The sequence below is a fragment of the Enterobacter cloacae complex sp. I1M genome, assembly GCF_014982425.1.
GTDB lineage: Bacteria > Pseudomonadota > Gammaproteobacteria > Enterobacterales > Enterobacteriaceae > Enterobacter > Enterobacter intestinihominis.
In genome coordinates this window covers 1-57,671 of the sequence record NZ_JADCLG010000001.1, presented here as the reverse complement: position 1 = coordinate 57,671, position 57,671 = coordinate 1, and the positions used below count along the sequence as shown (strand labels likewise).

General features: G+C 56.3%; 47 protein-coding genes and 1 tRNA gene (1 of these 48 running past the window's edge). 22 read left to right on the top strand and 26 right to left on the bottom strand.

All coding sequences use genetic code 11. The features are described 5' to 3' along the window. From glyS to INF86_RS00230, 3 genes are all read right to left on the bottom strand, one after another. On the bottom strand, positions 1–1,746 hold the 5' portion of the coding sequence (gene glyS / locus INF86_RS00240) for a glycine--tRNA ligase subunit beta (protein WP_022649741.1). It extends 324 nt beyond the left edge of the window; only the first 1,746 of its 2,070 coding nucleotides appear in the window; the start codon lies at positions 1,744–1,746; its stop codon lies beyond the left edge, outside the window. Between the two features lie 9 nt (positions 1,747–1,755). Further along, complete coding sequence (gene glyQ / locus INF86_RS00235) at positions 1,756–2,667, bottom strand: glycine--tRNA ligase subunit alpha (RefSeq protein ID WP_003860141.1); 912 nt, start codon at positions 2,665–2,667, stop codon at positions 1,756–1,758. Between the two features lie 160 nt (positions 2,668–2,827). Beyond that, on the bottom strand, positions 2,828–3,133 hold the full coding sequence (locus INF86_RS00230; protein ID WP_022649742.1) for a YsaB family lipoprotein: 306 nt from the start codon (positions 3,131–3,133) through the stop codon (positions 2,828–2,830). A 184-nt stretch (positions 3,134–3,317) separates the two neighbouring features. On the opposite strand from INF86_RS00230, the gene INF86_RS00225 reads away from it, so the two are divergent. Further along, positions 3,318–4,313 carry an acyltransferase gene (locus INF86_RS00225; protein ID WP_022649743.1) on the top strand — a complete coding sequence of 332 codons (996 nt, stop codon included), beginning with the start codon at positions 3,318–3,320 and terminating at the stop codon, positions 4,311–4,313. A 52-nt stretch (positions 4,314–4,365) separates the two neighbouring features. On the opposite strand, the gene xylB is transcribed toward INF86_RS00225, so the two are convergent. Together xylB and xylA are read right to left on the bottom strand one after the other, a co-directional pair. Continuing rightward, entirely contained in the window at positions 4,366–5,820 is a 1,455-nt protein-coding gene (gene xylB / locus INF86_RS00220) for a xylulokinase (RefSeq protein WP_022649744.1), read from the bottom strand. Between the two features lie 59 nt (positions 5,821–5,879). Next, a complete protein-coding gene (gene xylA, locus INF86_RS00215; RefSeq protein ID WP_026080557.1) occupies positions 5,880–7,202 on the bottom strand; it encodes a xylose isomerase in 1,323 nt (440 codons plus the stop codon). A gap of 371 nt (positions 7,203–7,573) precedes the next feature. Here xylA and xylF point away from each other — a divergent pair, with 371 nt between their 5' ends. The 4 genes from xylF to xylR all read left to right on the top strand — a co-directional run bounded on the left by xylF (position 7,574) and on the right by xylR (position 12,552). After that, entirely contained in the window at positions 7,574–8,566 is a 993-nt protein-coding gene (xylF, locus tag INF86_RS00210) for a D-xylose ABC transporter substrate-binding protein (RefSeq protein ID WP_022649746.1), read from the top strand. A 72-nt stretch (positions 8,567–8,638) separates the two neighbouring features. Next, positions 8,639–10,180, top strand: a complete 1,542-nt coding sequence (locus INF86_RS00205) for a xylose ABC transporter ATP-binding protein (RefSeq protein ID WP_015572746.1) — start codon at positions 8,639–8,641, stop codon at positions 10,178–10,180. After that, positions 10,158–11,339, top strand: coding sequence for a xylose ABC transporter permease XylH (xylH, locus tag INF86_RS00200; RefSeq protein ID WP_003860151.1), 1,182 nt, complete (start codon positions 10,158–10,160; stop codon positions 11,337–11,339). The genes INF86_RS00205 and xylH overlap by 23 nt, the downstream gene beginning before the upstream one ends. Before the next feature lie 34 nt (positions 11,340–11,373). Beyond that, the gene (xylR, locus tag INF86_RS00195; RefSeq protein ID WP_038416899.1) at positions 11,374–12,552 is read left to right on the top strand and encodes a D-xylose utilization transcriptional activator XylR; all 1,179 of its coding nucleotides are present in this window, start codon (positions 11,374–11,376) and stop codon (positions 12,550–12,552) included. Between the two features lie 35 nt (positions 12,553–12,587). Here xylR and INF86_RS00190 read toward each other — a convergent pair whose 3' ends face one another. Continuing rightward, the gene (locus INF86_RS00190; RefSeq protein WP_022649749.1) at positions 12,588–13,412 is read right to left on the bottom strand and encodes a protein bax; all 825 of its coding nucleotides are present in this window, start codon (positions 13,410–13,412) and stop codon (positions 12,588–12,590) included. Between the two features lie 313 nt (positions 13,413–13,725). Between INF86_RS00190 and INF86_RS00185 the strand changes: the two genes are divergently transcribed. Both INF86_RS00185 and avtA read left to right on the top strand, forming a co-directional pair. Beyond that, positions 13,726–15,756: an alpha-amylase gene (locus INF86_RS00185; RefSeq protein ID WP_193543125.1), complete on the top strand. Its 2,031-nt coding sequence runs from the start codon at positions 13,726–13,728 to the stop codon at positions 15,754–15,756. A 241-nt stretch (positions 15,757–15,997) separates the two neighbouring features. Further along, positions 15,998–17,251, top strand: coding sequence for a valine--pyruvate transaminase (avtA, locus tag INF86_RS00180; protein WP_022649751.1), 1,254 nt, complete (start codon positions 15,998–16,000; stop codon positions 17,249–17,251). A gap of 7 nt (positions 17,252–17,258) precedes the next feature. On the opposite strand, the gene INF86_RS00175 is transcribed toward avtA, so the two are convergent. Then, positions 17,259–17,714 (bottom strand): 4Fe-4S dicluster domain-containing protein, encoded by a 456-nt coding sequence (locus INF86_RS00175; RefSeq protein ID WP_193543124.1) that lies wholly within the window; start codon positions 17,712–17,714, stop codon positions 17,259–17,261. A 93-nt stretch (positions 17,715–17,807) separates the two neighbouring features. Then, positions 17,808–18,626: a helix-turn-helix domain-containing protein gene (locus tag INF86_RS00170; protein ID WP_063850278.1), complete on the bottom strand. Its 819-nt coding sequence runs from the start codon at positions 18,624–18,626 to the stop codon at positions 17,808–17,810. 225 nt (positions 18,627–18,851) lie between these two features. On the opposite strand from INF86_RS00170, the gene INF86_RS00165 reads away from it, so the two are divergent. Both INF86_RS00165 and INF86_RS00160 read left to right on the top strand, forming a co-directional pair. Further along, on the top strand, positions 18,852–20,252 hold the full coding sequence (locus INF86_RS00165) for an MFS transporter (protein ID WP_193543123.1): 1,401 nt from the start codon (positions 18,852–18,854) through the stop codon (positions 20,250–20,252). Positions 20,253–20,262: 10 nt separating this feature from the next. Next, positions 20,263–22,212, top strand: a complete 1,950-nt coding sequence (locus INF86_RS00160) for a glycoside hydrolase family 127 protein (RefSeq protein ID WP_023298866.1) — start codon at positions 20,263–20,265, stop codon at positions 22,210–22,212. Between the two features lie 117 nt (positions 22,213–22,329). Here INF86_RS00160 and aldB read toward each other — a convergent pair whose 3' ends face one another. After that, a complete protein-coding gene (gene aldB / locus INF86_RS00155) occupies positions 22,330–23,868 on the bottom strand; it encodes an aldehyde dehydrogenase AldB (RefSeq protein ID WP_193543122.1) in 1,539 nt (512 codons plus the stop codon). Positions 23,869–24,034: 166 nt separating this feature from the next. Between aldB and INF86_RS00150 the strand changes: the two genes are divergently transcribed. Beyond that, complete coding sequence (locus INF86_RS00150; protein ID WP_023298868.1) at positions 24,035–24,919, top strand: ROK family protein; 885 nt, start codon at positions 24,035–24,037, stop codon at positions 24,917–24,919. 3 nt (positions 24,920–24,922) lie between these two features. On the opposite strand, the gene selB is transcribed toward INF86_RS00150, so the two are convergent. The 3 genes from selB to INF86_RS00135 form a co-directional block, all read right to left on the bottom strand. Then, positions 24,923–26,761 (bottom strand): selenocysteine-specific translation elongation factor, encoded by a 1,839-nt coding sequence (gene selB / locus INF86_RS00145; RefSeq protein WP_193543121.1) that lies wholly within the window; start codon positions 26,759–26,761, stop codon positions 24,923–24,925. Continuing rightward, complete coding sequence (gene selA / locus INF86_RS00140) at positions 26,758–28,143, bottom strand: L-seryl-tRNA(Sec) selenium transferase (protein WP_045308992.1); 1,386 nt, start codon at positions 28,141–28,143, stop codon at positions 26,758–26,760. The genes selB and selA overlap by 4 nt, the downstream gene beginning before the upstream one ends. A 103-nt stretch (positions 28,144–28,246) precedes the next feature. Further along, positions 28,247–28,855 (bottom strand): glutathione S-transferase, encoded by a 609-nt coding sequence (locus INF86_RS00135; protein ID WP_048966144.1) that lies wholly within the window; start codon positions 28,853–28,855, stop codon positions 28,247–28,249. 436 nt (positions 28,856–29,291) lie between these two features. On the opposite strand from INF86_RS00135, the gene INF86_RS00130 reads away from it, so the two are divergent. The 4 genes from INF86_RS00130 to INF86_RS00115 all read left to right on the top strand — a co-directional run bounded on the left by INF86_RS00130 (position 29,292) and on the right by INF86_RS00115 (position 33,457). Beyond that, positions 29,292–31,199 (top strand): PTS mannitol transporter subunit IICBA, encoded by a 1,908-nt coding sequence (locus tag INF86_RS00130; protein WP_022649761.1) that lies wholly within the window; start codon positions 29,292–29,294, stop codon positions 31,197–31,199. An 86-nt stretch (positions 31,200–31,285) separates the two neighbouring features. Beyond that, on the top strand, positions 31,286–32,449 hold the full coding sequence (gene mtlD, locus INF86_RS00125) for a mannitol-1-phosphate 5-dehydrogenase (RefSeq protein ID WP_041907503.1): 1,164 nt from the start codon (positions 31,286–31,288) through the stop codon (positions 32,447–32,449). After that, the gene (gene mtlR, locus INF86_RS00120) at positions 32,446–33,036 is read left to right on the top strand and encodes a mannitol operon repressor MtlR (RefSeq protein ID WP_023298873.1); all 591 of its coding nucleotides are present in this window, start codon (positions 32,446–32,448) and stop codon (positions 33,034–33,036) included. The genes mtlD and mtlR overlap by 4 nt, the downstream gene beginning before the upstream one ends. A 58-nt stretch (positions 33,037–33,094) precedes the next feature. Continuing rightward, on the top strand, positions 33,095–33,457 hold the full coding sequence (locus INF86_RS00115) for a YibL family ribosome-associated protein (RefSeq protein ID WP_022649764.1): 363 nt from the start codon (positions 33,095–33,097) through the stop codon (positions 33,455–33,457). A 31-nt stretch (positions 33,458–33,488) separates the two neighbouring features. Here the strand turns inward: INF86_RS00115 and INF86_RS00110 are convergent, their stop codons facing one another. The 4 genes from INF86_RS00110 to INF86_RS00095 form a co-directional block, all read right to left on the bottom strand. Then, positions 33,489–34,583: a fimbrial protein gene (locus INF86_RS00110; protein WP_022649765.1), complete on the bottom strand. Its 1,095-nt coding sequence runs from the start codon at positions 34,581–34,583 to the stop codon at positions 33,489–33,491. Positions 34,584–34,592: 9 nt separating this feature from the next. Then, positions 34,593–37,007 carry a fimbria/pilus outer membrane usher protein gene (locus tag INF86_RS00105; protein ID WP_227414705.1) on the bottom strand — a complete coding sequence of 805 codons (2,415 nt, stop codon included), beginning with the start codon at positions 37,005–37,007 and terminating at the stop codon, positions 34,593–34,595. 70 nt (positions 37,008–37,077) lie between these two features. Beyond that, the gene (locus tag INF86_RS00100) at positions 37,078–37,752 is read right to left on the bottom strand and encodes a molecular chaperone (RefSeq protein ID WP_193543119.1); all 675 of its coding nucleotides are present in this window, start codon (positions 37,750–37,752) and stop codon (positions 37,078–37,080) included. 30 nt (positions 37,753–37,782) lie between these two features. Further along, positions 37,783–38,364, bottom strand: a complete 582-nt coding sequence (locus tag INF86_RS00095; protein WP_032621994.1) for a fimbrial protein — start codon at positions 38,362–38,364, stop codon at positions 37,783–37,785. Between the two features lie 1,098 nt (positions 38,365–39,462). Here INF86_RS00095 and lldP point away from each other — a divergent pair. The 5 genes from lldP to trmL all read left to right on the top strand — a co-directional run bounded on the left by lldP (position 39,463) and on the right by trmL (position 45,112). Continuing rightward, positions 39,463–41,118, top strand: a complete 1,656-nt coding sequence (lldP, locus tag INF86_RS00090) for an L-lactate permease (protein WP_022649769.1) — start codon at positions 39,463–39,465, stop codon at positions 41,116–41,118. After that, entirely contained in the window at positions 41,115–41,888 is a 774-nt protein-coding gene (gene lldR, locus INF86_RS00085; protein WP_023298877.1) for a transcriptional regulator LldR, read from the top strand. The genes lldP and lldR overlap by 4 nt, the downstream gene beginning before the upstream one ends. After that, positions 41,885–43,072, top strand: a complete 1,188-nt coding sequence (gene lldD, locus INF86_RS00080) for an FMN-dependent L-lactate dehydrogenase LldD (RefSeq protein WP_022649770.1) — start codon at positions 41,885–41,887, stop codon at positions 43,070–43,072. Before lldR ends, lldD begins: the two co-directional genes overlap by 4 nt. Positions 43,073–43,251: 179 nt before the next feature. Further along, complete coding sequence (locus tag INF86_RS00075) at positions 43,252–44,592, top strand: aromatic acid/H+ symport family MFS transporter (RefSeq protein ID WP_022649771.1); 1,341 nt, start codon at positions 43,252–43,254, stop codon at positions 44,590–44,592. Positions 44,593–44,638: 46 nt separating this feature from the next. After that, complete coding sequence (gene trmL, locus INF86_RS00070) at positions 44,639–45,112, top strand: tRNA (uridine(34)/cytosine(34)/5-carboxymethylaminomethyluridine(34)-2'-O)-methyltransferase TrmL (protein ID WP_022649772.1); 474 nt, start codon at positions 44,639–44,641, stop codon at positions 45,110–45,112. A 36-nt stretch (positions 45,113–45,148) separates the two neighbouring features. Here the strand turns inward: trmL and ilvC are convergent, their stop codons facing one another. Further along, a complete protein-coding gene (gene ilvC / locus INF86_RS00065) occupies positions 45,149–46,624 on the bottom strand; it encodes a ketol-acid reductoisomerase (RefSeq protein ID WP_022649773.1) in 1,476 nt (491 codons plus the stop codon). A 152-nt stretch (positions 46,625–46,776) separates the two neighbouring features. Here ilvC and ilvY point away from each other — a divergent pair, with 152 nt between their 5' ends. Then, positions 46,777–47,667: an HTH-type transcriptional activator IlvY gene (gene ilvY / locus INF86_RS00060; RefSeq protein ID WP_017382574.1), complete on the top strand. Its 891-nt coding sequence runs from the start codon at positions 46,777–46,779 to the stop codon at positions 47,665–47,667. A 45-nt stretch (positions 47,668–47,712) separates the two neighbouring features. On the opposite strand, the gene ilvA is transcribed toward ilvY, so the two are convergent. From ilvA to ilvL, 7 genes are all read right to left on the bottom strand, one after another. Next, positions 47,713–49,257, bottom strand: a complete 1,545-nt coding sequence (gene ilvA / locus INF86_RS00055; protein WP_108368049.1) for a threonine ammonia-lyase, biosynthetic — start codon at positions 49,255–49,257, stop codon at positions 47,713–47,715. Between the two features lie 2 nt (positions 49,258–49,259). Continuing rightward, entirely contained in the window at positions 49,260–51,110 is a 1,851-nt protein-coding gene (gene ilvD, locus INF86_RS00050) for a dihydroxy-acid dehydratase (RefSeq protein WP_022649775.1), read from the bottom strand. A 60-nt stretch (positions 51,111–51,170) separates the two neighbouring features. Beyond that, the gene (ilvE, locus tag INF86_RS00045; protein ID WP_193543118.1) at positions 51,171–52,100 is read right to left on the bottom strand and encodes a branched-chain-amino-acid transaminase; all 930 of its coding nucleotides are present in this window, start codon (positions 52,098–52,100) and stop codon (positions 51,171–51,173) included. 18 nt (positions 52,101–52,118) lie between these two features. Continuing rightward, positions 52,119–52,382 (bottom strand): acetolactate synthase 2 small subunit, encoded by a 264-nt coding sequence (gene ilvM / locus INF86_RS00040; RefSeq protein ID WP_063147041.1) that lies wholly within the window; start codon positions 52,380–52,382, stop codon positions 52,119–52,121. After that, on the bottom strand, positions 52,379–54,025 hold the full coding sequence (gene ilvG, locus INF86_RS00035; protein ID WP_193543117.1) for an acetolactate synthase 2 catalytic subunit: 1,647 nt from the start codon (positions 54,023–54,025) through the stop codon (positions 52,379–52,381). The genes ilvM and ilvG overlap by 4 nt, the downstream gene beginning before the upstream one ends. 2 nt (positions 54,026–54,027) lie before the next feature. Continuing rightward, entirely contained in the window at positions 54,028–54,078 is a 51-nt protein-coding gene (gene ilvX / locus INF86_RS00030) for a peptide IlvX (protein ID WP_166792073.1), read from the bottom strand. An 86-nt stretch (positions 54,079–54,164) separates the two neighbouring features. Continuing rightward, on the bottom strand, positions 54,165–54,263 hold the full coding sequence (ilvL, locus tag INF86_RS00025) for an ilv operon leader peptide (RefSeq protein WP_001311244.1): 99 nt from the start codon (positions 54,261–54,263) through the stop codon (positions 54,165–54,167). Positions 54,264–54,603: 340 nt separating this feature from the next. On the opposite strand from ilvL, the gene INF86_RS00020 reads away from it, so the two are divergent. Beyond that, the gene (locus INF86_RS00020; protein ID WP_193543116.1) at positions 54,604–56,124 is read left to right on the top strand and encodes a YifB family Mg chelatase-like AAA ATPase; all 1,521 of its coding nucleotides are present in this window, start codon (positions 54,604–54,606) and stop codon (positions 56,122–56,124) included. 27 nt (positions 56,125–56,151) lie between these two features. Here INF86_RS00020 and INF86_RS00015 read toward each other — a convergent pair whose 3' ends face one another. After that, positions 56,152–56,490 carry a DUF413 domain-containing protein gene (locus INF86_RS00015; RefSeq protein WP_006808641.1) on the bottom strand — a complete coding sequence of 113 codons (339 nt, stop codon included), beginning with the start codon at positions 56,488–56,490 and terminating at the stop codon, positions 56,152–56,154. A 118-nt stretch (positions 56,491–56,608) separates the two neighbouring features. Here INF86_RS00015 and hdfR point away from each other — a divergent pair, with 118 nt between their 5' ends. Next, positions 56,609–57,430 carry an HTH-type transcriptional regulator HdfR gene (hdfR, locus tag INF86_RS00010; protein ID WP_022649779.1) on the top strand — a complete coding sequence of 274 codons (822 nt, stop codon included), beginning with the start codon at positions 56,609–56,611 and terminating at the stop codon, positions 57,428–57,430. Positions 57,431–57,530: 100 nt separating this feature from the next. Here hdfR and INF86_RS00005 read toward each other — a convergent pair. After that, a tRNA-Trp gene (locus INF86_RS00005) sits at positions 57,531–57,606 on the bottom strand. Between the last annotated feature and the right edge of the window lie 65 nt (positions 57,607–57,671).

The following is a 57,671-nucleotide window of genomic DNA, read 5'->3' as shown; positions in this document are numbered from 1 at the left end:
GGCCGCGGCCAGCGCAGACGCCGCTTCCAGCGTACGGAAGTGGGATACCGCCTTCATACGCGCATCGAAATCTGCCGGACGGGTCGGACGACGCGCCAGCACCGCCTGAATGGTATCAACGGAGTAACCTTCGTCCTGATACCACGCGCGGAAACGACCGAGCATAAAGTCGATAACATCATCCACAACCTTCGCGTTGGTCAGCTTATCGCCGTACAGACGGACCGCTTCTTCGGTCAGCGTTTGCAGATCGAGATTGAGGTTCTTCTCTACGATGATGCGCAGCACGCCCAGCGCAGCACGACGCAGCGCAAACGGGTCTTTGTCGCCTTTCGGATGCTGACCGATACCGAAGATACCCGCCAGGGTGTCCATCTTATCGGCAATCGCCACGGCGCAGGCAACCGGGTTAGACGGCAGATCGTCACCGGCAAAGCGCGGCTGATACTGCTCGTTCAGGGCCACAGCCACGTCTTCCGCTTCGCCGTCATGACGCGCGTAGTGCATGCCCATCACGCCCTGGGTGTCGGTAAATTCGAACACCATGTTGGTCATCAGGTCGCACTTGGAGAGCAGGCCCGCGCGGGTAGCGTGGTTAACGTCCGCGCCAATTTCACGGGCAATCCAGCCGGACAGCTCCGCGATACGGTCAGTCTTGTCGCGCAGCGTACCCAGCTGCTGCTGGAAGAGTACGGTTTGCAGACGCGGCAGGTTATCTTCCAGACGTTTTTTACGGTCGGTGTTGAAGAAGAACTCGGCGTCCGCCAGACGTGGACGCACCACTTTCTCGTTACCGGAGATAATCTGGCTCGGATCTTTCGATTCGATGTTCGCGACGAAGATGAAGTTTGGCAGCAGCTGGCCGTCGTTGGCGTAAACCGGGAAGTACTTTTGGTCACCCTTCATGGTGTACACCAGCGCTTCAGCCGGAACGGCCAGGAATTTCTCTTCGAATTTCGCGGTCAGCACAACCGGCCATTCGACCAGAGAGGTCACCTCTTCCAGCAGGCTATCGCTCAGATCGGCATTACCGCCAATTTTGCGCGCCGCTTCTTCGGCGTCAGCTTTGATTTTGGCTTTACGCTGTTCGTAGTCAGCAATGACCTTACCGCGCTCCAGCAGGATCTGCGGGTACTGATCAGCATTGTCGATGGTGAACTCCGGCTCGCCCATAAAGCGGTGGCCGCGGATCACGCGATCGGACGCCACGCCCAGAATGGTCGCCGGAATAACGGTATCGCCCAGCAGCAGGGTCACGGTGTGAACCGGACGCACAAAGTGTACGTCAGACGCGCCCCAGCGCATCAGCTTAGGAATCGGCAGCTTAGCCAGCGAGGTCGCAATCATATCTGGCAGCAGCGCTTCCGCGCTTTCGCCTTTCACATGGGCACGATACAGCAGCCATTCACCTTTGTCGGTGGTCAGACGTTCGGCCTGATCGACGGTGATACCGCAGCCGCGCGCCCAGCCTTCAGCCGCTTTGCTCGGCTTGCCTTCCGCGTCGAACGCCTGGGCAATGGCCGGGCCACGTTTTTCAACTTCGCGATCCGGCTGAGACGCCGCCAGATTTGCCACTTTCAGCGCCAGACGACGCGGTGCAGCAAACCACTCAATTTTACCGTGCGCCAGGCCAGCGTTATCCAGCTCAGCAGTGACGTTCGCAGCGAAAGATTCAGCCAGGCTGCGCAGGGCTTTTGGTGGCAGCTCTTCAGTGCCGATTTCCACCAGGAAAGTTTTCTCAGACATGGCCGCCTCTTATTTGTTTCGGTTGCACATCGGGAAGCCAAGGGCTTCACGGGACGCGTAGTAAGCTTCAGCAACGGCTTTGGTCAGGGTACGAATACGCAGAATGTAGCGCTGACGTTCAGTCACGGAGATCGCTTTGCGGGCATCCAGCAGGTTGAAGCTGTGGGCAGCCTTCAGAATACGCTCGTAGGCAGGCAGAGGCAGCGGAGTCTCCAGCGCCAGCAGCTGCTGGGCTTCTTTCTCGTACTGCTCGAAGCAGGTGAACAGGAAGTCCACGTCCGCGTATTCGAAGTTATAGGTGGATTGCTCCACTTCGTTCTGATGGAACACGTCGCCGTAGGTGGTTTTACCCAGCGGGCCGTCGCTCCAGACCAGGTCGTAAACGCTGTCTACGCCCTGAATGTACATGGCCAGACGTTCCAGACCATAGGTGATTTCGCCGGTGATCGGTTTACATTCCAGACCGCCAACCTGCTGGAAGTAGGTGAACTGGGTCACTTCCATGCCGTTCAGCCACACTTCCCAACCCAGACCCCAGGCACCCAGCGTTGGGTTTTCCCAGTTATCTTCCACGAAACGAATGTCGTGAATGGTCGGATCCATACCCAGCTCTTTCAGTGACCCGAGGTACAGTTCCTGAATGTTGTCGGGTGATGGCTTAATCACCACCTGGAACTGATAGTAGTGCTGCAAACGGTTTGGGTTTTCGCCGTAACGGCCATCGGTCGGACGACGGGATGGCTGCACATAGGCGGTCGCCATTGGCTCTGGCCCTAACGCGCGCAGGCTGGTCATCGGGTGTGAGGTGCCTGCGCCAACTTCCATGTCCAAAGGTTGAACAATGGTGCAGCCCTGACGAGCCCAGTAATCCTGTAAGGTCAGGATCAGGCCCTGGAAGGTCTTGGTATCAAACTTTTGCATAGTATTTCGTGCTGGATACGTGTGGTTTTAAATGGAAGGGATCAGTATACCCGCTGGCTGCAAGATATACAGTACGAAACGGGGTTGTTTAGGGAAAATTGGGGAATAAGCCCTACAGCCAGAACCTGCGAAGGCTCTGGTTGCTGCTTATACGAGCAATTTAGCGCATTGAGAGATGTAAAAACTGGCCGTCTGCATCAAAAGAGCAGACAAAGCCCTCTTTACGCGCCGTATAGCCTTTCAGTTCATAGCTGCCCTGAAAGCGCTCGAAGCCGTTAATATGAATTTTCTGTGCTTCGGAATTATAGCGGTGAGCCGCCTGATCCCTGCACAGCTGTTCCATATTCAGGGAACGCTCCGGGCTCATTTTCCCCTGCTGCGCTTTTTGGACTGGAGCCTCCTGAGAAGCACTGCACCCTGCTAATAAAAGCAGCAGAAAGAGTGACGCCCCACGCTTCATCATCATTTTTATTACCGCCCTGGTCAGTGGCTGTTATTTTTAGTAGCAACACGTTTATAGATTAATGTTCAACATTCTGCGAATCTCGCCAGCTCCCGACAAGACAGCCTGGCTAAACTCAGAATTTTCCAAGGGAAAAGTTTTACGCAATCGCAGTCACACTTTCTTTATCAGGAATACAGAGGAACTGATGCAGTCAAAAATTAACTGGATTGATAACCTGCGGGGAATAGCCTGTCTGATGGTGGTGATGATCCACACTACGACCTGGTATGTCACGAACGCGCACAGTATCAGCCCTGTTAACTGGGATGTCGCCAATATTCTGAACTCAGCCTCACGCGTGAGCGTCCCGCTGTTCTTTATGATTTCCGGTTTTCTCTTTTTTGGCGAGCGTAGCGCGCAGCCGAGACATTTCATCCGTATTGTCTCCTGTTTGCTGTTTTACAGCGCCATTTCGCTGCTCTATATCATCCTGTTCACTTCAATTAATGCTGAACGTTCCCTGCTCAATTTGTTGCAAAAACCAGTGTTCTATCATCTGTGGTTTTTCTTCGCGATAATGGTTATCTATCTGGTTTCGCCGTTAATTCAGGTAAAAAACGTTAGCGGTAAAATGCTGCTGGCCTTGATGGTAATAATCGGGATCGTGGCAAACCCGAATACCGTCTCACAGAAAATTGATGGCTTTGAATGGCTGCCCGTTAACCTCTATATCAACGGCGATACGTTTTATTACGTGCTGTACGGCATGCTGGGGCGCGCCATCGGCATGATGGAGACGCAAAAGAGAGGAATAAACTGGCTTTGCGCGGCAGCATTTATCGCCGGTGTGTTTATTATCTCTCGAGGGACGCTGCACGAGCTGCAATGGCGCGGAAACTTTGCCGATACCTGGTATCTCTACTGCGGGCCGATGGTCTTTATCTGCGCGGTTTCGCTGCTGACCCTGTTTAAAAACACCCTGAATGCCCGCCCGCTTCCGGTGCTGGGGTTTATCTCTCGCCACTCGCTGGGCATTTACGGTTTTCACGCGCTGGTGATCCACGCCCTGCGCACCCGCGGCGTTGAGCTTAAAAGCTGGCCGGTGCTGGATATTGTCTGGATATTTACCGTTACGCTGGTTGTCAGCCTGCTGCTCTCAATGCTGCTGCAACGCATCGATACACGCAGGTTTGTGAGCTAACCCGGTTGAAGGCTGGCAGGCCGGGTAAACGTTAGCGCCACCCGGCTCCTGTTTATGACATTAGCGGTAAAAGCTGCTGATAGATTTTGCGGAAAACGTCTCGTCTTTCAGCGTAGCGAGCATGATTTTTCGCATCAGGACGATGCTGCTGTTCAAGCGGCAGCTGGGGCAAAAGCTGGGGCAGTGGTTTATCCCGGTTCAGCGCAATTTGCGCCAGCCGTGCCGCACCGAGCGCCGGACCAACATCTCCCCCAGTACGATAGTCCAGCTGCAACCCGCTGATATCGGAAAGCATCTGCCGCCAGTAGCTGCTTCGTGCCCCGCCGCCAATTAACGTAATGCTGGATGGCGTCAGGCCACAGTCATGCACGACATCCATGCCGTCCGCCAGCGCATAGCCGACCCCTTCAAGCACCGCGCGCGCCAGCTCTGCCGGGCCGTGCTGATGGGTAAGGCCGAAGAAGACCCCTTTCGCTTCCGGGTTGTTATGCGGCGTCCGCTCGCCGGAAAGGTACGGTAAAAACCAGACCGCACCGGCAGTATCATCCGCCTGCTGTGCCGCTGCGATAAGCGCCGGGACGTCCGCCATTCCGGTCAGCTTTGCCGCCCAGTCGAGGCAGGAAGCCGCGCTCAGCATCACCGACATCAAATGCCATTTACCCGGCAACGCGTGGCAGAAGCTGTGTACGGCGCTTTCAGGGTTACTACGATAGCCGTCACTGACGGCAAAATAGACGCCGGAAGTGCCGAGCGAGAGCATGGCCTGTCCTGTCTCCACCATCCCCACGCCGACCGCACCCGCCGCATTATCGCCACCGCCGGCAACGACAGGTACGGCTGGCATATTCCAGCGTTCAGCAACAGAAGGCTGCAAAGCGCCCGTGATATCACTGCCTTCAAACAGCGCAGGCATATGATCGCGCGTCAGCTGGCAGGCATCCAGCATCGCTTCGCTCCAGTCCCGTTTCGCCACGTCGAGCCACATCGTGCCCGCGGCGTCAGACATGTCGCTGGCAAAATCCCCCGTCATGCGAAAACGAAGGTAGTCTTTCGGCAACAGAACTTTCGCCACCTGACGAAAAATCTCAGGCTCATGGCGCTGCACCCACAGGAGTTTTGGCGCGGTAAAACCGGGCATCATCAGGTTGCCCGTAATCTCGCGGGACGCAGGCACACGCTCCTCAAGGATCGCGCACTCTTCCGCACAGCGGCCATCGTTCCAGAGAATAGCCGGGCGCAGAACGCGATGCTGGCTATCCAGCAGCGTGGCGCCATGCATTTGCCCGGCAATGCCCAGCGCTTTCACGTCGCGCAGGCTGTGCTGCTCACCTAAGGCTTTCATCGCGCGGTCCGTCGCCTGCCACCACTGCTCTGGATCTTGTTCCGACCAAAGTGGCTGCGGGCGTGAAACCTGCAACTTTTCAGTCTGCGTGGCTAACACATCGCCCTGCTCGCTTAACAGGATGGCTTTCACCCCCGACGTGCCAAGATCGATCCCGATATACATGTGGTGACTCCTTTGACAGAAATGCCCGGCGGCGCTGCGCTTACCGGGCATGAATGCTGTTATTTATCGAACAGGTAGTGATTGACCAGGTTTTCCAGCAGTTCCTGATGGCCGCTCTGATGCTGCGGTGCCAACTGATGCTGTTCAGCGTACTTCGCGATCTCCGCAAGCGATAACTGACCTTTCAAAATTTGCTGGCCCAGCTCACTGTTCCAGCCGCTGTAGCGCTTCGCCACGCGCTTATCCAGCTCACCGTCTTCAATCATACGGGCCGCCACCTTCAGCGCCAGCGCCATGGTGTCCATCGCGCCAATATGCCCGTAGAACAGATCGTATTTATCGGTGCTCTGGCGACGCACTTTGGCGTCGAAGTTCAGGCCGCCGGTGGTGAAACCGCCCGCTTTGATGATTTCGTACATCACCAGCGCATTCTCTTCGACGCTGTTCGGGAACTGGTCGGTATCCCAGCCCAGCTGCGGATCGCCGCGGTTCGCATCCACCGATCCGAAGATGCCCAGCGCAATCGCAGAGGCGATTTCGTGATGGAACGAGTGGCCCGCCAGCGTGGCGTGGTTAGCCTCAATGTTCACTTTGATCTCTTTTTCCAGACCAAACTGCTTCAGGAAGCCATACACGGTGGCGACATCGTAGTCGTACTGATGCTTGGTTGGCTCCTGTGGTTTTGGCTCAATCAGCAGCGTACCGCGGAAGCCGATTTTGTGCTTGTGGTCCACAACCATCTGCATAAAGCGGCCAATCTGCTCACGCTCCTGGCGCAGGTCAGTATTCAGCAGCGTTTCATAGCCTTCACGACCGCCCCAGAGAACGTAGTTCTCGCCACCCAACTGATGCGTGGCGTTCATCGCAGTCACCACCTGGGTTGCCGCCCAGCTGAAGACTTCCGGGTCCGGGTTGGTTGCCGCGCCCGCGCCATAGCGAGGGTTGGTAAAGCAGTTAGCCGTACCCCAGAGCAGCTTCACGCCGCTTTGCTGCTGTTTTTCAGCCAGCACGTCGACCATCTGCGCAAAATTGTTCAGATACTCTTTCAGCGACGCCCCTTCCGGCGACACGTCAACATCGTGGAAACAGTAGTACGGTACGTTCAGCTTATGGAAGAACTCGAACGCGACGTCGGCTTTACGCTTCGCCAGCTCAATGGCCTCGCCCGGCTGTTGCCATGGACGGTCAAAAGAGCCCACGCCGAACATATCGGCACCGTTCCAGCAGAAGGTGTGCCAGTAGCAGGCGGCAAAGCGCAAGTGATCTTCCATGCGCTTACCCAGCACCAGCTCATCCGGGTTGTAGTGACGAAATGCTAAAGGATTGGTCGTTTTCGTGCCTTCGAAACGAACGCGATCGAGTTGGTCGAAATAAGCTTGCATATTGAGCTCCATAATCAGGGTATGCGGCGTGGTCTTGCTTCTGGAGTAATAGTGAATAGACATTGGAGGTTGCTCAATTACGTTATTTCACACTGCTATTGAGAGAATGCGCAATTGTGCGCTGGCTCGCAAAATAATATGCAGACAAACTATTTTTCGGCGCGCATTCCAGAATCAAATGTAATTAATAGGTTACGCTTTTTAAAATCCGATCGCGGTCATAAATTCAGAAATAAACCAAATATCGTAATGAGAAGATAAAAATCTGTAATTGCCAGCAGGCCTTTCCACGTTAAAAATTTGCTGCGTCTCAGCAGTGAATGTTTCTTTTATCTCAGCTACACATACCCCTACAAAAAGGCCTAATAATTATGAAGATAAAGAACCTGACCCTAACGCTCTGCACTACTCTCCTGCTTGCAAGCTTTGCCGGCCACGCCAAAGAGGTCAAAATCGGCATGGCGATTGATGACTTACGCCTGGAGCGCTGGCAAAAAGATCGCGATATCTTTGTTAAAAAAGCGGAATCTCTCGGCGCGGAGGTGTTCGTTCAGTCCGCTAACGGCAACGAAGAGACGCAAATGTCGCAAATTGAGAATATGATCAACCGTGGCGTCGATGTGCTGGTCATTATCCCGTATAACGGCCAGGTATTAAGCAACGTGGTGAAAGAAGCAAAACAGGAAGGCATAAAAGTCCTGGCTTATGACCGCATGATTAATAATGCGGATATTGATTATTATATTTCGTTCGACAATGAAAAGGTGGGTGAATTACAGGCTAAAAGCTTGATCGCAAAAGTGCCTCAAGGGAATTATTTCCTGATGGGCGGCTCACCTGTGGATAACAACGCCAAACTGTTCCGTCAGGGACAAATGAAAGTGCTGAAGCCGTATATCGACGAGGGCAAAATTAAAGTCGTCGGCGACCAGTGGGCTGACGGCTGGTTACCGGAAAACGCGCTGAAAATTATGGAAAACGCGTTGACCGCAAATAACAACAAAATCGATGCAGTGGTGGCCTCTAACGACGCCACTGCGGGGGGCGCCATTCAGGCGCTGAGCGCGCAGGGTCTGGCCGGGAAAGTCGCTATTTCCGGACAGGACGCCGACCTTGCGGGTGTAAAACGCATTATCGCGGGTACCCAGACTATGACGGTCTATAAGCCCATTACCGAGCTTGCCAATACGGCCGCCGAAATTGCCGTTGAGCTGGGAAATGGCCAGCAACCTAAAGCAGACGCGACGTTAAATAACGGCCTGAAAGACGTGCCAGCTCGCCTGCTTACCCCTATCGAAGTCAACAAAGAGAATATTGACGCCACGGTGGTGAAAGACGGTTTCCATAAGAAGAGTGAACTGTAATCCAGCGCAGCCCCTGCCCGGCGGGGGCGCATCGACCTGCCCTGTTCATCTGTCGGGCTATGCGGAGCAGTTATGTCTTATTTACTTGAAATGAAAAGCATCACCAAAGCCTTCGGGGCGGTGAAAGCGGTCGACAACGTAAGCCTGCGGCTGAACCCCGGCGAAGTGATGTCGCTGTGCGGCGAAAACGGCTCGGGGAAATCCACGCTGATGAAGGTGCTGTGCGGGATCTATCCGCACGGCAGCTACGAGGGCGAAATCGTCTTTGCCGGTGAGGTGCTTCAGGCCACGCACATTCGTGATACCGAACGTAAAGGCATCGCTATCATTCACCAGGAGCTGGCACTGGTGAAGCACCTTACCGTGCTGGAAAATATCTTTCTTGGGGCCGAACTCTCGCGCCACGGCGTACTGGATTACGACACCATGACGCTGCGCTGCGAAAAACTGCTGGCCCAGGTGAGTCTCGCTATCTCACCGGATACGCGCGTGGGCGACTTAGGTTTGGGCCAGCAGCAGCTGGTGGAGATCGCCAAGGCGCTAAATAAACAGGTACGCCTGCTGATCCTCGACGAGCCAACCGCCTCGCTCACCGAACAGGAAACCGCCGTTCTGCTCAATATCATCCGCGATCTGCAAAACCACGGTATCGCCTGCATCTATATTTCGCACAAGCTCAATGAGGTGAAAGCTATTTCCGACACCATCTGCGTCATCCGCGACGGGCAGCACATTGGCACGCGTGAAGCAGAAGGCATGAGCGAAGATGACATCATCACCATGATGGTGGGTCGCGAACTCACCGCACTGTATCCCAACGAACCACACACCATAGGCGAAGAACTCCTGCGCGTGGAAAACCTGACGGCGTGGCATCCCGTTAACCGCCACATCAAGCGCGTGGATAACCTCTCCTTCTCGCTGCACCGTGGCGAAATTCTCGGTATTGCGGGTTTAGTGGGTGCGGGAAGAACCGAGGCCGTGCAGTGTCTGTTTGGCGTCTGGCCGGGGCGCTGGGAAGGCAAAATTTATATCGACGGTCAGCCGGTAAAAATCGACAACTGCCAGCAGGCCATTGCCAAAGGCATTGCCATGGTGCCCGAAGACCGCAAAAAAGACGGCATCGTGCCGGTCATGGCGGTGGGAAAAAATATCACGCTGGCGGCGCTCAGCCAGTTTTCCGGCGCGCTGAGCAGCCTGGATGATGCCGCAGAACAGCAGTGTATTCTTCAGTCACTTGCCAGGCTCAAGGTGAAAACCTCCTCGCCGGAACTGGCGATAGGTCGCCTGAGCGGCGGCAACCAGCAGAAAGCGATTCTGGCACGCTGCCTGTTGCTTAATCCGCGCATTTTAATTCTGGACGAACCCACGCGCGGGATCGATATCGGCGCGAAGTATGAAATCTACAAGCTGATCAACCAGCTTGTGCAGCAAGGGATTGCCGTCATTGTTATCTCGTCCGAATTGCCTGAAGTGCTGGGGCTGAGCGACCGCGTGCTGGTCATGCATGAAGGGAAACTCAAAGCCAACCTGAACAACCAGAACCTGACGCAAGAGCAGGTGATGGAAGCTGCCTTAAGGAGCGAACGCCATGTCGAAAAGCAACCCGTCTGATATCAAAGTCGCTGTTCCGACGCCCGGTGCGTTCGCAGGACTTAAATCGCTGAATCTGCAAGTTTTTGTAATGATTGCCGCCATTATCGTCATCATGTTGTTCTTTACCTGGATGACCGATGGCTCCTATTTGAGCGCACGTAACGTCTCTAACCTGCTGCGTCAGACCGCCATCACCGGGATCCTGGCGGTGGGGATGGTCTTTGTGATTATCTCAGCGGAAATTGACCTGTCGGTAGGGTCGATGATGGGTCTGCTCGGCGGCGTGGCGGCAATTTTTGACGTCTGGCTCGGCTGGCCGCTGCCGCTGACGATTGCGGTCACGCTGGTACTGGGTCTGCTGCTGGGTGCGTGGAACGGCTGGTGGGTGGCCTACCGTAAAGTCCCGTCGTTTATTGTCACCTTAGCAGGGATGCTGGCCTTCCGCGGTATTCTGATTGGGATCACCAACGGCACTACCGTCTCCCCGACCAGCGCCTCGATGTCCCAGATTGGCCAAAGCTACCTCTCTGATGGCGTCGGTTTTACGATCGGCGTGGTTGGGCTGATGGCGTTTGTCGCGTGGCAATGGCGAGGACGCATGCGTCGCCAGGCGCTGGGGCTGGCCTCGCCTGCCTCAACCTCGGTTGTCGGCCGTCAGGCGCTTACTGCGGTGATTGTGCTGGGGGCCATCTGGCTGCTAAACGATTATCGCGGTGTCCCAACGCCCGTTCTGCTGCTGGCGCTGTTGCTGTTAGGTGGGATGTTTATGGCCACACGTACCGCATTCGGTCGCCGTATTTATGCTATCGGCGGCAATCTTGAAGCCGCGCGTTTATCTGGTATCAACGTCGAGCGCACCAAACTCGCCGTCTTTGCCATCAACGGCCTGATGGTAGCCATCGCGGGGCTGATCCTCAGCTCGCGACTGGGTGCGGGTTCCCCGTCTGCCGGTAATATTGCCGAGCTGGACGCCATCGCCGCCTGCGTGATTGGCGGGACCAGCCTCGCCGGAGGCATTGGCAGCGTGGCGGGTGCGGTGATGGGCGCATTTATTATGGCTTCGCTGGATAACGGGATGAGTATGATGGACGTGCCGACGTTTTGGCAGTATATCGTCAAAGGGGCCATTCTTTTGCTGGCAGTCTGGATGGACTCTGCCACCAAGCGGCGCGCCTGAGAACCGTATCGTGACTAATTTGGGAAAGTGAGCCATGTTTGAAAAGCGTCACCGCATTACGTTGTTATTCAATGCCAACAAAGCCTATGACCGTCAGGTGGTTGAGGGGGTTGGTGAATATTTGCAGGCGTCGCAATCCGAATGGGATATTTTCATCGAAGAAGATTTCCGTACCCGTCTGGAGAACATCAAAGACTGGCTGGGAGACGGGGTTATCGCTGACTTTGACGACCCCGTGATTGAACAGTTGCTGAGTGGCGTCGACGTACCTATCGTGGGCGTTGGCGGCTCTTACCATTCAGCGGAACATTACCCCCCCGTTCACTACATCGCCACGGATAACCATGCCCTGGTTGAGACCGCCTTCCTCCATTTAAAGGAGAAAGGCGTCCATCGTTTTGCGTTTTACGGATTGCCCGCCACCAGCGGAAAGCGCTGGGCGATGGAGCGTGAGTATGCCTTCTGCCAGCTGGTTGCCCAGGAGAAGTATCGCGGCGTCGTTTATCAGGGGCTGGAAACCGCGCCAGAAAACTGGCAGCACGCACAGAATCGCCTGGCTGACTGGCTGCAAACGCTGCCGCCCCAGACAGGGATTATCGCCGTGACGGACGCCCGCGCCCGCCACGTATTACAGGTGTGCGAACATTTGCATATTCCTGTGCCTGAAAAGCTGTGCGTGATTGGTATTGATAACGAAGAGCTTACGCGCTATCTGTCGCGCGTGGCGCTCTCATCCGTGGCGCAGGGTACCCGTCAGATGGGCTATCAGGCCGCGAAGCTGCTGCACCGACTGTTAGACAACGAATCCCTGCCGCTCCAGCGTCTGCTGGTTCCGCCCGTTCGCGTGGTCGAGCGTCGCTCAACTGACTACCGTTCCTTAAACGATCCGGCCGTGATTCAGGCGATGCACTACATTCGCAATCATGCCTGCAAAGGGATTAAGGTCGATCAGGTGCTGGATTCGGTCGGCATTTCACGTTCGAATCTGGAGAAGCGGTTTAAAGAGGAAGTCGGTGAGACGATCCACGCCGTGATCCATGCGGAAAAGCTGGAGAAAGCGCGCAGTCTGCTGATCTCCACCTCGCTGTCGATCAACGAGATTTCACAGATGTGCGGCTATCCGTCGCTTCAGTATTTCTATTCGGTGTTCAGGAAAGAGTATGACACCACGCCGAAGGAGTACCGGGAACGGTACAGTGAAGTCCTGCTCTAGAAAAAAGAACGCCTTCCAGTGGAAGGCGTTTTTTATTACATATGTGCGGCAATCAGACGCTGGTTATCCTGGTACATGGAAAACAGGTAGTTGTTGTAGCGCTGTCCCTGGGTGGAATAACCTTTCAGCTTGTGGATCATCGCCGTGGCCGTCACTTCCTGATCCGCCTTACGCAGCTGCGCGCGTGACTTACGGAACGAAGAGTAGGCCGGGTGGGTGTTCAGATTCACCACATAGGCATTCACGGAATCTTTCACCGATTCAAACTGTGAATAGCCCTTCACCTTGCCGGGTGCATTAGTACAACGACCTTTTGCGCATTTCATGCCAAACAGATTGTTGTTGTTGCGCGCCAGCTTCGAGGTGCCCCAACCGCTTTCGGCGGCGGCCATTGTCGCGACCATACTGCCTGGAATAATGTCCACACGCTCTAACAGAGTGTTCCACGGCACACGACGCGTGTTCCCGCTCCACTTCACTTTATAGCGTTTGGCGATGTCTTTCAGGCGAGTGCGCTCAGACGGCGACCAGCGGCTATCGTACTGTTTGGCGATCAGCCAGTTACGATCCGCAGTAATCGCGGCATTTTGACTTTTAATGTAAGGCATTACCGTCCGGAGAAACGCTTTTTTCCTTGGTGTCCCGGAAGGGTATTTTCGCAAATCAGGAAGTGAACTACTCTTTGCACTATTGCGAGAATACTCTTGTTTACTGCTAACCTTACTGCTTGTCGTCTTTATTACGTGGGCTTTCTTACTCGTTGTATCCGTGTGCGTCTTTGCAAGCACCTCACCTGAAAATGCCATGGTGAGTAACATGAGTATCGCGGCCCCATATCGTCGAATGGGAGTCGATATCATTAGGTCTCCTGGTCGGATATAAGCATTCCAACACCTTATTTTCTTCAAAATTTGAGAGCGGAATCTCAAATCGTACCAAAAATAGTCTTCAAGAGCACGTCTATAAATAGTCCAATTCCGAAACTATGTCATCCGGAACATGCTCATTAAAGCACCAACACTGGAAAAATGTGCGCGATATCGCAGATAACTGCCTAATTTTGCGCGGGATCACTCATCCCTACGCGTCCTCCTGGCAGAAAGCCTCAGAGGAGGAGTTTTTCCCCTGAGCCGAATGGCACACTGGTCAAAAATGCCGCGACAGGAAAATGGAATGAAACGCACTGCATTAGCTGTTCTGATGTTACCCGCATTCGCGCATGCCGACTGGTCATCGCCGGGATTTGACGCATTCAACGCTGAAGGTACCGGCGTCTTTACCAGCCAGGCAACGCTTGCGAAGGGTACCCGTCCACTGACGTTGAGTCTTGACAACGCGTGCTGGCAGCCGACAAAGGCCATTAAGCTCAACGAGATGCTGTCGCTCAAACCGTGCGAAGGCACGCCACCGCAGTGGCGATTATTCCGTGACGGCGTTTATCAGATGCGTATTGATACGCGCTCTGGAACGCCGACGCTGATGCTGACGGTACAAAGTGCGGCGCCACAGCCTGTCGCAAACGTTACCCGCCAGTGCCCGAAGTGGGACGGCAAACCGCTCACGATCGACGTCGTTAACACGTTCCCGGAAGGCACGGTGGTGCGTGATTTTTACAGCAAACAGACCGCGACCGTTCAAAATGGCAAAGTGACTCTTCAGCCAGCCGCCAACAGCAATGGCCTGCTGCTGCTTGAGCGCGCCGAAACGGACAAACCCGCGCCGTTCAGCTGGCAAAACGCCACCGTCTATTTCGTGCTGACCGATCGCTTCGTGAATGGCGACCCCACCAACGACAACAGCTATGGCCGCCATAAAGATGGTATGCAGGAGATAGGTACTTTCCACGGCGGCGATCTGAAAGGGCTTACCAGCAAACTGGATTACCTTCAGCAACTGGGCGTGAATGCGCTCTGGATAAGCTCCCCGCTGGAGCAGATCCACGGCTGGGTTGGCGGCGGCACCAAAGGGGATTTCCCCCACTACGCGTATCACGGTTATTACACCCAGGACTGGACGAAACTCGACGCCAACATGGGCAACGAAGATGATTTACGCCAGCTTGTCGACGACGCGCACAGGCGCGGTATCCGCGTCCTGTTTGACGTTGTCATGAACCACGCGGGCTATGCGACGCTTGCAGATATGCAGGAATATCAGTTTGGCGCACTCTATTTACAGGGAGATGAGCTGAAAAAAACGCTCGGCGAACGCTGGACTGACTGGAAGCCAGGCGCGGGTCAAAGCTGGCACAGCTTCAACGATTACATCAACTTCAGTGACAAAGCCGCATGGGAAAAATGGTGGGGTAAAAAATGGATCCGTACCGATATCGGTGATTACGACAACCCGGGCTTTGACGACTTGACCATGTCCCTGGCCTTCCTGCCGGATCTGAAAACGGAATCAAAAACCCCGTCAGGTTTGCCGAACTTTTATCAACACAAGCCCGACACCAACGCGAAAGTGATGACGAATTTCACGCCGCGAGATTACCTGACCCACTGGCTTAGCCAGTGGGTACGTGACTACGGCATCGACGGTTTCCGGGTCGATACCGCCAAACACGTTGAGCATGAAGCCTGGCAGCAACTGAAAGACCAGGCCAGCCAGGCGCTGGCCGCGTGGAAGGCAGCCAACCCGGACAAAAAACTCGACGATGCGCCGTTCTGGATGACCGGTGAATCCTGGGGCCACGGCGTGATGCACAGCGATTATTACCGCCACGGCTTCGATGCGATGATCAACTTTGACTATCAGGAGCAGGCGGCGAAAGCAGTGGACTGTCTGGCAGATATGGATTTGACCTGGCAGCAAATGGCAGAAAAGCTGCAAAGTTTTAATGTGCTGAGCTATCTCTCCTCCCACGATACGCGTCTGTTCCGTGAAGGGGGTCAGCGCGCCGCTGAGTTACTGCTGCTGGCGCCGGGAAGCGTGCAGATCTATTACGGCGATGAATCAGAGCGTCCATTTGGCCCGACAGGCTCCGATCCGCTACAGGGAACCCGTTCGGATATGAACTGGCAGGACGTCACGGGTAAACAGGCGTTAACTGTCGCCCACTGGCAGCTTCTGGGGCAGTTCCGCGCCCGTCATCCGGCTGTGGGTGAAGGCAAGCAAACAACGCTGTCAATGAAAGAAGGCTACGGCTTTGTGCGCGAGCACAAGGGCGATAAGGTGATGGTGGTGTGGGCGGGTAATCAGTAGAACAGCCCCCTCACCCTAACCCTCTCCCCTAAGGGGCTAGGGGATTGCACGGTGCGGTCTTTCACCCTCGCCCCTTTGGGGAGAGGGTCGGGGTGAGGAGACATTCATCAGAACGATTCACTGCAATAATCCCTCTCCACCATACAAAACAACAAATCCGACCACATCCGCCGATTTGCACCAACACGGTGCTGGCGTTATGGTTACTGCCTTTCATATTAAGCCCGACAGATCACCTGCTATGACGTTTTCACAATTCGGCGACAAATTTACCCGCCATTCAGGCATTACCCGCCTGATGGAGGACCTCAACGACGGGCTGCGCACCCCAGGCGCTATCATGCTTGGCGGTGGAAACCCGGCTCAAATTCCGGAGATGAACACCTACTTCCAGACGCTGCTGGCAGACATGCTGGAAAACGGTAAAGCAACCGATGCGCTATGTAATTACGACGGCCCTCAGGGTAAAACAGAACTACTGACGCTTCTGGCGACAATGCTACGGGAAGCGCTGGGTTGGGATATCGAACCACAGAACATTGCACTGACAAACGGCAGTCAGAGCGCGTTTTTCTACTTATTCAATCTGTTCGCCGGACGCCGCGCCGACGGCACCACGAAAAAAGTGCTGTTCCCGCTGGCACCGGAGTATATCGGCTATGCCGATGCCGGCCTCGAAGAAGACCTGTTTGTTTCCGCACGTCCGAATATCGAGTTGTTGCCAGAGGGCCAGTTCAAATATCACGTCGATTTTGAACATCTGCATATCGGTGAAGAGACGGGCATGATCTGCGTATCTCGTCCCACCAACCCGACGGGGAACGTGATCACCGACGACGAGCTGATGAAGCTGGATGCGCTGGCGAATCAGCACGGCATCCCGCTGGTGATCGATAACGCCTATGGCGTACCGTTCCCGGGGATCATCTTCAGCGAAGCGCGTCCGCTGTGGAACCCGAACATCATCCTCTGCATGAGCCTCTCCAAGCTGGGCCTGCCGGGCAGCCGCTGCGGCATTATCATTGCTAACGAGAAAATCATCACCGCCATTACCAACATGAACGGCATTATCAGCCTTTCCCCTGGCGGCATCGGCCCGGCGATGATGTGCGAGATGATCAGGCGTAACGACCTGCTGCGCCTGTCAAATGAGGTGATCAAGCCGTTTTACTCTCAGCGCGTTCAGGAAACTATCGCCATCCTTCGCCGCTACTTACCGGAGGAACGCTGCCTGATCCATAAACCGGAAGGGGCAATTTTCCTGTGGCTGTGGTTTAAGGATCTGCCCATTACGACAGAGCTGCTTTATCAGCGTCTGAAAAAGCGTGGCGTGCTGATGGTCCCGGGGGATTACTTCTTCCCGGGTCTGGATAAGCCGTGGCCGCATACGCACCAGTGCATGCGCATGAACTACGTCCCGGACCCGGAAAAAATCGAAGCGGGTGTGAAAATTCTCGCCGAAGAGATTGAGAACGCCTGGCGCGAGGCCGGTTAATAAAACCTCAGGCCAGATTACGCAGCCGTTCCGCGCGTAGTCTTGCGGGTTCTATGCAGCGCAGCGCGTGGGTGGGACAGGCTTCGACGCAGGCGGGACCGCCCTCGCGATGCATGCACAAATCACATTTCAGCGCCTGAACGCGATCTCCCACAACCCGAACCTGCATTGCCCCGAACGGGCACGCCACCATACAGCTTTTGCAGCCGATACAGCGAGCCTGCTCAACGAGCCAGGCTCCCGCAGCACGGTGAATGGCCCCCGTCGGGCAGACATTCGCGCAGGGCGCATCTTCACACTGGTGGCAGCCCACGGCCGTGGTGAAGGTTCCCCCCTTAACCACGCGGATACGTGACGTAAACGCTTCTGGCGTGGCGCTGCTTTGATGCGACATCATGCACGCCACCTCACAGGTGCGGCACCCGATACATTTTTCAGGATCCGTCAGAATAAATCGGTTCATCAGTTATGCCTCGCGTGCATTAAAACCCGGTTCTGAGCACATCATACATAACGTCCGAGGCAGCGAAGGTGTGATGGGTCAAAGAGGATGCGCTCATCCGGAATTAATATGCTCTTTACAGTACCGCCGTTTCCAGACGGCGGGCGTTAACCCGGTATGTTTCGAGAATATCTGCCGGAAATAACCCACGTCATTAAAACCGCACCGGGTGGCCACTTCAGTTAATGAGGCCGCATCGTTCAGCAACAATTTTTCAGCGGCCCTGACGCGCTGGCGGTGTATTGCCTCCGTCAGGGTTAAATGAAACGTCCGGCGAAATACTCGCCCCAGGTAATCTGCGTTGCAGTGCAGCTCTTTCGCCAGCTGTGAAGTGGATATGGGCAAATGAAAGTGAGTGCGGATAAGCTGTTTGGCCTTCCACGCCATTGCTGCGCCCGCATCATCCGCTTTATCTTCATATCCCGGCGAGAGCGATATCTGCTGCAAAATTAACAGCAAAATTATCTCCAGCGCCTGGCTACGCTGTAATTTTTCCTGCTCGCTTAAAAACTGACGGAATAACGCAATAACATATTGCGGATCCCGCACGCTACAGTGTTGCTCAATCGACAGTGGCGTCGCACCTGGCAACGCAGGCAAGCCTTCATCCACCTCAAAATGCAGCCAGTAAAATTTGAGATCGCCCGGAAAATCTTCCACGCCGACATGCCGCCGCTTCGGCCAAAGTAATAAACTCTCGCCGGCGTTTACCTCAAACAGCGTATTTTCCTCCTGGATCGTTAATGTCCCTTTTTCGAGAAAGATTATCTCCCACGAAGATAATTTTCGTGCGGGATGACGACCCACGCCCCGGGAGATAAATAACCCGCCATTTTGAACCTTAATCGGAAGTGCTATGGATAATTCAAGCATGGATATTCAATTTCCCGCTTTTATGGTGGCTAATATTGCGTTTATTGTTTGATTATTAATAAATATCAGCAGAACAGCTCGATCAAACTCACAGTTTTACCATCAGGTCGGAATCGTCACCTTTTTATACTTTTCCCTTCCCTTGTTGGTCTGCCCGTTGAATGCAGAATAAATGGGGTACCTTGCACAAATACGATAATAAATCGTTTATCGAGGAGTTACCCCATGACTTCCACACCGATTACAGACGCAGAAGTTGCAAAACAGGCAGCCGATGACCGACTGTCAGTCCGCGAGAAAATTGGCTACGGCCTGGGCGACGCGGGCGGCACGGTAATTACCTGCCTGATCATGAACTTCCTGACCTTTTTTTATACCGATGTATTTGGCCTGACGCCCGCGCTGGTGGGCACGCTGTTTATTGTCCTTCGGGTATTTGACGCGATTTCCGATCCTGTGATGGGCGTGATTGCCGACCGCACGCAGAGCCGCTGGGGGCGTTTTCGTCCGTGGCAGCTGTGGGTCGCGCTTCCCATCGGGATCGTCGGCGTGCTGACCTTCACCGTCCCGGACGCCAGCATGGGCGTGAAAATCGCCTGGGCGTTCGGCACCTATTTGCTGTTGTCCGTAGGCTATACCGCCATCAACGTGCCGTATTGCGCGCTGATCAACACCATGACCACCCGCCACAACGAGGTAATATCCTGCCAGTCCTGGCGCTTCGTACTGTGCGGCGTGGCGGGCTTTCTGGTCTCCGTTGGCCTGCCGTGGCTGGTGTCAGAGCTGGGACAGGGCAATACCGCCCGGGGTTATCAGCTGGGCGTCGGCGTGCTGTGCGCCATCGCTGTGGTGATGTTCTTGTGCTGCTTCTTCTGGGTGCGCGAGCGCGTCCCGCTTGCGCTGATGGGGAAATTCACCCTGCGCGAGCACCTGGCGGGCCTGCGTAAAAACGATCAGCTGCTGCTGATGCTGGTGATGTCGTTTCTGCTGATCAACGTCTTCAACATTCGCGGCGGCGGGTACATGTACTTCATCACCTACGTGCTTCAGGGCAGCACGGCGTACACCTCGCTGTTTTTCACCATGGTGACCTTTGCCGCCATTCTGGGCGCGGTGATCGTCAACCCGCTGTCGCGGCGGATTGATACCGTCAAACTCTACTACTACACCAACCTGGTGCTCGCTGCGCTTGCTATGGGAATGTGGTTCCTGCCAGGTGGCCCGGCGCACCAGACGCTCTGGCTTATCGTGATTTTAAGTAACGGCGTGATCCTGGGCTTCACCCTGCCGCTTCACTTCTCGCTAATGGCCTTTGCCGATGACTACGGCGAATGGAAAACCGGCGTGCGCTCCTCGGGGATGAATTTCGCCTTCAATCTATTTTTCATCAAGCTCGCGTGGGCATCCAGCGCCGGGATCATCAGCCTGGTGTTTATTGCCGTGGCCTATCAGCCAGGCGCGGGCAACCAGACACCCGCCTCATTGCAGGGCATCACCGCCATGGAGACGCTACTCCCTGCCCTTTTCCACCTGCTGCTGGCGGTCGCTATCCGCTGGTGCAGGCTTAACAATCCCGTGATGTCGCGCATTGCAACCGATTTGCGCCAGCGTCATGTACAGTCCTGAGGAGAACGATATGACCATAATGGAAGCCGACCTGCATCAGCTGAAAATCAACGACCCGTTTCTTGGTCAGTACCAACGGCTGGTCCGCGATGTGGTAATCCCCTACCAGTGGGATGCGCTTAACGATCGCGTGGCGGAGGCTGAACCCAGCCACGCCATCGCCAACTTCCGTATCGCGGCCGGTCTGGAACAGGGGGCGTTTTACGGGATGGTCTTTCAGGACAGCGACGTGGCGAAATGGCTCGAAGCCGTAGCGTGGTCGCTGTGCCAGAAGCCGGATGCCGAACTGGAAAAAACCGCCGACGAGGTGATCGAGCTGGTCGCAGCGGCGCAGTGTGAAGATGGCTATCTCAATACCTATTTCACGGTGAAAGCACCGGCCGAGCGCTGGACCAATCTGGCCGAATGCCACGAACTGTACTGCGCCGGACATATGATTGAAGCGGGCGTGGCGTATTTCCAGGGAACCGGAAAGCGCCGCCTGCTGGACGTGGTGTGCAGGCTGGCGGATCATATCGACAGCGTGTTTGGCCCGGGCGAAAACCAGCTGCACGGCTATCCGGGCCACCCGGAAATCGAGCTGGCGCTGATGCGGCTGTACGACGTCACGCAGGAGCCACGCTATCTCAATCTGGTGAAATACTTTATTGAGGAACGCGGCACGCAGCCTCACTTCTACGATATCGAATATGAGAAGCGCGGCAGAACGTCATACTGGAACACCTATGGCCCGGCGTGGATGGTCAAGGACAAAGCCTACAGCCAGGCGCATCAGCCCCTTGCCGAACAACAAACGGCCATCGGCCACGCCGTGCGTTTTGTCTATCTGATGGCGGGCATGGCGCATCTGGCGCGCCTGAGCAACGACGAAGGGAAACGTCAGGATTGCCTGCGGCTGTGGAACAACATGGCACAGCGCCAGCTGTACATCACCGGCGGGATTGGCTCGCAAAGCAGCGGCGAGGCATTCAGCAGCGATTACGATCTGCCCAACGATACGGTCTATGCCGAAAGCTGCGCCTCCATCGGCCTGATGATGTTTGCCCGCCGGATGCTGGAGATGGAGGCGGACGGCCACTACGCCGACGTGATGGAGCGCGCACTATACAACACGGTGCTGGGTGGCATGGCGCTGGACGGTAAGCATTTCTTTTATGTAAATCCGCTGGAAGTGCACCCGAAAACACTGGCCTTTAACCATATCTATGACCACGTGAAACCGGTGCGCCAGCGCTGGTTCGGCTGCGCCTGTTGCCCGCCGAATATTGCGCGCGTGCTGACCTCGCTGGGGCACTATATTTATACCGTTCGCCCGGACGCGCTGTTGATCAACCTGTACGTGGGGAACGACGTCGCCATTCCGGTGGGGGAAAACACCCTCCAGCTGCGGATTAGCGGAAACTATCCGTGGCATGAGCAGGTGAAAATCGAGATAACCTCACCAGTTCCGGTAACTCACACGCTGGCCCTGAGGCTGCCGGACTGGTGTGCGGAACCGGCTGTTTCGCTCAATGGTCAAGCCATTACAGGCGAGGTCTCCCGTGGATACTTATACCTAAACCGCAACTGGCAGGAAGGCGACACGCTGACGCTGACGTTACCGATGCCGGTCCGCCGCGTGTACGGCAACCCGCAGGTGCGCCAGCAGGCGGGGAAAGTCGCATTGCAGCGTGGGCCGCTGGTTTACTGCCTGGAAGAAGCCGATAACGGCGCAAATCTGCATAACCTTTCTTTGCCGCAAGACAGCGCGTTTCGGGTATTTGAAGGCAAAGGCATTTTCGCGCACAAGATGCTGATACAGGCGGAAGGGATCGGGTGTCAGGCGAAGGACACTGATGCCCTGTGGCAGTACGACCACTCGCCGGTAGAACGTCAGCCCCAGACGCTGACCTTTATTCCGTGGTTCAGCTGGGCAAACCGGGGAGAAGGGGAAATGCGGATATGGGTGGATGAAGGCTGAATAACTGCGGCCTGTTGCCCTTACCCCAGCCCTCTCCCACGGGAGAGGGAGTAAAAAGTAGGCCGGGTAAGGCGAAGCCGCCACCCGGCTTTAACCCGGCTCAGGCCGCCCGGGAGATTAAAACAGCCCCAGCGGTTTATCGGAGTAGCTGACTAACAGACATTTCGTTTGCTGGTAGTGCTCCAGCATCATTTTATGGGTTTCGCGCCCGATGCCCGACTGTTTGTAGCCGCCAAACGCCGCATGAGCCGGATAGGCGTGATAGCAGTTTGTCCATACGCGTCCGGCCTGAATGCCGCGGCCCATTTTATAGGCAAGGTTACCGTTACGGCTCCAGACCCCCGCCCCCAGGCCATACTGCGTGTCGTTGGCGAGCTCCAGCGCCTCGTCCATGGTTTTAAACGTGGTGACGGCCAGCACCGGTCCAAAAATTTCCTCCTGGAAAACGCGCATGTTGTTCTTACCGAACAGGATAGTCGGCTCAAGGTAGTAGCCCTCCTGCAAATCGCCTCCCAGCACCTTACGACGACCGCCGGTCAACACATCGGCCCCCTCTTTTTTACCGATATCAATATAGTTGAGGATGGTTTCCAGCTGGCCATGCGATACCTGCGCCCCCATCTGGGTAACGTTATCCAGCGGATTACCGCTGCGAATCGACTCCACGCGCCGGATCGCCCGCTCCATAAAGCGCTCATAAATGGATTCCTGCACCAGCGCGCGGCTCGGACAGGTGCAGACTTCGCCCTGGTTAAACGCAAACAGCGCAAACCCTTCCAGCGCTTTGTCGAAGAAGGCGTCCTCTTCATCCATCACGTCGGCAAAGAAGATGTTCGGCGATTTCCCGCCCAACTCCAGGGTGACCGGAATGATGTTCTGGGTCGCGTACTGCATAATCTGCTGACCCACTTCTGTTGAGCCGGTAAACGCCACTTTGGCGATACGCTTTGAAGTAGCCAGATATTCGCCGATCTCTCCCCCGGCCCCGTTGACCACGTTAATGACCCCCGGCGGCAACAGGTCGCCAATCACCTCCATCAGCAGCAGTACCGAAAGCGGCGTTAAGCGTGCAGGTTTCAGCACAACGCAGTTACCCGCCGCCAGCGCGGGCGCCATTTTCCAGCTCGCCATCAGCAGCGGGAAGTTCCACGGAATAATTTGCCCCACCACGCCGAGCGGCTCGTGGAAGTGATACGCCACGGTATCTTTGTCAACTTCACTTATTCCCCCCTCCTGGGCACGGATGCAGGACGCAAAATAGCGGAAATGGTCGATCGCCAGCGGCACGTCCGCCGCCATGGTTTCGCGGATCGGCTTGCCGTTGTCCCACGTTTCTGCGGTCGCCAGCAGTTCCAGCTTCTGCTCCATCCGATCGGCGATTTTGAACAAAATGGCCGCTCTGTCCTGAACGGACGTTTGCCCCCACTTATCTTTCGCCTTATGCGCCGCATCCAGCGCTAAATCGATATCCCGCTTGCCCGAACTGGCAATTTCACACAGCGGCTGACCGGTAACGGGCGTCAGGTTGGAATAGTATTCACCGTCGACGGGCGCCACCCAGTCGCCGCCGATAAAGTTGTCATAGCTGGGCTTCAGCTTAAGGGGAAAACCATACTCGCCAGGCTGGATACGCGATGAGGGAGGATTGTTTGTCATGACCGTCTCCTTGCTGTTGTTGTACAACAAGGGTAGTTCCGGCTGGTGATTTTCTCGCCAGCGGGTAGCGGGTTTACGAGCCGCATCACGGATTACCGTACTTTACGTTTCGTTTCTGCCGCCGCAGCCATACTTAATAGCTCAAGGGCTCATGAGGAATGATGCAATGCAGCTATTTATCGGCTTTGACGTGGGTGGAACCCACATCAAACACGGCGTAATTAATGAAAACGGCGAAGAACTGACATCCGATGAATATGATACGCCGGACGATGAAAGCACCTTCAAAGAGAAGTGGAAAGCGGTAGTGGATAAGTACTGCCAGGAGCACGAGATCGCCAGTATTGGCGTGAGTTTTCCAGGACATATCAATCACCATACCGGCGAAGCGGCCAAAGCCGGAGCGCTGGACTATCTTGACGGCGAAAACCTGTGCGAACTGTTCGCACAGCTGACCGATCTCCCCGTGACAATCGAAAACGATGCCAATTGCGCGGCGCTGGGCGAGCGCTGGCAGGGCGCGGGCAAGGACTATGAGCATTTCGTCTGCATCACCATCGGCACCGGCATCGGCGGCGGTATCGTCATGGAGGGCGATCTCTACCGCGGGTCGCACTACCGGGCGGGTGAGTTTGGCGTGCTGCCCGTAGGCAATGAGGGCGAGCCGATGCATGAAGTGGCGTCCGCCAGTGGCCTGATGAAAGCCTGCCGCCGCGCGCTGGCCGTGTCGGAAGATGAGATGCCTGATGGTGAGGAGCTGTTTAAACGCATGGACAGCGACGTGCATCTGCGCGAAGCCATTGAAGCGTGGGCGCATTGTCTGTCGCGCGGTATTTACAGCGTGATCTCTATGTTTGATCCGCAGGCGGTGCTGATTGGCGGCGGCATTAGTGAGCAGGAGAAAATCTATCTCCTGCTGGATAAATATTTACAGCGATTCGAGGAGTGGGAAGCGCTCCGGGTGCCCATCCTTCCCTGCGAGCTGGGTAACCAGGCGGGAAGGCTGGGCGCGGTCTGGCTGGCTAAGCAGAAGCAGGCGCGCAGCGCTTAACGCTTACGGAAATAACTGCGCGTCGCGTAGCACATGGTCATTGCCACGACGACGCGTAAACCCGATGCGGTTGAAATACTCCAGGATCTGAATCGCCAGTTTGCGTCCTACGTTCAGCCGATCGCGGAAGTCTGCGGCGCAGGTTGATCCGCGCGCCTGATCCAGCTCCCGGATCAGGTTCGCAAACGCAACGATCCGATCGTTGCGGTAATAACGATCTTTCACGATCGCCACAATCATGCCCTGCTGCGCCGCATGCCGCAGTACCTGACGCATCAGCTGCTCATCGGTATTGGTTTCACGCGCCAGATCGCGCACCCACCAGGGTTCATCGCCAAACAGCGCCGCCACTTTTTGCCAGACCGCGTCCTGCTCAGCGGTAAAACCGGCCTTATGTTCCGGCAGGTGTAGCCAGCCGTGATGACTTGCAATCACGCCGCTTTCACGCATGTTTTCAATCAGCAACAGCACCAGCGCGTCGTCTTCCATGGGCAACGCCATACGCCGCAGACGTTCACGGCCCGGACCGGGCTCATCCTGATGCTGTTCATGATAGGTCGCCAGCGTGCTCAACACTTTACGCTGCCAGCGCGCCGCCACCGGCGCGTTCAGCAGGCTGTTGCCAGCCTGAATAAAACCCGGCTCCTGCGTCAGAAGACGCAATCCTTCACCGCTGAGCTGGCGCGCCCAGGCGAACGCAGCCAGATCCACCGCACCACGCTCAAGGTGGATATCTAACGCAGACTTGTCGTCACGGGCCTGGGCCAGCGAGGCCAGCCACGCTAAATACTCGGGCTTACGCTTGCCGCGACGGGGCGGATTCAGCATCACCACGCGGGCGCCCGCCAGGGTTTCGCGCGCGGAGATGTCGCGCAGAACCAGGCGGTCGTTATCCGCCAGCCAGAGCGGGGAGTCGAACACCAGTTCGGCGAGATCGTTTTCCAGCAGCGACACGCGTCCGGTGATGTGGCTGGCCGCGTGATGGATATGCAGCGGCTGCCACTGGGTCAGCGGCGTGTGGGTCTGTAGAGAAACGATAATCCGTTCAGAAGGCTCCGGCGGCGCGTCGGCCAGCAGCCAGTCGCCGCGGTTAAGCTGGTCTTTTTCGGCATCACCAGCAATATTCAGCGCGATACGCTGCCCGGCGTGGGCCTGTTCCACCGGCTGGTTTTGCGCGTGAAGCCCGCGCACGCGCATGGGTTTGTTCACGCCCGTCAGCCACAGGGTATCGCCCACGTTAACTTCGCCGCTCAGCGCGGTACCGGTCACCACCAGCCCAGCCCCTTTCACGGTAAACGCCCTGTCGATCGCCAGACGGAAGCGGTGATGGCTGGCATGCTCACGAGACGGGATCTGCTGCAAATGGTCGCGAAGAGCGTCGATACCGCGGCCTTCTGTCGCCACGGTGACAAACAGAGCGGCATCCTTTAAACCGTATTCACTCAGCGCCGCCAGTACCTCTTCACGCACCTCGTTGATACGCGCCTCATCCACACGGTCCGCTTTGGTAAGGGCGACGGTCAACTGCGGGTTTCCCGTCAGTTGCAGGATCGCCAGATGCTCGCGCGTTTGCGCCATCACCCCGTCATCGCACGCGACAACCAGCAGAGCGTGATCGATCCCGCCCACGCCCGCGAGCATATTGGAAAGAAACTTCTCGTGGCCGGGCACGTCGATAAAGCCCAGCACGCGACCGTCGGGCTGTGGCCAGTAGGCGTAACCCAGGTCAATAGTCATGCCGCGCTTTTTCTCTTCCGGCAGGCGATCGGCATTCACGCCCGTAATGGCCTGCAATAACGTGGTTTTGCCGTGGTCAACGTGACCGGCGGTGGCAATAATCATTTCAACATCATCTCCAGAAACCGCCCTTCATCTTCCAGGCAGCGTAAATCCAGCCACATACGACCATCACCGATCCGGCCAATCACTGGCGTCGGTAATGCGCGCCAGCGCGTCGACAGCGCCTCAAGCTGGCTTCCGCGTCCGTCGCGCGGGGTGAACGTCAGCGCTTCGCTCGGTAACCTGTCCACGGGCAGCGAGCCGCTGCCAATTTGCGACAGGCAAGGCTCGATACGAACTTCAAACTCAGGGTAATGAGGAGCAACCTGCGGCAGTAGCGCTTCCGCCCGCGCGCGAACAGAGGCTTCATCACGGCTCAGCAAACGCAACGTGGGCAGGCGGTCAGCCAGTTTCTCCGGGTGGAGATAGAGCCGCAGCGTGGCTTCCAGCGCGGCCAGCGTCATTTTATCGGCACGCAGGGCACGCTTCAGTGGGTGCTGCTGTAGCTGCGCAATCAGCTCGCGCTTGCCGACGATAATCCCCGCCTGCGGCCCGCCCAGCAGTTTATCGCCGGAGAAACTGACCAGGCTTACGCCCGCAGCAACCATTTCCTGCACCATTGGCTCTTTCGGCAGACCGTACTGGCGCATATCCACCAGCGACCCGCTGCCGAGATCGGCAATCACCGGCACGTTTAGCTCGCGCCCGATGGCGGCCAGTTCGGCCTCTTCCACCGTTTTGGTGAACCCCTCAATGTGGTAATTGCTGGTATGCACTTTCATCAGCAGGGCGGTGTTTTCATTCACCGCCGCGCGATAATCTTTTGCATGGGTACGGTTGGTTGTGCCCACTTCATGCAGCGTGCAGCCCGCCTGGCGCATGACATCCGGAATACGAAACGCCCCGCCGATCTCCACCAGCTCGCCGCGAGAGACGACAACCTCTTTTCCGCTCGCGGTGGCCGCCAGCATTAACAGCACCGCCGCCGCGTTGTTATTCACAATGCAGGCATCTTCCGCGCCGGTGATCTGGCAGAGAAGATCCGCCAGCGCGCGATCGCGATGCCCGCGCCCGGCGCCGTCCAGATCGTACTCCAGCGTCACCGGCGAGCGCATGGCCCGGGTGACGGCCTCTATCGCTTCTTCTGCCTGCTGTGCCCGGCCCAGATTGGTGTGCAGAACCGTGCCCGTCAGGTTAATAACCGGGCGCAACGCGCTTTGCGCGTGCTTGCTCAGCCTGCGTTCAACTTCCTGCGCCCATGCCTCGCACCAGCCGGGTAGCGCGTTTTCAGCCTGAATATGGCGACGCGCATCGTCCTGAAGCTGGCGTAGCATGTCGACCGTTGCAGTATGGCCAAACTGCTCCAGCACCGCAGTGATGCGCGGATCACGAAGCAGACGATCGGTAGCGGGGATCTGGCTGTAGAGGGAATGATGAGTAGTCATGAATGCGCCTGGCGAGTAAATATCTTCCCCCCTCCCGACGGGAGAGGGAGTTAACATGTGGGGGGATTGTACCGCCTCCCGCCAGGAAGTGTTATAACCCGCATCAAGCCTTTGGTGGTTCAGTCCGGGCGAAACTTTCGCGCTGGAAGAGCGTCTCCGCCAGTTTGACCAGCAGCGGACGATCCACGCACCAGCCCGGCGAGACGCGGCGGAAATTAAGGTAGCCAATGGCGCAGGCGATGGCGATCGTCGCCAGATTCAGGCTATCGCTCTGAATTTTCCCCTCGCGGATCAGCTGTTCGCACATATCCAGGCTGCGGCTGATTTTTTCGCGCTGGCGCAGCAGCTCATTTTCTGACTGCTGGGCGGCGGGCCTTGCCTGCTCGCGTACGGACGTTAATGCCGCATCCATAATGCCATCCGCCAGGGCTTCAATTTGCTTCATCGCCAGCGCCGCTTTTGGATCCGCCGGCAGCATGGCTGGCGCAACGCCAAGCAGCTCGATGTACTCCGCAATGATCGGGGAATCAAACCAGTAGTCGCCCTCGTCCGTTACCAGCGCCGGGACTTTCCCCAGCGGGTTGTACTGCGCAACGCCGTTCTCTGCGTGGTACGGTTGTTCATTTACGAATTCAAATTCAATCCCTTTCTCCAGCAGGAGAATCGAAATCTTACGCACGAAAGGACTGGTATAACTGCCGATGAGTTTCATTGCTTATCCTTAATGCCCATAAAGAGGTCAGTATGGATCAAGCCGTGAAAAAAGGCAGGTGTACGTATCGCATTCCTGCCGTGAGGGGATACGGGAGAAATCTGCATAAAAATATTTTGTGAATCAAATCACAATCTGGAAACAAACAGCCAACTTAACATTGTGATATTAATCACAAAATAGCCCTCATTTTGGCGTAATTATGAGCAATGTATTTTTTTTACACACCCATTATGTGATCGCGATCACTTCATTAATATCCTCACCCCCTACATTCATGTGATTCAGATCACACAAAATTCCGCTGTCTGGACAGTTGAACGATTCAGTGCCAGATTTCACAGCATCAGAACAGGGCCCGGCTACCTCTGCCGCCGCACATTAACGATAAACCTCGGGCCACAAGCCTAAGCGTAAACATAAGAAGGGGTGTTTTATGTCATCCGATTTCAAGATCAAAGTGCAAAGCTTTGGTCGTTTCCTCAGCAACATGGTGATGCCAAATATCGGCGCGTTTATCGCGTGGGGTATTATCACCGCATTATTTATTCCGACAGGGTGGTTGCCTAACGAAACGCTGGCGAAACTTGTTGGCCCAATGATTACGTACCTGCTGCCGCTGCTCATCGGTTATACCGGTGGTCGTCTGGTGGGCGGTGACCGTGGTGGTGTCGTGGGTGCCATCACAACCATGGGGGTGATTGTCGGTGCGGATATGCCGATGTTCCTCGGTGCGATGATTGCCGGTCCTCTGGGCGGCTGGGCGATCAAGAAATTTGACGTCTGGGTTGATGGCAAGATCAAATCCGGCTTCGAAATGCTGGTGAACAACTTCTCCGCGGGCATCATCGGGATGATCCTCGCGATTCTGGCGTTCCTCGGCATTGGCCCTGCGGTTGAAGTGCTCTCCAAGCTGCTGGCGGCGGGCGTTAACTTCATGGTGGCGCACGACATGCTGCCGCTGGCGTCTATCTTCGTTGAACCGGCGAAAATCCTGTTCCTGAACAACGCCATCAACCACGGTATCTTCTCACCGCTGGGTATCCAGCAGTCACACGATCTCGGCAAGTCCATCTTCTTCCTGATTGAAGCGAACCCGGGTCCGGGTATGGGCGTTCTGCTGGCATACATGTTCTTTGGTCGCGGCAGCGCGAAACAGTCTGCTGGCGGCGCGGCGATCATTCACTTCCTGGGCGGTATTCACGAAATTTACTTCCCGTATGTGCTGATGAACCCACGTCTGATCCTGGCCGTTATCCTTGGCGGTATGACCGGCGTGTTCACCCTGAGCGTACTGGGCGGTGGTCTGGTGTCTCCTGCTTCTCCAGGCTCTATTCTGGCGGTGCTGGCGATGACCCCGAAAGGCGCCTACTTCGCGAACATCGCGGCGATCTGTGCGGCCATGGCCGTCTCCTTCGTGGTCTCCGCTATCCTGCTGAAAACCAGCAAGGTGAAAGAAGACGACGATATCGAAGCGGCAACCCGTCGTATGCATGACATGAAAGCCGAATCCAAAGGCGCAACGCCGCTGGCGGCGGGTGATGTCTCTAACGACCTGAGCCACGTACGTAAAATTATCGTGGCCTGTGATGCCGGTATGGGTTCCAGCGCAATGGGTGCGGGCGTGCTGCGTAAGAAAGTGCAGGATGCGGGTCTGACCAACATCTCCGTGACCAACAGCGCGATTAACAACCTGCCGCCGGACGTTGACCTGGTGATCACGCACCGCGATCTGACCGAGCGCGCCATGCGTCAGGTGCCGCAGGCGCAGCACATTTCCCTGACCAACTTCCTCGACAGCGGCCTGTACACCAGCCTGACCGAACGTCTGGTTGCGGCCCAGCGCCATGAAGATAACGAAGTGAAAGTGCGCACCAGCCTGCAAGACAGCTTCGACGAGAGCAACGCGCATCTGTTCAAACTGGGCGCAGAAAACATCTTCCTTGGCCGCACGGCGACCAATAAAGAAGAGGCCATTCGCTTCGCCGGTGAGCAGCTGGTGAAAGGCGGCTACGTTCAGCCGGAATATGTTGAGGCGATGCTGGAGCGTGAAAAGCTGACCCCAACCTACCTGGGTGAATCCATCGCGGTTCCGCACGGTACGGTTGAAGCGAAAGACCGCGTGCTGAAAACCGGCGTGGTGTTCTGTCAGTATCCTGATGGCGTGCGCTTCGGTGAAGAAGAGGACGACATCGCCCGTCTGGTGATTGGTATCGCCGCTCGCAACAACGAGCATATCCAGGTGATTACCAGCCTGACCAACGCGCTGGATGACGAAACGGTTATTGAGCGTCTGGCCAACACCACCAGCGTTGAAGAAGTTCTGGCTCTGCTTAACAAGTAACAGCGCCTCTTCCCTCTCCCCCCGGGGAGAGGGCTAGGGTGAGGGGAAAACGTTCCTCACCCCAGCCCTCTCGGGTAAAAACATTGATGAAGGTTAACACTATGAAAGCATTACATTTTGGCGCAGGTAATATCGGACGTGGCTTTATCGGTAAACTGCTGGCAGACGCAGGCATTACCCTGACATTCGCCGATGTGAATCAGGTGGTTCTGGATGCCCTGAATGCCCGTCATAGCTATCAGGTTCACGTGGTGGGTGAAAACGAACAGGTTGAAACGGTCTCTGGCGTCAACGCGGTAAGCAGCATTGGCGACGACGTGATTGACCTCATCGCGAGCGTTGATCTGGTCACCACAGCCGTGGGTCCGGTGGTGCTTGAGCGTATCGCCCCGGCGGTCGCGAAAGGCCTGGCGAAGCGTAAAGCACAAGGCGTTGAAACGCCGCTGAACATCATCGCCTGTGAAAACATGGTGCGCGGCACCACGCAGCTGAAAGGCCACGTTCTGGCCGCTGTGGCTGAGGAAGATAAAGCCTGGGTTGAAGCGCACGTTGGTTTTGTGGATTCCGCCGTTGACCGCATCGTTCCGCCATCAGAATCCGCCACCAACGACCCGCTGGAAGTGACGGTGGAAACCTTCAGCGAGTGGATCGTTGATAAAACTCAGTTTAAAGGCGCGCTGCCGACCATTCCGGGAATGGAATTAACCGATAATCTGATGGCATTTGTCGAACGTAAACTCTTCACGCTGAACACCGGGCATGCTATAACCGCGTACCTCGGGAAATTGGCCGGTCATCAGACGATTCGTGACGCGATCCTCGATGAGAACATCCGTGCGGTGGTCAAAGGGGCAATGGAAGAGAGCGGCGCGGTGCTGATCAAACGCTACGGTTTTGATGCTGATAAACACGCAGCATACATCCAGAAAATCCTCGGTCGTTTTGAAAACCCGTATCTGAAAGATGACGTTGAGCGCGTGGGTCGTCAGCCGCTGCGTAAACTGAGCGCGGGCGACCGCCTGATTAAACCGCTGCTGGGCACGCTGGAATACGGTCTGCCGCACGCTAACCTGGTGAAAGGGATAGCTGCCGCGATGCACTACCGCAGCGAGCAGGACCCGCAGGCGATTGAGCTGGCTCAACTGATTGATGACAAAGGCGCACAGGCTGCGCTGGCGCAGATTTCCGGTCTGGATGCCAACAGTGACGTGGTTGCGGAGGCGGTCAGCGCATACAACGCAACCAAATGATGCAGAGTCCGGCGCAGGTTAGCCTGCGCCCGAATAACAGATTGTCAGATATGCAGGCAATAATGGAACAAACCCAGGCCTTTGAAAATCGTGTGCTTGAGCGTCTGAATGCTGGCAAAACCGTACGAAGTTTCCTGATCGCCGCCGTCGAGCTGTTAACCGAGGCGGTGAACATTCTGGTGCTTCAGGTGTTTCGCAAAGACGACTACGCGGTAAAGTATGCTGTAGAACCGTTACTGGACGGAGACGGACCGCTGGGCGATTTATCGGTACGGCTGAAGCTGATCTACGGTCTTGGCGTGCTCAACCGTCAGGAGTATGAAGACGCCGAGCTGTTAATGGCGCTGCGCGAAGAGCTCAATCATGACGGCAATGAGTACACCTTCACCGATGATGAGATCCTGGGGCCCTTCGGCGAACTGCACTGCGTAGCCGCGCTCCCTCCCGCACCTCAGTTTGATGACAGCGACCCTGAGCTGTACATGATGCAAAAGCTGCGTTATCAACAAGTTGTCCGCTCCACCATGGTGCTTTCCCTGACTGAGCTGATTTCTAAAATCAGCTTAAAAAAAGCGTTTCAGAAGTAAGCCCGCACACATTGGTGTATCCTTCCCTGTAAATTCCCCGTTTTCAGAGTTATTTGTCATGAAAGAAGTCGAAAAGAACGAAATTAAACGCCTGAGCGACCGTCTGGATCTGATCCGCCATCAGATGGCTGGCCTCTCCCTTGTTGATTCCGCCGAGAAATATGCCGAGCTGGAAAAAGAGTCCGTGAAGCTTGAGGCGGAAATTGAGCGCCTGCGCGATGTGAAAGGCCAGAAGCTGAGTAAAGAGGCGCAGAAGCTGATGAACATGCCGCATCGCCGCGCGATCACCAAAAAAGAGCAGGCCGACATGGGCAAGCTGAAGAAAAGCGTCCGTGGCCTGGTGGTGGTGCACCCGATGACTGAGCTTGGCCGCGAAATGGGCCTGAAAGAGATGACGGGTTTTAGTAAGACCGCGTTCTGATCGCTCTCCCCTGCCGCTGCGCAGGGGAAACTCAGTTGTAAATCAGGTTAAACGTGGCCATCGCATCCGCTTTTCCCGCCGTTACGTTCTCTTCCGTCTGAATGTAATGCGCATCAAACCAGAAGGTCTGCGTCTGGTTATCCCCCACCTGGCCAAGCGCTGACACCTGCGGGGTGTTCCACGATACCACCTGCCCCTGAACCGAACCGGTATTGTCACCGTAAAGCAGTTCGATCCCGACACCGCTGGCGCTATCCTCCTGCTTCGTCAACGCCAGCGCCCGATCGTTGCCCGGCGTGGTATCGCCAAAGAAACCCATCTTAACCGCCGTGTTATTTTCACAGGTCACCGGAATGCTGAAGCGTCCGCCTCCGGCACGGGAGCCGATGCCGTGAAATTCACGCTGGCTCACGCTCCCCATGGGAACAAGAATGCTGCGAGAGCCCACTGAGCAGCTGGTACGCCTGACGGTGAAGCTGGCGAGATGGATCTGTACTGGTGTCGCCACGTTGGTGGCGCTGGCTTGATTTTCTCCCGCCTGCAATATCAGCGATCCGACATTTTGCTCCTGGGAGTTGGCGTTATCGTCAGGCATGGGGCTGGTCGTCGGGATTTTGTAAAACACCACCCAGAACTGCAATTTATACGTTGGGGCGCTGGCAAAGGCAGGATTCTGTGAGGCATCGCAGATACGCCGGGACTCGTTGCCGTCTACCGGGCTGGTGCCGTCAATATACTGTACGGCATCCGCACCACAGTACTGCTGCTCGCGGAACCCGAGCGCGTAGCCGATGCCGTCAATCTGGGTTTTGTAGACGTGCCGCGACGCACCGTCTTCCCCCACCACGGTGCCGACGGGGTTATCCAGCTCGACAAATCCGATACTACGCCAGGGGTCACTACCGCCATCACAGTTGTAGAAGTCTTGCCCGGTAGACTGTATCGGCGCGGAAACCGGCGTCCAATCCGCGGTGCCGGGAGCATATCCAATGGCGTAGGGTACCTGGACAACCCACTGATCGCGCGTGGTGCGGCAGGGCGAGGCCTGAGCGTGCGCATGAAAACTCAGCATGCCAAAAAGCGAAAGAAGGCTCAGATAGAAAAACCAGTGAATAAAGTGACGCATGATATTCCTCTAGTGGCACTCAAGAGACAGCGTAGCGATGCCGGGGGCCATATGAGCTTTCCCCAGTCTGAAAGGTGTCTGGCATTGCTGCTGCTCCCCGTTTTCATACCAGGTGACGCGCAGGGTGCCGCGCTCGGGTACTCCGCTCAGGTAGGCCTGACCGCCGTCAGCGACCATGCTTCGGTTTGCAGAATGGCGGTTCTGCTCCACCACTTCAGCCTGCGCGCCAAACGGCAACGGTTCGCCGTGGTAGCGCAGGGAAAACAGAACGCGATAACCAATGTGGGTTGTGTAATTGGCCAGCACCACCGCGCCGCTGGTGGGAATGAGCGTCAGACCGCTTTGCTCAATGTCGACGTTCTCACCCAGCGTCGCCGTATCAAGGCTGACGGTATTTTTGCGATACGCCGAGAGCGTTGGCATGACCGCATAGCCGCGGCTGTCGGTATGGATCCCGTTGTAGCCCTCCGGCTCAACGTTCGCCGCGCCGGGCACGCGCAGCAGGGCGACGGTATCGCCCAGCGGCTGGCTAAGCGTGACGCCATACTGCGTGGCGATAACGCCTCCGGCGAGTCCAAGACTCGCGTTGCTACCGTTTCGGCTGTGGTCATAACCGAGGCTGACGTTGCCGTAGCCACCGTTGTATTGCAGCGCCAGGCTGGTGCTGTCGGCCTCTCCCTCACTGGTCTTACTCTGCTGAACGCTGTAATTCAGGTTGCGGTTCGCCAGCGCGCTGCCGTTGAGTGACACCTGCTGCGTTGTCATCCCACGATTGTTGTGGTTGGCGTAGTAACTGACCGAACTGCCCGGCAGCCAGTTGCCAAGCGGAACATTGACGTTAAACGACACGGTGCGATCGGGATGCTGCTCAAGCGCTGAGTCGGTGTAGTCATACCCCGCGCCCCAGGAAATACCCCGCCAGCTGGTGTACCAGCCAATGTGGATGGTTTTATCCTGCCCGGACGTATGCCAGTAATCCTGCATCCATGCCGAGACGCTGAGGCTGCCGAACTGACCCAGCGTCTGTGAAAAAGTGACCTGCGAGCGGCTACGGCGATTATTGAGTTGCAGCTGTTGGCTGTCAGACTGATTCAGTTCACTAAATTCGTAGTAATTGCGCGAGGCATAGCGATAGCTCGCCAGGTTGAAGGCGGTGCCGGTAGCGCTGAAATCTTTCTGGTACTGAATGCGCCACGCCTGCCCCATCGCGCTTTTGCCGTCGGGTAAACGGCTTTTTGCCAGCGTATCGTCAATACCCAGCGAGCCAAATGCGCCAAACCCTCTGCCTACGCCAATTGCACCGGCCTGATAGTTGCTCGCCGTACGAAAGCCGCCATACACCGTCATCCTGGAGAGCAGACCGTAGAAGAAAGCGCCTTCAACAAATTCGGGCGAACGCGCATCACCGGAGCCGGAGTGAAATCGTCCTGCATTGAGACTGTATTTCAGGCTGCCCTGGCGTCGCATAAACGGCACCGCAGAGTAGGGCTGGGTAAAGACGCGCGTTGAGCCGTCACTTTCCGTGACCGTAACCTGTAGATCGCCACTTTGTGCGCCCGGGAACAGATCGTTAATGATAAATGGCCCGGCGGCCACCCAGGTTTCATAGATCACATAGCCATTTTGCGAAACGGAGACTTTAGCGAAGCTGTGTGCGACGCCGCGGATGGTTGGTGCGAAGCCGCGCTGGCTGTCGGGCAACATGCTTTCGCTTGATGAGAGCTGTACCCCGCGAAACGCCACGCTATCGAAGACGTCGCCTGCGGTCCAGGCATCACCGATCCGTAGCTGGCTGTTAAGACGGCGAATATCCCGGGTCAGCCAGCTACTTTGCGACTGAAAATGGTTGCCGCCCGCGTCGCTGTAGCTCCAGGCCGAGGTGTTACGCAGCCGCCACGCCCCCAGATTGATGCCGTTACGCAGGCTCAGATAGCTGGATGTCGTGACCCCGCTCTGATGACGGGCCTGACCGCCCGACAGACTGTAATCAGTAAATGCCGCCGGGATACCATCGTCCCACTGCGACTGCGGCACGTAGCCACGGCTGCGGTGTTTCATTGCCGCCTGCGGCAGGCTGAGAAAGAGACGCTGCTGGTTGAAATCATAAGAGGTTCGCGCTGCCGGAATAAAATCCTCGAGGTGCGTGAACGTTTCTCCCTCCTGCAACCGGGAGAATGCAGGAATGGCCCCTACATTTACGCCAAGCGCTTCCAGCAGCGATACGCTAAAAACGGGTTGCAGGCTGCCTTTCTCATTGACGAAGGTGATCTCCTGATGCCGCTCCTCGCGTCCGTTAATCTCCAGCGTCACGAGCCAGGTGCCTGGCATCTGCCCGCCCTTTTCAGAGAAATAGTGCAGATCCGCCGTTTTCTGTTCAGTAGAGGAAAGCTCCAGCGCGGCGGGATCAAAGTAATCCTCGGCCATCCCCGTGCAGCTGAAGCTAAGCAGCAACACCGAAAGCGGCGCGTAACAAAACAGGCGAAAAGGCATGGTCTTAAAGAGGCTGGGTGTGGGTGGCGGTGATGGCACCAAAATCATTAATAGCCGACCAGTTTACGCCCCCGGAGGCGGACACAGGCCATTCCCGGGTTTCCCCTGGACCGATCATGCCCGGCTGCTCAATTTTATGCCCGCCAACGGTCAGACGATAAAAAGAGACGTAGTATGGCGTCGGGTTAGCGGCCTTAAGCCCTTTTCCCGTTCGCGAAAACGTTATTTTCTGCCAGGCCGTGGCGGCGTCCCCTTTCAGGTTGTCCGGGCGGTAGAATATTTTAAATTTCGATTTGACGTTTACCTGTAATTCGTTGCTGCTCTCTTTTGGCTTTGGCGCTATCGCTTTAATATCGAGCCAGAATACAGATTCACGATCTGTGGGCAGCGGAGCACCGGTATATTGAATACGCAGCGTGTTGGTCTGCTCCGGATCAAGTCTGAACAGAGGTGGTGTGACAATAAATGGCGCAGCGTTATTTTTATCCGGCCCATCGCCTTCAACCCACGACTGAATAAGATAGGGAACCGCACTTTCCATATTAGAAACAGAAAATGCCACCTCCTTGCTGTTTTGCGGGTATACGATCCGTGTTCCCCCCATTACAACGCCAGCGGAAACTGACGCAGAACTAACCATTAATGCAGTGAGCATAATATACGATAAACGTTTCATCATTATTATCTCTGGAGGTGGCTGACAGTGAAATCAGTTATAAACCATCAGGAAGTTGGATACGGCGTTAACATCGCCGGCGTTGATTTCCGTGCCATCTTTGTCAAGTGCGGCATAGAAAGTTAATTCAGCATTGCCTTGATCATCCGGTGCGGTTGTTTCAGATACCGTACCCGGTTTAATCGCCGTGCTGCGATCGCTGTTATAAAGCTTCACGCCGACACCCGTCGCCATACCTTCACCTGGCGTAACCTGAAGCAGTGTGTCATTCACCGTATCTTTGGTTCCGTCAAACAGTACCGCAACCGATTCAACCGTCTCCGGGCAGTTTTCCACGTTGATTTTGAACTCGCGCGGCGTCGTTTCGTTGTGATCGTCAAAGTAGCTTTTTGCCCACGCCCCAAGGTCTACCGTTTTGTTTTTAGAGGCCGGAGTAATATCACAGGAAATAAGGGTAATCTTCCCGGTAAAATTGATCACCCCGCCCGTACTTTGCGAACCCGCACCGGTATCCAGAGAAGCATTAACGCCAGAATCACTGCTTGCCAGTACTGATTGAGAAGATAACAGCAGCCCCGCCGCGGCAATCGCCAGCGCCACATTTTTGATTTTCATTTGGAACACTTACCCCTCCGTAAATTAAACAGATATAGACTTGTTGTACCAGGTACAATAACCGCTATAAGGATTTAAAAACGCCACCGAAAGGTTTTTAGCAGAATGGGTGACGCGACCTTATAGAATAAAGCAGGGTCCATCCCATGGTGATAATCCGTATATTTTCAGAAGGCCATACACAGATATCCTTCAACTGAGGAATGACTTCTGGCCGAAAATAACACTGAATACGTTGTGGTTAGTAATAAATTTAAAATCTTCTGTTACGTTGCTTCTGAATAAATAGTAAATCAAATGCCTTTTAACGTCTACGCATTGAAAAGCACTATGCCGCGTCTGTAAACACTCAGAAATTAACACTCAACTAACAAATTTAACCCCTTTCGATTGCCATAATAATTATTAATCTGCTTTTAATACCGCAACTAAATTACAAGAGAGTCAACTGATCATTGTTTGATCAATTTATTTCAGAATATTATTAGCCAAAAAATGTCTGTTCAGCGCAAAATTCTTACCCTTTATCCTGAAAAACCGCAATTGAACAGGATATTTCCTTATCGATCATCAATTGATCGTTTGTAATACACTGTTAAAATCTATATGTGAAATTTACCTTAATTAAAATTTTTTGCTACAGCTTAGATTTCGCATTTTTAACCAAAAAAAATTTTTATTTATAGGAAATATATCACTATGCTCACACATATACAGCTTCTCAAAAACACAAATAAAACAAACAAACCTCATTCAATTCACGCAATATTATCACCTCTCCTTTTTATATAACCTCTTTTACGCGCCGTATCTGCTTAAAAGGCGAATGTAAGGCTCTCCACCTGACCACCGCTCCCAATGCACACGGTGATTTGATTTTGCGGGTTTGGTCCTACCAATCACGTACAAAGCTATCCATCGTTCACAATTTCGATGCTCCACTTCACAAAACAATTGCTGAATAGCAACACTTGGTTAACCATTTGTTGTCATTAACCCTACATCACAATATTGGAAGGACCACTTTTACACTAAGTGTGACGCAGAGATGAGCAGAGACTCACCCGACGAACACTGTGTGGTCCTCAGGAGACCTGCATGAGCCTCTGGCAACAAAACTACGATCCGGCCGGAAATATCTGGCTGTCGAGCCTGATCGCATCGCTACCGATCCTGTTTTTCTTCTTTGCGCTGATTAAGCTCAAGCTGAAGGGCTACCTCGCCGCGACGTATACCGTTGCCATCGCCCTGATGGTGGCGTTGTTCTTCTACAAAATGCCGGTCGATCGCGCGCTGGCCTCCGTCGTCTATGGCTTCTTCTACGGACTGTGGCCGATTGCGTGGATCATCATCGCCGCCGTCTTTGTCTACAAAATCTCGGTCAAAACCGGGCAGTTCGACATTATTCGCTCGTCGATTCTCTCCATCACGCCGGACCAGCGTTTGCAGATGCTGATCGTCGGCTTCTCCTTCGGAGCATTTCTGGAAGGGGCGGCAGGATTCGGCGCACCGGTGGCCATCACCGCCGCCCTGCTGGTCGGTCTGGGCTTTAACCCGCTGTATGCCGCTGGCCTGTGCCTGATTGTGAATACCGCCCCGGTGGCGTTTGGCGCGATGGGCATTCCTATTCTGGTGGCGGGCCAGGTGACCGGGCTGGACAGCTTCGAGATCGGCCAGATGGTGGGCCGCCAGCTGCCGTTCCTGACCATTATCGTGCTGTTCTGGATCATGGCGATTATGGACGGCTGGCGCGGCGTGAAGGAGACCTGGCCTGCGGTGATGGTAGCGGGCGGTTCGTTCGCCATTGCCCAGTATCTCAGCTCCAACTTCCTCGGCCCGGAACTGCCGGACATCATCTCTTCCCTGGTGTCGCTGGTCTGTCTGACGCTGTTCCTGAAACGCTGGCAGCCGGTACGTATCTTCCGCTTTGCTGACATGGGCGCATCACACGTGGATCAGACGCTGGCGCGCACCGGCTATACCGCCGGACAGATTGTACGCGCATGGTCACCGTTCCTGTTCCTGACCGCCACCGTGACGCTGTGGAGCATTCCGCCGTTTAAGGCCCTGTTCGCCCCGGGCGGCGCGCTGTACGACATGGTGATTAATATCTCCGTGCCGTTCCTCGACAAGATGGTCGCTCGTATGCCGCCGGTGGTACACGACGCCACGCCGTATGCGGCAGTGTTTAAGTTCGACTGGTTCTCAGCCACCGGCACGGCGATCCTGTTTGCCGCTATCCTTTCCGTAGTGTGGCTGCGCATGAAGCCTGCCGCCGCGGTGCAGACCTTTGCGGCGACGATTAAAGAGCTGATGCTGCCGATTTACTCCATCGGCATGGTGCTGGCGTTCGCGTTTATTTCGAACTACTCCGGCCTGTCGTCGACGCTGGCGTTAGCGCTGGCGCATACCGGCCACGCGTTTACCTTCTTCTCGCCGTTCCTCGGCTGGCTGGGGGTGTTCCTGACCGGTTCAGATACGTCATCTAACGCCCTGTTTGCCGCCCTACAGGCCACAGCCGCGCAGCAGATTGGCGTCTCGGACGTGCTGCTGGTCGCCGCGAACACCACCGGCGGCGTGACCGGGAAGATGATCTCACCGCAGTCCATCGCCATTGCCTGTGCCGCGGTGGGGCTGGTAGGCAAAGAGTCGGATCTGTTCCGCTTTACCGTTAAACACAGCCTGATATTTACCTGCATGGTGGGCGTGATCACCACATTGCAGGCCTATGTCTTAACCTGGATGATTCCATGATAGTGATGCCCAGACGCCTGTCCGACGAGATTGCCACTCGCGTACGGGCGCTGATAGAAGAACAACAGCTGGAAGCGGGCATGAGATTGCCCGCCGAGCGTCAGCTTGCCGCCCAGCTTGGCGTGTCGCGCAATTCACTGCGCGAGGCGCTGGCGACGCTGGTCAGCGAAGGGGTGCTGCTGAGCCGTCGAGGCGGCGGCACCTTCGTGCGCTGGCAGCATGACGACTGGTCCGAACAAAACATCGTGCAGCCGCTTAAGACGCTGATGGAAAACGACCCGGACTACAGCTTTGACATCCTCGAAGCGCGTCACGCCATCGAAACCAGCACCGCGTGGCACGCGGCGATGCGGGCAACCGAGGCCGACAAAGAGAAGCTCAAAGCCTGCTTTGAGGCCACGCAAAGCAGCGACCCGGACATCGCCTCCCAGGCGGACGTGCGTTTTCACCTCGCGATTGCCGAGGCCTCGCACAACGTGGTTCTGCTGCAAACCATGCGCGGGTTCTTCGACCTGCTGCAATCCTCCGTGAAGCAGAGCCGCCAGCGCATGTATCTGGTGCCGCCGGTATTTGCCCAACTGACCGAACAGCACGAGGCGGTGCTCAACGCCATTCTGGCCGGTGATGCCGAGGCCGCGCGCAAGGCGATGATGGCGCATCTCGGCTTCGTGCATACCACCATTAAACGATTCGATGAAGATCAGGCCCGACAGGCGCGTATTACCCGTCTGCCTGGCGAGAGTGATATTTCCAGGGAGAACAAAGCATGATTATTTCCGCAGCCAGTGACTATCGCGCCGCGGCACAGCGCATTTTGCCGCCATTCCTGTTCCACTACATTGACGGCGGGGCGTACGCCGAATATACCCTGCGCCGCAACGTGGAGGACCTGTCGGAAGTGGCCCTGCGCCAGCGCGTGCTGAAGAATATGTCTGACCTGAGCCTTGAGACGAAGCTGTTTAACGAGACGCTCTCCATGCCGGTGGCGCTTGCGCCCGTCGGCTTATGCGGCATGTATGCCCGCCGGGGCGAAGTGCAGGCCGCCGCCGCCGCAGATGCCAAAGGCATTCCGTTTACCCTTTCCACCGTGTCCGTCTGCCCGATTGAAGAGGTCGCCCCGACCATCAAGCGCCCGATGTGGTTCCAGCTCTACGTCCTGCGCGATCGCGGTTTTATGCGTAACGCCCTTGAGCGCGCCAAAGCGGCGGGCTGCTCCACGCTGGTCTTTACCGTCGATATGCCCACGCCCGGCGCCCGCTACCGTGATGCGCACTCCGGCATGAGCGGTCCGAACGCCGCGATGCGCCGCTACTGGCAGGCGGTGACGCACCCGCAGTGGGCGTGGGATGTCGGCGTGAATGGCCGTCCGCACGATCTGGGCAATATTTCGGCCTACCTGGGTAAACCGACCGGGCTGGAAGATTACATCGGCTGGCTGGCGAACAACTTCGATCCATCCATCTCCTGGAAAGACCTGGAGTGGATCCGCGAATTCTGGGACGGCCCGATGGTGATCAAAGGGATCCTCGATCCGGAAGATGCCCGCGACGCGGTGCGTTTTGGCGCCGATGGGATCGTGGTCTCTAACCATGGTGGCCGCCAGCTTGACGGGGTGCTCTCCTCCGCCCGCGCCCTGCCAGCCATTGCCGATGCGGTGAAAGGCGATATTGCGATTCTGGCCGACAGCGGCATCCGTAACGGGCTGGACGTGGTGCGCATGATTGCCCTGGGCGCAGACAGTGTGCTGCTGGGCCGTGCTTACCTGTACGCGCTGGCCACCAGCGGCCAGGCGGGCGTGGCGAATCTGCTGAACCTGATCGAGAAAGAGATGAAGGTGGCGATGACCCTGACCGGTGCGAAAACAATCGGTGAAATCAGCAAAGACTCTCTGGTGCAGGAGCTCAGTAAGCTGCCTGCGGCGCTGGCCCCCCTTTCTCAGGGAAACGCGGCCTGATCTCCCCCGGTTAGCCTCCCCTTCTTCCGCGCCCGGCTTTACCCTCGGGCGCTTTTTTTGTTGAAAATAACACCTGCGTAACATTCTGGATAAGAAAATTTGACACAACCCGCCCTCCGCAATTGTATAGACAAGCAAATACAAGAACACAAAAACAACATCACATCGGAGGGGAACGTATGACGTATTCAGGTCGGGTGGATATTCAGCAGGTGATCGATGAGAGTCCTTTTTCAGGGTTTCACTGGCTTCTTATTGTGCTGGGCTTTCTGGTGCTGGCGATCGATGGTTTCGATACCGCCGCGATGGGTTACATTGCGCCTACGCTGTCGGCGGAGTGGGGAATACATAAACAGGATCTGGGGCCGGTGTTGAGTGCGGCGCTACTGGGGCTGTCGCTGGGAGCTCTTATTGCAGGTCCGGTATCGGACCGTATGGGACGCAAGCGCGTACTGGTCTTTTCATGCCTGTTCTTCGGCCTGGCGAGCCTGGGCACGGCCTGGGCGCAAAGTCTGAATACCCTGACGCTGTGGCGATTTCTGACCGGTCTCGGGCTGGGCGCCGCGATGCCTAACGCCATCACGCTGATCTCAGAGTTTGCCCCCCAGCGCTGCCGCGCCATGGCAATTAACACCATGTACTGCGGCTTTCCGCTGGGTGCGGCGGGCGGCGGGGCGATCTCGTCCTGGCTTATCCCTCACCATGGCTGGCGAAGCGTGCTGCTGACCGGCGCGATTGCGCCGCTGATTTTAACGGTGCTGCTGGCGCTGCTGTTGCCGGAGTCGGTGAAGTTTCTGGTGCAGCGCGGAAAAGACGTCGCGCAGGTTCGCCGCATCGCCAGCCGGTTCGCCCGCAGCACGCTGGATAGCGTCACGGGCTTTTTCCTGGCGGAGGAGAAGGTCGCGTCGAAAAAAGGCAGCGTGTCGCAGCTGTTTTCCATGCCCTGGCTGCCCGGCACCCTGATGCTGTGGGTCACCTACTTTATGGGACTGGTGATTTATTACGTCCTGCTGAGCTGGATGCCAACGCTGATGCAGGGGATGGGGTATGCGCTGGCGGAATCCGCCTGGCTCACCTCGCTGTTCACCTTCGGCGGCACCGCTGGCATTCTGCTTGCGGGCTGGATGATGGACCGCTGGGAAGCGCACAAGGTGGTCGCGTGTGGTTTCGTGCTGACGATGGGCCTGATTCTTTTACTCGGCATTGAGCATAATCATATCGCCCTGTTTGGCGGGTTAATCTTCCTGATGGGGATCGCGATGAACGGCGCGCAGTCGGGGATGCAGACCCTGGCCGCCACCTTTTACCCTACCGAGTGCCGTGCGACGGGTATCGCCTGGATGCAGGGGATCGGCCGCTTCGGCGGCGTGGCGGGCACCATGACCAGCGCCCAGCTTCTCTCCATGCAGTGGCAGGCGGACAGTATTTTGATGATCCTCAGCGTGCCTGCTCTCGTGGCCGCGGCGGCAACCGTCTACAAAATGCTGTATAGCCGCTCGCAGGAGCCGGGCGTCGCCTAGTCCCTCTCTTTTCTGCTATTCTGCCCCCCGCAATTAAGGGGGCAGCATGCTTAACATCGTCTTATTCGAACCAGAAATCCCACCCAATACCGGCAATATCATCCGCCTGTGCGCCAACACCGGTTTTCGTCTGCACATCATTGAGCCGATGGGCTTTACGTGGGACGACAAACGTCTGCGCCGCGCGGGGCTGGACTACCATGAGTTTACTGCCGTCGTTCGTCATCACGATTACGCCGCGTTTCTGGACGCAGAGAAGCCGCAGCGCATGTTCGCCCTGACCACCAAAGGCACGCCAGCGCACAGTGCCGTAAGCTATCAGGACGGGGATTATCTGATGTTTGGTCCGGAAACCCGCGGCCTGCCGGCCACCATTCTGGATGCCTTGCCCGCTGAGCAAAAAATTCGTATTCCGATGATGCCGGACAGCCGCAGCATGAACCTGTCGAATGCGGTGTCGGTGGTGGTGTATGAGGCGTGGCGCCAGCTGGGTTATCCCGGCGCGATACTGCGTAGCTAAAACAATTCGGGTGGCTTGCGCCACCCGATTGTCTTTTTAGTCTGCTACTGCGATACGTTTCATATCGGTCATGTAGCCACGCAGTTTCTGGCCCACTTTCTCGATTTCGTGACTGCGAATCGCTTCGTTAACGTCACGCAGCTGCGCGTTATCAACCGCACCTTCCGCAATCGCTTTACCCAGATCGCCTGCTTGCAGGGTAGTCATGAACTCTTTCAGCAGCGGTACGCAGGCGTAAGAGAACAGATAGTTACCGTACTCGGCGGTATCGGAGATCACCACGTTCATCTCATACAGACGCTTACGGGCGATGGTGTTTGCGATCAGCGGCAGCTCGTGCAGCGATTCGTAGTACGCAGATTCTTCAATGATGCCGGAATCCACCATGGTTTCGAACGCCAGCTCAACGCCCGCTTTCACCATCGCGATCATCAGTACGCCTTTATCGAAGTACTCCTGCTCGCTGATTTTACCCTCGAACTGTGGTGCCGTTTCGAACGCGGTTTTACCGGTCTCTTCGCGCCAGGTCAGCAGTTTCTTATCGTCATTCGCCCAGTCCGCCATCATGCCGGAAGAGAACTCGCCGGAGATGATGTCGTCCATGTGTTTCTGGAACAGCGGTGCCATGATGGTTTTCAGCTGTTCAGAGAGTGCGAACGCGCGCAGTTTTGCCGGGTTGGACAGTCGGTCCATCATCAGCGTAATGCCGCCCTGCTTCAACGCTTCGGTGATGGTTTCCCAGCCGAACTGAATCAGTTTTTCCGCGTATGCCGGGTCGGTGCCCTCTTCCACCAGCTTGTCGAAGCACAGCAGAGAACCGGCCTGGAGCATGCCGCACAGAATGGTCTGCTCGCCCATCAGGTCAGATTTCACTTCCGCAACGAAGGAAGATTCCAGTACGCCCGCACGATGGCCGCCGGTGGCCGCTGCCCAGGCTTTGGCAATCGCCATGCCTTCGCCTTTCGGATCGTTTTCCGGGTGAACGGCGATCAGCGTCGGTACGCCGAAACCACGTTTGTACTCTTCGCGCACTTCGGTGCCCGGGCACTTCGGTGCCACCATCACTACGGTGATGTCTTTACGGATCTGCTCGCCCACTTCAACGATGTTGAAGCCGTGGGAGTAACCCAGCGCGGCGCCGTCTTTCATCAGCGGCTGTACGGAACGCACAACGTCTGAGTGCTGCTTGTCTGGCGTCAGGTTAACCACCAGGTCCGCCTGCGGGATCAGCTCTTCGTAGGTACCTACTTTGAAGCCGTTTTCGGTCGCTTTACGCCAGGAAGCGCGCTTTTCAGCAATCGCTTCTTTGCGCAAGGCGTAGGAGATATCCAGCCCGGAGTCACGCATGTTCAGGCCCTGGTTCAGACCCTGTGCGCCACAGCCAACAATGACCACTTTTTTACCCTGAAGGTAGCTCGCGCCATCGGCAAATTCATCGCGCGCCATGAAGCGGCATTTGCCCAGCTGCGCCAGCTGCTGGCGCAAGTTCAGTGTATTAAAGTAGTTAGCCATGGGTGATACCTCGTGATGTTGTGTGTCTTATTGTTCGGTTCGCGTTTCAGCGAGAATGTACCCACATTACAACAGGAAATTTATTGCGGAAATTGATATATTCACAACGTCACATTGCAATTTATGCAATGTAAAAAAAGGGAGTGGAATCGGTGGATTTACGCGATCTGAAAATGTTCCTGCATCTGGCGGAAAGCCGTCACTTTGGCCGCAGCGCCCGGGCGATGCACGTCAGCCCTTCCACGCTGTCGCGCCAGATCCAGCGCCTTGAGGAAGACCTCGGCCAGCCGCTGTTCGTGCGCGATAACCGCACCGTCACCCTCACGGAAGCCGGTGAAGAGCTGCGCATCTTTGCCCAGCAAACCTTGTTGCAGTACCAGCAGCTGCGGCACACCATCGACCAGCAGGGGCCGTCGCTTTCCGGCGAGCTGCATATTTTCTGCTCCGTGACCGCCGCCTACAGCCATCTTCCCCCCATTCTCGACCGCTTCCGCGCGGAACATCCGTCGGTTGAAATTAAGCTCACCACCGGCGATGCCGCCGACGCGATGGAAAAAGTGGTCACGGGCGAAGCGGATCTCGCGATTGCCGGGAAGCCGGAAACCCTGCCGGGCGCGGTAGCGTTCTCAATGCTGGAGAATCTGGCGGTAGTACTGATTGCCCCGGCGCTGCCCTGCCCTGTGCGCAACCAGGTCTCGGTGGAGAAACCGGACTGGTCGACGGTGCCGTTTATCATGGCCGATCAGGGGCCGGTGCGCCGCCGCATTGAGCTGTGGTTCCGCCGCCAGAAAATCAGCAACCCGTCGATTTACGCCACGGTCGGCGGCCATGAGGCGATGGTGTCGATGGTGGCGCTCGGCTGCGGCGTGGCGCTGCTGCCAGAAGTGGTGCTGGAAAACAGCCCGGAACCAGTGCGCAATCGCGTGATGATTTTAGAACGCAGCGACGAAAAAACGCCGTTCGAGCTTGGCGTGTGCGCACAAAAAAAGCGGCTGCATGAGCCGCTTATTGATGCGTTCTGGAAGATATTGCCGAACCACTAAAGCCGGGTGGCGCTGCGCTTACCCGGCCTACACGCAGCTCAACCCTTAGCCCGCGAGGAAGAAGCGGAACGCCGGGTTGTGGGTTTCGTCATGGCACTCATAGCCCAGCTCGTTCAGGCGCGTTTCGAAATCCGGCTCGTGCTCGCCCAGCTCGAACGCCGCCAGCACGCGGCCGTAGTCGGTGCCGTGGCTGCGGTAGTGGAACAGAGAAATGTTCCAGTGGGTGCCCAGCGTGTGCAGGAACTTGAGCAACGCGCCCGGCGATTCCGGGAACTCGAAGCTGAACAGGCGTTCCCTGAGCGGCTTCGAAGGACGGCCGCCGACCATGTAACGCACGTGCAGCTTCGCCATCTCGTCGTCGGAGAGATCGACCACGCTATAGCCGCCCTCATGCAGCAGGTTGAGGATCTCTTTGCGCTCCTCTACGCCGCGGCTCAGACGCACGCCGACAAAAATGCAGGCGTCTTTGGCATCGGCAAAGCGGTAGTTAAACTCCGTCACCGAACGACCGCCCAGCAGCTGACAGAACTTCAGGAAGCTGCCCTTCTCTTCCGGAATGGTCACCGCCAGCAGCGCTTCACGCTGTTCGCCGAGCTCGCAACGCTCGGACACGTAGCGCAGGCCGTGGAAGTTCACGTTGGCACCGGAAAGCACGTGCGCCAGACGCTCGCCGCGGATGTTGTGCTGCGCGATGTATTTTTTCATGCCCGCCAGCGCCAGCGCGCCGGACGGTTCCGCCACCGCCCGAACGTCTTCGAACAGATCTTTCATCGCCGCGCAGATCGCATCGCTGTCCACCGTGACGATATCGTCGAGATATTCCCGGCACAGGCGGAAGGTTTCGTCGCCAATGCGCTTCACCGCCACGCCCTCGGCGAACAGCCCGACGCGCGGCAGATCCACCGGATGTCCGGCGTCCAGCGCCGCCTTCAGGCAAGCAGAGTCTTCCGCTTCAACCGCAATCACTTTGATCTGCGGCATTAGCTGTTTGATCAGCACCGCCACACCAGCGGCTAAGCCACCGCCGCCTACCGGAACGAAAACGCGGTCGAGATGGGCATCCTGCTGCAAAAGTTCCAGCGCCAGCGTACCCTGCCCGGCAATCACCATCGGGTGATCGAACGGCGGGACCCAGGTGAAGCCCTGCTGCTGCGCCAGCTCAATCGCTTTGGCTTTCGCTTCGTCAAAATTCGCGCCGTGGAGCAGCACTTCCCCGCCAAAACCGCGCACCGCGTCGACTTTGATATCCGCCGTGGCAACCGGCATCACGATCAGCGCTTTCAGCCCTAAACGGGCCGCGGAGAACGCTACGCCCTGCGCGTGGTTGCCCGCCGACGCGGTAATGACGCCGCGCGCTTTCTGCTCATCCGTCAGCCCGGCCATCATCGCGTAGGCGCCGCGCAGCTTGAAGCTGTGCACCGGCTGCCTGTCTTCGCGCTTCACCAGAATGACGTTGTCGAGGCGCGAGGAGAGTTTGTCCATTTTTTGCAGGGGCGTGACCTGCACGGCTTCATAGACCGGCGCGCGCAGCACCGCTCTCAGGTATTCCGCCCCCTCGGGGGCGGCGGATAAAGGTTGTGACTCGGCCATCATTAGCCCCCAAGTTTAGATTTATCGCGCACCGCGCCTTTATCTGCACTGGTGGCAAGACTCGCGTAAGCGCGCAGGGCGAAGGAGACTTCGCGCTGGCGGTCTTTCGGCGTCCAGGCTTTGTCGCCGCGGGCTTCCTGCGCTTCACGACGGGCCGCAATCTCCTGGTCACTCAGCTTCAGCTGAATGCCGCGGTTCGGAATGTCGATTTCGATCAGGTCGCCATCTTCGATGATCGCGATATTGCCGCCGCTTGCCGCTTCCGGGGAGACGTGGCCAATGGAGAGGCCTGACGTGCCGCCAGAGAAACGACCGTCGGTGATCAGCGCGCAGGCTTTGCCGAGGCCCATCGATTTCAGGAAGGTAGTCGGGTAGAGCATCTCCTGCATGCCCGGACCGCCTTTCGGCCCTTCGTAGCGAATGACCACCACGTCGCCTTCCACCACTTTGCCACCGAGGATAGCGTCTACCGCCTCGTCCTGACTTTCATACACTTTTGCCGGACCGGTGAATTTGAGAATGCTGTCGTCCACGCCTGCGGTTTTCACGATGCAGCCGTTTTCCGCAAAGTTACCGTACAGCACGGCCAGACCGCCGTCTTTGCTGTAGGCATGTTCCAGCGAGCGGATGCAGCCTTCGGCGCGATCGTCATCCAGCGTGTCCCAGCGGCAATCCTGCGAGAACGCCTGCGTGGTGCGAATACCTGCCGGACCGGCGCGGAACATCTTTTTCACCGCGTCGTCTTTGGTCAGCATCACGTCGTACTGGTCCAGCGACTCCGGCAGCGTCAGGCCGAGCACATTTTTCACGTTGCGGTTCAGCAGCCCTGCGCGATCCAGCTCGCCGAGAATACCGATGACACCACCAGCACGATGCACGTCTTCCATATGGTACTTCTGGGTACTCGGCGCGACTTTACACAGCTGCGGCACTTTGCGGGAGAGCTTGTCGATGTCGCTCATGGTGAAGTCGATTTCGGCTTCCTGCGCGGCGGCCAGCAGGTGCAGAACGGTGTTGGTGGAACCGCCCATGGCGATATCCAGCGTCATGGCGTTTTCGAACGCCGCTTTACTGGCGATGTTGCGCGGCAGCGCGCTGGCGTCGTCCTGCTCGTAGTAGCGTTTGGTCAGCTCAACGATGCGCTTGCCCGCGTTAAGGAACAGCTGCTTACGGTCGGCGTGGGTCGCCAGCAGCGAGCCGTTACCCGGCTGAGAAAGGCCCAGCGCTTCGGTCAGGCAGTTCATGGAGTTGGCGGTGAACATCCCGGAACAGGAGCCGCAGGTCGGACACGCGGAGCGTTCCACCTGGTCGCTCTGCTCGTCAGAGACTTTCGGGTCCGCGCCCTGGATCATGGCATCGACCAGGTCGAGCTTGATGATTTTGTCGGAAAGCTTGGTTTTACCCGCTTCCATCGGGCCGCCGGAAACGAAGATCACCGGAATGTTCAGGCGCAGGGAGGCCATCAGCATCCCCGGGGTGATTTTGTCGCAGTTGGAGATACAGACCATCGCATCGGCGCAGTGGGCGTTAACCATGTACTCCACCGAGTCGGCGATCAGCTCGCGCGACGGCAGTGAATAGAGCATCCCCCCGTGGCCCATTGCGATACCGTCATCCACCGCAATGGTGTTGAACTCTTTCGCCACGCCGCCGGAGGCTTCGATTTGCTCGGCAACCAGCTTACCGAGATCGCGCAGGTGCACGTGGCCCGGCACAAACTGGGTGAAGGAGTTCACCACGGCGATAATTGGCTTGCCGAAATCGGCGTCGGTCATTCCGGTGGCGCGCCACAGTGCGCGGGCACCCGCCATATTACGGCCGTGGGTGGTGGTGGCTGAACGATACTTAGGCATGCTTTATTTACTCCCGTCTGACTATTAAATGGGACGGTGCGTGCCGTCCCAAATTTATATTTAGTGATTAACCTGATCCAACCAGCCGTATTTGTCTTCTGTTTCGCCGGTGAACAGGCCGAAGAAGGCTTGCTGAATGCGTTTGGTGACCGGACCACAGCGGCCTTCGCCCACCTGAATGCCGTCGACGCTACGCACCGGTGTAATTTCAGCCGCGGTACCGGACATGAACACTTCGTCAGCCAGGTACAGGGATTCGCGGGACAGCACCTGCTCGCGTACTTCGATACCCAGATCTTTTGCCAGCTTGATGATGGCGTCGCGGGTGATGCCCGGCAGCGCGGACGAGGTGAACGGCGGGGTGAACAGAATGCCGTCTTTCACTTCAAACAGGTTTTCGCCCGCACCTTCGGAGATGTAGCCATTTACATCGAGCGCGATACCTTCCTGATAGCCGTGACGGCGCGCTTCGCTGCCAACCAGCAGTGAGGAGAGGTAGTTACCGCCCGCTTTAGCCGCGGTCGGGATAGTGTTTGGTGCCACGCGGTTCCAGGAAGAAACCATTGCGTCGATCCCCTGATCCAGTGCTTCCGCGCCCAGGTAGGCGCCCCACGGGAACGCAGCAATGATCACATCGGTGTTATAGCCAGCGGGCGGATTGACACCCATGCCGACATCACCCACGAAGACCAGCGGACGAATATAGGCACTGGTCAGTTCGTTCTGGCGGATCACCTCGCGGCAGGCTTCCATCAGCTCATCAACGCTTTGGGAGACCGGGAAACGATAAATTTTGGCTGAGTCATGCAGACGCTGCATGTGTTCGCGATGGCGGAACACCACTGGTCCTTTGTGAGAATCGTAGCAACGGATGCCTTCAAACACGGAGGTGCCGTAGTGCAGCGCGTGGGACATCACGTGGACCTTCGCGTCCTCCCAGCGAACCATCTCACCATTGAACCAAATGTAATCAGCTTTTTTTGTCGTCATTTTTTCGTCCTGTCACGCTTAAGCGCGGATTTGTTGTGATGTGGTTGTGCTCTGGCAGATGGCAACATGGGCAACGTCTACCAGTTTTGATAACTGACTAAACAGTAAGTCGACCGGCCGCGGGCTGGCAACGGTTAATTCGATACTGATATTTTGTGCATCCGTGGCCGTTTCCATATTCATAGAGCAAACCTGAAAACCACGGTGACGGACCACACGCAATACGCGTTCTAACGTTTCCGGGTTGAAGCGAGCCTGCACGGCGACCTGATGTTGCATCATGATAATTTCTCCAGCATTTGTGAGTTACTGGCACCGGGCGGTACCAACGGCCAGACGTTCTCAAGCTCGTCGATTGAGACATGAAGCAGGTATGGCCCTTCGCTTGACAGCATGGTGTCGAGTGCCGCTTCAACCTGGTCTTTACGGGTGATGTGCTGGCCAGGAATGCCGAAGGCGCTGGCCAGGGTGAGGAAATCGGGGTTGTCGGTCAGGGTCGTTTCGCTGTAACGCTCCTGGAAGAACAGCTGCTGCCACTGGCGAACCATTCCCAAACGCTGGTTATCGAGCAAAACGATTTTCAGCGGTAACTGCTTACGCTTCACGGTGCCGAGCTCCTGGACGTTCATCATGAAGGAGCCGTCACCGGAGATACAGATAACGGTATCGTTCGGGCGGGCAACCTGTGCGCCCACGGCAGCGGGCAGGCCGAAGCCCATCGTGCCTAAGCCGCTCGAGGTGATGAAGTTCTCCGGGCGGGTGTAGGTCATGTGCTGGGCTGACCACATCTGATGCTGGCCGACATCCGTCGTCACCACGCTGTCTGCGGGTTTGCGGTCGGACAACTGTTTCAACAACAGCGGCGCATAGATGGCCTCGCCGGGGTGGTCGTAACGCCAGGCGTGTTCAGCGCGCATATCGGCGGTGTGCTGACGCCATGCGTTGATATCCAGCGGCTGCTCCAGCGCCGGTAACAGCGCGTTGAGATCGCCCTGCAACGCGACATGCGCCTGACGCAGTTTGTTCATCTCCGCCGGGTCGATGTCCATATGGATCACTTTGGCGTTCGGCGCAAAGGTGTTCAGCTTGCCGGTGACGCGGTCGTCAAAACGGGCGCCGACGGCGATGAGCAGGTCACACTCCTGCACCGCCAGGTTTGCCGCTTTGGTGCCGTGCATCCCTAACATGCCCAAATAGTATGGATAGTCCGCGTCGACCGCGCCCAATCCTTTCAGCGTGCAGGTGGCGGGCATTTGCGTTACTGCGATAAATTCGCGCAGGGCAGGAACAGCCTGCGCCATGCCCACGCCGCCGCCTACATACAGCATCGGCTGTTTCGCCTGCGCCAGCATCTGGCGAGCCTCTTCAACCTCCGTATGGGGAAACACGTTGTCGCTTTCAACGGTGGAGAAGTGCGGTTCCAGATCGCCGAGTGCAACCTGAATATCTTTCGGGATATCTACCAGAACCGGGCCAGGACGGCCAGAGCTGGCAACCTCGAACGCTTCGGCCATCACGCGCGGCAGCTCTTCGAGAGACTGAACGAGGAAGCTGTGTTTGGTGCAGGCAAGCGATAAACCGAGCACATCCACTTCCTGGAAAGCATCGGTGCCGATGAACGGAGAGGCCACCTGGCCGGTGATCGCCACCACGGGTACGGAATCGAGCAGCGCGTCAGCCAGGCCGGTGATCAGGTTCGTTGCGCCCGGACCGGAGGTGGCCATACAGACGCCTGTTTTACCGGTCGCACGGGCATAACCGATGGCGGCCATCGCTGCGCCCTGCTCGTGTCGGCACAAGAGGTGTTCCACGCCGCCGTCATACAGTGCATCGTAAATCGGCATAATTGCGCCACCCGGATAACCGAATACGGTTTCGACTCCCTGCGCGCGCAACGCATGTACTACCCATCGTGCCCCATTCATAGTTAGTTCCCCGTCATAAATCTGGAGAAACAGAATTTTGTGCTAGTCGTCATTCTCTGCTCCTCATTTAAGTTTTTTAGTCATAAAAAAACCCCCGGACCTTTCGGTGCGGGGGTCTTAGTTCGTTAAGGCTTGATTTCTAAGCCTTTCCTCGTCCAAGTGCAGCCCCGCACGGTGGGATAATAATCACCACCACGCTAATCACGACCAGGCTAATCACTCGTAGAAGGGCTGTCATTTTCAGTTCTTTTTGCATCTTGTTCGAAGGAATACCTAAAGAGTTACCACAGATATTTCATCTGACACAAGATTTTTTTATGACCTGTTTCTGTAGCAGGCGAACTATTTCTTTCAAAATCGTTGTTTTATATAGGGAAAAAATAGAAATGAAGATTTTTCATTTTTTTGTCCTGTTTCATCAGGCAAGGGGCGCATGATTTCTTTTCTGCGAGGCCAATTCCACCCACATGTAATGATTACATTTTGCCGCTAAAAGGCTGGAACGAGCGCCGTAATTCAGTGAATTAGCGCTAAACAGGAAAAAATGATGCTGGCATAGTCACCGCCAAGGAGGGCTTATGTCACTGTCAGTTGTTTATACACGCGCGGCCATCGGCGTGAAGGCACCGCTTATTTCTGTAGAGGTTCATTTAAGTAATGGACTGCCCGGACTGACGCTGGTCGGCTTACCCGAAACGACCGTTAAGGAGGCCAGGGATCGCGTGCGCAGCGCAATTATTAATAGCGGTTATGCTTTTCCGGCGAAGAAGATCACCATCAACCTTGCGCCCGCCGATTTGCCAAAGGAGGGAGGGCGATATGATTTACCTATTGCTATAGCGCTTCTCGCGGCTTCTGAACAGCTCAATACGTCAGGGTTAAGCTCGTGCGAGTTCGTGGGTGAATTAGCGCTTACAGGCGCGTTAAGAGGCGTTCCCGGAGCAATCTCGGGTGCGCTTGAAGCCATACGCGCGGGAAGGCAAATCATTGTGGCCAATGAAAATGCCTCTGAAGTCAGCCTTATCGCCGAAAAGGGGTGTCTTGTCGCGGGACATTTGCAGGAGGTTTGCGCCTGGCTGGAAGGCCGACATGAGCTTGCCGAGCCGCAGGAGAATGAGGAGGTAGTGGCAGATTCACCCGATGACCTCAGCGATATTATGGGTCAGGAACAGGGTAAGCGGGCGTTAGAAATAACGGCCGCGGGTGGGCATAACCTGCTACTGATAGGTCCGCCAGGCACGGGGAAAACGATGCTGGCGAGCATGTTGAGCGGCCTGCTGCCCCCCCTCAATAATCACGAAGCGCTGGAAAGCGCCGCGATATTTAGCCTGGTCAGTTCAATATCGCTGCATAAACAGTGGCGCCGCCGTCCTTTCCGCTCGCCACACCACAGTGCGTCTCTTACCGCGATGGTGGGCGGGGGCTCAATTCCCGGACCGGGTGAAATCTCACTGGCACACAACGGCATTCTGTTCCTGGATGAATTGCCAGAGTTTGAACGCCGCGTGCTGGATGCGTTGCGGGAGCCGATTGAATCCGGCGAAATCCATCTGTCTCGTACACGCGCCAAAATAAGCTACCCTGCGCAGTTTCAGCTGGTCGCCGCGATGAACCCTAGCCCAACGGGCCATTATCAGGGCAACCATAACCGCTGTACGCCGGAGCAGACGCTGCGCTATCTGAGTAAGCTGTCCGGCCCCTTCCTCGACCGTTTTGATTTATCTCTCGAGATCCCCCTGCCACCGCCCGGTCTGCTGAGGCAAACCGGTATCAAAGGCGAAAGCTCAGCAGCGGTGCGAGAACGGGTTATTGCGGCTCAGGCGCGGCAGTATGCTCGTCAGAACAGGCTGAATGCCCGGCTGGATAACAGCGGGATCCGACAGTTTTGCTCTCTCAACGCCGAAGATGCAGGCTGGCTGGAAGAGACACTGACGCGGTTTGGGCTATCCATTCGCGCGTGGCAGCGTTTGTTGAAAGTTGCGCGCACGGTCGCTGACGTGGAGGGCTGCCCCGGAATAGAGAGGCGACATTTGCAGGAGGCATTAAGCTACCGTGCGATCGATCGGCTGCTGTTGCATCTGCAAAAAATGCTGGCATAAAAAAAGGGGCCGTAGCCCCTTCTCTTCTTAATCGTCAGACTCGGTGTAGTCTTCTGCACCTTCCATCTGCGGCTTGCCGCCAGACAGCGTATGGAAACGCTTAGGACGCTTAATGCGAGCCATATACTTGATCCATACACGTTCTGCATCAGACTGCGGCTCACGCTCACCACGACAAACAGAGACAAATTGTTTTTCATCTTCGGTTGCCGGTTCGCGCTTACCCAGATCCAGCTCGTTAAAGGCATAACCATGGCGCTCAAGAAGTTGAGCTTCTTTGATAGTGAAATCGCCGTGACGAGAGAACCCGCGCGGATAATGTTTATTATCGAAAAAACGATTAGTCGTCGTAAAGCTTTCCGCCATCCTACACGCTCCTAATTCTTTGGCCGAGCTATTTATGGCGCGGAGTATTAGTTACGCTTGACAGAGTGTAAAACAAAACATTTAAATCATAACGACAAATAATTTTGTGGAGAAAGATGTGGATACGGAATTGCTAAAAACTTTCCTCGAAGTGAGCAGAACGCGACACTTTGGGCGAGCAGCTGAAGCCCTCTACCTGACGCAGTCAGCAGTCAGTTTTCGTATTCGACAGCTGGAAAATCAACTGGGTGTGAACCTTTTTACCCGCCATCGCAACAATATTCGTCTAACCCCGGCCGGTGAAAAGCTATTGCCTTATGCAGAAACCCTGATGAATACCTGGCAGGCAGCGCGAAAGGAGGTTGCGCACACCTCCCGGCATAATGAATTCTCGATCGGTGCCAGCGCTTCACTATGGGAATGCATGCTCAGCCAGTGGCTTATGCGGCTATATCGCACACACAACCATCTGCAATTTGAGGCGAGGATTGCGCAACGCCAGTCGCTGGTTAAGCAACTCCACGAGCGGCAGCTTGATCTGCTGATCACCACAGAAGCCCCCAAGATGGATGAATTTAGCAGCCAGATTGTTGGACAGTTTAGCCTGGCGCTCTATGCATCCGAGCCTGCAATGATGAAGGCCGACCTGAATTATTTACGCCTGGAATGGGGGCCTGATTTTCAGCAGCACGAGACGGGGTTAATTGCCAGCGATGATATCCCGCAACTCACGACAAGCTCTGCGGAGATCGCATGCCAGCATCTTCCCACACTGAAAGGCTGTACATGGTTACCTGTTCGCTGGGCGGATAATAAACCTGCACTCCATGTTGTCACCGATTCAACAACGCTCTCCAGGCCGCTGTATGCCATTTGGCTGCAAAACAGCGATAAGCAGTCGCAGATAAAAGATCTGTTAAAAACCAGCATACTGGATTAACGCAAAAGCCTGCGGAAACGCAGGCTGCTTATTCTTCAGGAAGGTGTTGAGCCGTTTTACAGGCAAAAAAAAATCCTTTGCCGAAGCAAAGGATTCTATATGGCAGGGGCGGAGAGACTCGAACTCGCGACACCCGGTTTTGGAGACCGGTGCTCTACCAACTGAGCTACGCCCCTAAATTTTTTTGCCATTAAGCCTGCCCTTTGGGCAGGCTTAATGTCTTAATAAGTGGCGGAACGGA

Excerpts from the sequence above, each read along its gene's own strand:
- glyQ (WP_003860141.1), bottom strand. The coding sequence starts at position 2,667 with ATGCAAAAGTTTGATACCAAGACCTTCCAGGGCCTGATCCTGACCTTA.
- INF86_RS00230 (WP_022649742.1), bottom strand. The coding sequence starts at position 3,133 with ATGATGATGAAGCGTGGGGCGTCACTCTTTCTGCTGCTTTTATTAGCA.
- INF86_RS00225 (WP_022649743.1), top strand. The coding sequence starts at position 3,318 with ATGCAGTCAAAAATTAACTGGATTGATAACCTGCGGGGAATAGCCTGT.
- xylB (WP_022649744.1), bottom strand. The coding sequence starts at position 5,820 with ATGTATATCGGGATCGATCTTGGCACGTCGGGGGTGAAAGCCATCCTG.
- xylA (WP_026080557.1), bottom strand. The coding sequence starts at position 7,202 with ATGCAAGCTTATTTCGACCAACTCGATCGCGTTCGTTTCGAAGGCACG.
- xylF (WP_022649746.1), top strand. The coding sequence starts at position 7,574 with ATGAAGATAAAGAACCTGACCCTAACGCTCTGCACTACTCTCCTGCTT.
- INF86_RS00205 (WP_015572746.1), top strand. The coding sequence starts at position 8,639 with ATGTCTTATTTACTTGAAATGAAAAGCATCACCAAAGCCTTCGGGGCG.
- xylH (WP_003860151.1), top strand. The coding sequence starts at position 10,158 with ATGTCGAAAAGCAACCCGTCTGATATCAAAGTCGCTGTTCCGACGCCC.
- xylR (WP_038416899.1), top strand. The coding sequence starts at position 11,374 with ATGTTTGAAAAGCGTCACCGCATTACGTTGTTATTCAATGCCAACAAA.
- INF86_RS00190 (WP_022649749.1), bottom strand. The coding sequence starts at position 13,412 with ATGATATCGACTCCCATTCGACGATATGGGGCCGCGATACTCATGTTA.
- INF86_RS00185 (WP_193543125.1), top strand. The coding sequence starts at position 13,726 with ATGAAACGCACTGCATTAGCTGTTCTGATGTTACCCGCATTCGCGCAT.
- avtA (WP_022649751.1), top strand. The coding sequence starts at position 15,998 with ATGACGTTTTCACAATTCGGCGACAAATTTACCCGCCATTCAGGCATT.
- INF86_RS00175 (WP_193543124.1), bottom strand. The coding sequence starts at position 17,714 with ATGAACCGATTTATTCTGACGGATCCTGAAAAATGTATCGGGTGCCGC.
- INF86_RS00170 (WP_063850278.1), bottom strand. The coding sequence starts at position 18,626 with ATGCTTGAATTATCCATAGCACTTCCGATTAAGGTTCAAAATGGCGGG.
- INF86_RS00165 (WP_193543123.1), top strand. The coding sequence starts at position 18,852 with ATGACTTCCACACCGATTACAGACGCAGAAGTTGCAAAACAGGCAGCC.
- INF86_RS00160 (WP_023298866.1), top strand. The coding sequence starts at position 20,263 with ATGACCATAATGGAAGCCGACCTGCATCAGCTGAAAATCAACGACCCG.
- aldB (WP_193543122.1), bottom strand. The coding sequence starts at position 23,868 with ATGACAAACAATCCTCCCTCATCGCGTATCCAGCCTGGCGAGTATGGT.
- INF86_RS00150 (WP_023298868.1), top strand. The coding sequence starts at position 24,035 with ATGCAGCTATTTATCGGCTTTGACGTGGGTGGAACCCACATCAAACAC.
- selB (WP_193543121.1), bottom strand. The coding sequence starts at position 26,761 with ATGATTATTGCCACCGCCGGTCACGTTGACCACGGCAAAACCACGTTA.
- selA (WP_045308992.1), bottom strand. The coding sequence starts at position 28,143 with ATGACTACTCATCATTCCCTCTACAGCCAGATCCCCGCTACCGATCGT.
- INF86_RS00135 (WP_048966144.1), bottom strand. The coding sequence starts at position 28,855 with ATGAAACTCATCGGCAGTTATACCAGTCCTTTCGTGCGTAAGATTTCG.
- INF86_RS00130 (WP_022649761.1), top strand. The coding sequence starts at position 29,292 with ATGTCATCCGATTTCAAGATCAAAGTGCAAAGCTTTGGTCGTTTCCTC.
- mtlD (WP_041907503.1), top strand. The coding sequence starts at position 31,286 with ATGAAGGTTAACACTATGAAAGCATTACATTTTGGCGCAGGTAATATC.
- mtlR (WP_023298873.1), top strand. The coding sequence starts at position 32,446 with ATGATGCAGAGTCCGGCGCAGGTTAGCCTGCGCCCGAATAACAGATTG.
- INF86_RS00115 (WP_022649764.1), top strand. The coding sequence starts at position 33,095 with ATGAAAGAAGTCGAAAAGAACGAAATTAAACGCCTGAGCGACCGTCTG.
- INF86_RS00110 (WP_022649765.1), bottom strand. The coding sequence starts at position 34,583 with ATGCGTCACTTTATTCACTGGTTTTTCTATCTGAGCCTTCTTTCGCTT.
- INF86_RS00105 (WP_227414705.1), bottom strand. The coding sequence starts at position 37,007 with ATGGCCGAGGATTACTTTGATCCCGCCGCGCTGGAGCTTTCCTCTACT.
- INF86_RS00100 (WP_193543119.1), bottom strand. The coding sequence starts at position 37,752 with ATGATGAAACGTTTATCGTATATTATGCTCACTGCATTAATGGTTAGT.
- INF86_RS00095 (WP_032621994.1), bottom strand. The coding sequence starts at position 38,364 with ATGAAAATCAAAAATGTGGCGCTGGCGATTGCCGCGGCGGGGCTGCTG.
- lldP (WP_022649769.1), top strand. The coding sequence starts at position 39,463 with ATGAGCCTCTGGCAACAAAACTACGATCCGGCCGGAAATATCTGGCTG.
- lldR (WP_023298877.1), top strand. The coding sequence starts at position 41,115 with ATGATAGTGATGCCCAGACGCCTGTCCGACGAGATTGCCACTCGCGTA.
- lldD (WP_022649770.1), top strand. The coding sequence starts at position 41,885 with ATGATTATTTCCGCAGCCAGTGACTATCGCGCCGCGGCACAGCGCATT.
- INF86_RS00075 (WP_022649771.1), top strand. The coding sequence starts at position 43,252 with ATGACGTATTCAGGTCGGGTGGATATTCAGCAGGTGATCGATGAGAGT.
- trmL (WP_022649772.1), top strand. The coding sequence starts at position 44,639 with ATGCTTAACATCGTCTTATTCGAACCAGAAATCCCACCCAATACCGGC.
- ilvC (WP_022649773.1), bottom strand. The coding sequence starts at position 46,624 with ATGGCTAACTACTTTAATACACTGAACTTGCGCCAGCAGCTGGCGCAG.
- ilvA (WP_108368049.1), bottom strand. The coding sequence starts at position 49,257 with ATGGCCGAGTCACAACCTTTATCCGCCGCCCCCGAGGGGGCGGAATAC.
- ilvD (WP_022649775.1), bottom strand. The coding sequence starts at position 51,110 with ATGCCTAAGTATCGTTCAGCCACCACCACCCACGGCCGTAATATGGCG.
- ilvE (WP_193543118.1), bottom strand. The coding sequence starts at position 52,100 with ATGACGACAAAAAAAGCTGATTACATTTGGTTCAATGGTGAGATGGTT.
- ilvM (WP_063147041.1), bottom strand. The coding sequence starts at position 52,382 with ATGATGCAACATCAGGTCGCCGTGCAGGCTCGCTTCAACCCGGAAACG.
- ilvG (WP_193543117.1), bottom strand. The coding sequence starts at position 54,025 with ATGAATGGGGCACGATGGGTAGTACATGCGTTGCGCGCGCAGGGAGTC.
- ilvL (WP_001311244.1), bottom strand. The coding sequence starts at position 54,263 with ATGACAGCCCTTCTACGAGTGATTAGCCTGGTCGTGATTAGCGTGGTG.
- INF86_RS00020 (WP_193543116.1), top strand. The coding sequence starts at position 54,604 with ATGTCACTGTCAGTTGTTTATACACGCGCGGCCATCGGCGTGAAGGCA.
- INF86_RS00015 (WP_006808641.1), bottom strand. The coding sequence starts at position 56,490 with ATGGCGGAAAGCTTTACGACGACTAATCGTTTTTTCGATAATAAACAT.